General features: G+C 55.0%; 49 protein-coding genes (1 of these 49 running past the window's edge). 37 read left to right on the top strand and 12 right to left on the bottom strand.

The annotated features are described in order from the left end of the window. The 3 genes from gcvH to N1689_RS20425 all read left to right on the top strand — a co-directional run. Positions 1-95: the 3' end of a glycine cleavage system protein GcvH gene (gene gcvH / locus N1689_RS20435; protein WP_161732604.1), read on the top strand. Its footprint begins 292 nt before the window's first position; the window shows 95 of its 387 coding nt (coding positions 293-387); its start codon lies beyond the left edge, outside the window; the stop codon is at positions 93-95. Between the two features lie 80 nt (positions 96-175). Continuing rightward, positions 176-3,049 carry an aminomethyl-transferring glycine dehydrogenase gene (gene gcvP / locus N1689_RS20430; RefSeq protein ID WP_161732602.1) on the top strand — a complete coding sequence of 958 codons (2,874 nt, stop codon included), beginning with the start codon at positions 176-178 and terminating at the stop codon, positions 3,047-3,049. Positions 3,050-3,115: 66 nt separating this feature from the next. Beyond that, positions 3,116-3,859, top strand: a complete 744-nt coding sequence (locus tag N1689_RS20425) for an SDR family oxidoreductase (protein WP_161732600.1) — start codon at positions 3,116-3,118, stop codon at positions 3,857-3,859. Between the two features lie 27 nt (positions 3,860-3,886). Here N1689_RS20425 and N1689_RS20420 read toward each other — a convergent pair whose 3' ends face one another. Further along, the gene (locus tag N1689_RS20420) at positions 3,887-5,326 is read right to left on the bottom strand and encodes a 6-phospho-beta-glucosidase (protein WP_161732598.1); all 1,440 of its coding nucleotides are present in this window, start codon (positions 5,324-5,326) and stop codon (positions 3,887-3,889) included. 115 nt (positions 5,327-5,441) lie between these two features. After that, a complete protein-coding gene (locus N1689_RS20415) occupies positions 5,442-6,161 on the bottom strand; it encodes a MurR/RpiR family transcriptional regulator (RefSeq protein WP_253419968.1) in 720 nt (239 codons plus the stop codon). Between the two features lie 168 nt (positions 6,162-6,329). Here N1689_RS20415 and N1689_RS20410 point away from each other — a divergent pair, with 168 nt between their 5' ends. Continuing rightward, on the top strand, positions 6,330-6,995 hold the full coding sequence (locus N1689_RS20410; protein WP_253419965.1) for a hemolysin III family protein: 666 nt from the start codon (positions 6,330-6,332) through the stop codon (positions 6,993-6,995). Positions 6,996-7,046: 51 nt separating this feature from the next. Here N1689_RS20410 and ygfZ read toward each other — a convergent pair whose 3' ends face one another. Beyond that, positions 7,047-8,033 (bottom strand): tRNA-modifying protein YgfZ, encoded by a 987-nt coding sequence (gene ygfZ / locus N1689_RS20405; protein WP_260060048.1) that lies wholly within the window; start codon positions 8,031-8,033, stop codon positions 7,047-7,049. A 226-nt stretch (positions 8,034-8,259) separates the two neighbouring features. Between ygfZ and sdhE the strand changes: the two genes are divergently transcribed. Together sdhE and N1689_RS20395 are read left to right on the top strand one after the other, a co-directional pair. After that, on the top strand, positions 8,260-8,526 hold the full coding sequence (sdhE, locus tag N1689_RS20400; RefSeq protein ID WP_013358937.1) for an FAD assembly factor SdhE: 267 nt from the start codon (positions 8,260-8,262) through the stop codon (positions 8,524-8,526). Beyond that, positions 8,501-8,911 (top strand): protein YgfX, encoded by a 411-nt coding sequence (locus N1689_RS20395; RefSeq protein ID WP_253419958.1) that lies wholly within the window; start codon positions 8,501-8,503, stop codon positions 8,909-8,911. The genes sdhE and N1689_RS20395 overlap by 26 nt, the downstream gene beginning before the upstream one ends. A 72-nt stretch (positions 8,912-8,983) precedes the next feature. On the opposite strand, the gene fldB is transcribed toward N1689_RS20395, so the two are convergent. After that, positions 8,984-9,502: a flavodoxin FldB gene (gene fldB / locus N1689_RS20390; RefSeq protein ID WP_260060047.1), complete on the bottom strand. Its 519-nt coding sequence runs from the start codon at positions 9,500-9,502 to the stop codon at positions 8,984-8,986. A 102-nt stretch (positions 9,503-9,604) separates the two neighbouring features. Between fldB and xerD the strand changes: the two genes are divergently transcribed. From xerD to N1689_RS20335, 11 genes are all read left to right on the top strand, one after another. Continuing rightward, positions 9,605-10,498: a site-specific tyrosine recombinase XerD gene (gene xerD, locus N1689_RS20385; RefSeq protein WP_260060046.1), complete on the top strand. Its 894-nt coding sequence runs from the start codon at positions 9,605-9,607 to the stop codon at positions 10,496-10,498. Between the two features lie 22 nt (positions 10,499-10,520). Beyond that, positions 10,521-11,234 carry a bifunctional protein-disulfide isomerase/oxidoreductase DsbC gene (gene dsbC / locus N1689_RS20380; protein ID WP_013358933.1) on the top strand — a complete coding sequence of 238 codons (714 nt, stop codon included), beginning with the start codon at positions 10,521-10,523 and terminating at the stop codon, positions 11,232-11,234. A gap of 3 nt (positions 11,235-11,237) precedes the next feature. Continuing rightward, entirely contained in the window at positions 11,238-12,974 is a 1,737-nt protein-coding gene (recJ, locus tag N1689_RS20375) for a single-stranded-DNA-specific exonuclease RecJ (protein ID WP_222925020.1), read from the top strand. Between the two features lie 218 nt (positions 12,975-13,192). Next, positions 13,193-14,291 (top strand): peptide chain release factor 2 gene (gene prfB, locus N1689_RS20370; RefSeq protein ID WP_161732580.1). Its coding sequence is split into 2 segments (ribosomal slippage): positions 13,193-13,267 and positions 13,269-14,291, totalling 1,098 coding nucleotides; the frame shifts between segments, so codons are not numbered across the junction. Positions 14,292-14,300: 9 nt separating this feature from the next. Beyond that, positions 14,301-15,821: a lysine--tRNA ligase gene (gene lysS, locus N1689_RS20365; RefSeq protein ID WP_010248682.1), complete on the top strand. Its 1,521-nt coding sequence runs from the start codon at positions 14,301-14,303 to the stop codon at positions 15,819-15,821. A 514-nt stretch (positions 15,822-16,335) separates the two neighbouring features. Beyond that, the gene (locus tag N1689_RS20360) at positions 16,336-16,860 is read left to right on the top strand and encodes a LuxR C-terminal-related transcriptional regulator (RefSeq protein WP_161732576.1); all 525 of its coding nucleotides are present in this window, start codon (positions 16,336-16,338) and stop codon (positions 16,858-16,860) included. Positions 16,861-17,582: 722 nt separating this feature from the next. Continuing rightward, complete coding sequence (locus tag N1689_RS20355) at positions 17,583-18,137, top strand: fimbrial protein (RefSeq protein ID WP_161732574.1); 555 nt, start codon at positions 17,583-17,585, stop codon at positions 18,135-18,137. Positions 18,138-18,279: 142 nt separating this feature from the next. Further along, entirely contained in the window at positions 18,280-18,984 is a 705-nt protein-coding gene (locus N1689_RS20350; RefSeq protein ID WP_161732572.1) for a molecular chaperone, read from the top strand. Between the two features lie 34 nt (positions 18,985-19,018). Continuing rightward, positions 19,019-21,625 (top strand): fimbrial biogenesis usher protein, encoded by a 2,607-nt coding sequence (locus N1689_RS20345; protein WP_260060045.1) that lies wholly within the window; start codon positions 19,019-19,021, stop codon positions 21,623-21,625. A 37-nt stretch (positions 21,626-21,662) separates the two neighbouring features. Then, on the top strand, positions 21,663-22,607 hold the full coding sequence (locus tag N1689_RS20340) for a fimbrial protein (protein WP_161732568.1): 945 nt from the start codon (positions 21,663-21,665) through the stop codon (positions 22,605-22,607). A 14-nt stretch (positions 22,608-22,621) separates the two neighbouring features. Continuing rightward, positions 22,622-23,134, top strand: coding sequence for a fimbrial protein (locus N1689_RS20335; protein ID WP_253419948.1), 513 nt, complete (start codon positions 22,622-22,624; stop codon positions 23,132-23,134). Positions 23,135-23,215: 81 nt separating this feature from the next. Here N1689_RS20335 and N1689_RS20330 read toward each other — a convergent pair whose 3' ends face one another. Beyond that, the gene (locus tag N1689_RS20330; protein WP_222925027.1) at positions 23,216-23,842 is read right to left on the bottom strand and encodes a serine protease; all 627 of its coding nucleotides are present in this window, start codon (positions 23,840-23,842) and stop codon (positions 23,216-23,218) included. A 361-nt stretch (positions 23,843-24,203) separates the two neighbouring features. Between N1689_RS20330 and N1689_RS20325 the strand changes: the two genes are divergently transcribed. Next, positions 24,204-25,367, top strand: coding sequence for an MFS transporter (locus tag N1689_RS20325; protein ID WP_260060044.1), 1,164 nt, complete (start codon positions 24,204-24,206; stop codon positions 25,365-25,367). Here the strand turns inward: N1689_RS20325 and N1689_RS20320 are convergent. Beyond that, positions 25,364-26,284: a LysR family transcriptional regulator gene (locus tag N1689_RS20320; RefSeq protein WP_161732880.1), complete on the bottom strand. Its 921-nt coding sequence runs from the start codon at positions 26,282-26,284 to the stop codon at positions 25,364-25,366. The genes N1689_RS20325 and N1689_RS20320 overlap by 4 nt on opposite strands. A gap of 102 nt (positions 26,285-26,386) precedes the next feature. Here N1689_RS20320 and lysA point away from each other — a divergent pair, with 102 nt between their 5' ends. Next, on the top strand, positions 26,387-27,643 hold the full coding sequence (lysA, locus tag N1689_RS20315; RefSeq protein ID WP_161732878.1) for a diaminopimelate decarboxylase: 1,257 nt from the start codon (positions 26,387-26,389) through the stop codon (positions 27,641-27,643). Positions 27,644-27,675: 32 nt separating this feature from the next. On the opposite strand, the gene N1689_RS20310 is transcribed toward lysA, so the two are convergent. Beyond that, on the bottom strand, positions 27,676-27,984 hold the full coding sequence (locus tag N1689_RS20310; protein WP_222925029.1) for a PTS lactose/cellobiose transporter subunit IIA: 309 nt from the start codon (positions 27,982-27,984) through the stop codon (positions 27,676-27,678). 178 nt (positions 27,985-28,162) lie between these two features. Between N1689_RS20310 and N1689_RS20305 the strand changes: the two genes are divergently transcribed. The 5 genes from N1689_RS20305 (at position 28,163) to N1689_RS20285 (ending at position 32,588) form a co-directional block, all read left to right on the top strand. Beyond that, entirely contained in the window at positions 28,163-29,512 is a 1,350-nt protein-coding gene (locus N1689_RS20305) for a PTS sugar transporter subunit IIC (protein ID WP_161732874.1), read from the top strand. Then, complete coding sequence (locus tag N1689_RS20300) at positions 29,509-30,936, top strand: glycoside hydrolase family 1 protein (RefSeq protein ID WP_260060043.1); 1,428 nt, start codon at positions 29,509-29,511, stop codon at positions 30,934-30,936. Before N1689_RS20305 ends, N1689_RS20300 begins: the two co-directional genes overlap by 4 nt. Before the next feature lie 15 nt (positions 30,937-30,951). Continuing rightward, complete coding sequence (locus tag N1689_RS20295) at positions 30,952-31,269, top strand: PTS sugar transporter subunit IIB (RefSeq protein WP_010248665.1); 318 nt, start codon at positions 30,952-30,954, stop codon at positions 31,267-31,269. 96 nt (positions 31,270-31,365) lie between these two features. After that, on the top strand, positions 31,366-32,139 hold the full coding sequence (locus tag N1689_RS20290) for an FCD domain-containing protein (protein ID WP_260060042.1): 774 nt from the start codon (positions 31,366-31,368) through the stop codon (positions 32,137-32,139). Continuing rightward, on the top strand, positions 32,136-32,588 hold the full coding sequence (locus N1689_RS20285; protein WP_222925031.1) for a GNAT family N-acetyltransferase: 453 nt from the start codon (positions 32,136-32,138) through the stop codon (positions 32,586-32,588). Before N1689_RS20290 ends, N1689_RS20285 begins: the two co-directional genes overlap by 4 nt. 40 nt (positions 32,589-32,628) lie before the next feature. Here N1689_RS20285 and N1689_RS20280 read toward each other — a convergent pair whose 3' ends face one another. The 4 genes from N1689_RS20280 to mutH all read right to left on the bottom strand — a co-directional run bounded on the left by N1689_RS20280 (position 32,629) and on the right by mutH (position 35,634). Next, complete coding sequence (locus tag N1689_RS20280; RefSeq protein ID WP_161732868.1) at positions 32,629-33,669, bottom strand: NADP(H)-dependent aldo-keto reductase; 1,041 nt, start codon at positions 33,667-33,669, stop codon at positions 32,629-32,631. A 139-nt stretch (positions 33,670-33,808) separates the two neighbouring features. Beyond that, entirely contained in the window at positions 33,809-34,027 is a 219-nt protein-coding gene (locus tag N1689_RS20275; protein ID WP_150014112.1) for a YgdI/YgdR family lipoprotein, read from the bottom strand. Positions 34,028-34,145: 118 nt separating this feature from the next. Beyond that, positions 34,146-34,856 (bottom strand): TerC family protein, encoded by a 711-nt coding sequence (locus N1689_RS20270; RefSeq protein ID WP_003853954.1) that lies wholly within the window; start codon positions 34,854-34,856, stop codon positions 34,146-34,148. A 100-nt stretch (positions 34,857-34,956) separates the two neighbouring features. Next, a complete protein-coding gene (gene mutH, locus N1689_RS20265; protein WP_110330840.1) occupies positions 34,957-35,634 on the bottom strand; it encodes a DNA mismatch repair endonuclease MutH in 678 nt (225 codons plus the stop codon). Between the two features lie 684 nt (positions 35,635-36,318). Between mutH and rppH the strand changes: the two genes are divergently transcribed. The 12 genes from rppH to recD all read left to right on the top strand — a co-directional run bounded on the left by rppH (position 36,319) and on the right by recD (position 54,633). After that, positions 36,319-36,846: an RNA pyrophosphohydrolase gene (gene rppH / locus N1689_RS20260; RefSeq protein WP_009087042.1), complete on the top strand. Its 528-nt coding sequence runs from the start codon at positions 36,319-36,321 to the stop codon at positions 36,844-36,846. A gap of 12 nt (positions 36,847-36,858) precedes the next feature. Beyond that, on the top strand, positions 36,859-39,105 hold the full coding sequence (gene ptsP / locus N1689_RS20255) for a phosphoenolpyruvate--protein phosphotransferase (protein WP_260060041.1): 2,247 nt from the start codon (positions 36,859-36,861) through the stop codon (positions 39,103-39,105). A gap of 133 nt (positions 39,106-39,238) precedes the next feature. Further along, positions 39,239-40,120, top strand: coding sequence for a prolipoprotein diacylglyceryl transferase (gene lgt / locus N1689_RS20250; RefSeq protein ID WP_033733822.1), 882 nt, complete (start codon positions 39,239-39,241; stop codon positions 40,118-40,120). Further along, positions 40,117-40,911, top strand: coding sequence for a thymidylate synthase (thyA, locus tag N1689_RS20245; RefSeq protein WP_260060040.1), 795 nt, complete (start codon positions 40,117-40,119; stop codon positions 40,909-40,911). Before lgt ends, thyA begins: the two co-directional genes overlap by 4 nt. A gap of 188 nt (positions 40,912-41,099) precedes the next feature. Next, positions 41,100-41,570: a prepilin-type N-terminal cleavage/methylation domain-containing protein gene (locus N1689_RS20240; RefSeq protein WP_161732862.1), complete on the top strand. Its 471-nt coding sequence runs from the start codon at positions 41,100-41,102 to the stop codon at positions 41,568-41,570. Then, on the top strand, positions 41,567-42,094 hold the full coding sequence (locus N1689_RS20235; protein WP_161732860.1) for a prepilin peptidase-dependent protein: 528 nt from the start codon (positions 41,567-41,569) through the stop codon (positions 42,092-42,094). Before N1689_RS20240 ends, N1689_RS20235 begins: the two co-directional genes overlap by 4 nt. Further along, positions 42,091-42,495 (top strand): DUF2509 family protein, encoded by a 405-nt coding sequence (locus N1689_RS20230; RefSeq protein ID WP_161732857.1) that lies wholly within the window; start codon positions 42,091-42,093, stop codon positions 42,493-42,495. Before N1689_RS20235 ends, N1689_RS20230 begins: the two co-directional genes overlap by 4 nt. Next, positions 42,455-42,781 carry a prepilin-type N-terminal cleavage/methylation domain-containing protein gene (locus tag N1689_RS20225; RefSeq protein WP_237566690.1) on the top strand — a complete coding sequence of 109 codons (327 nt, stop codon included), beginning with the start codon at positions 42,455-42,457 and terminating at the stop codon, positions 42,779-42,781. Before N1689_RS20230 ends, N1689_RS20225 begins: the two co-directional genes overlap by 41 nt. Before the next feature lie 100 nt (positions 42,782-42,881). Continuing rightward, entirely contained in the window at positions 42,882-46,259 is a 3,378-nt protein-coding gene (recC, locus tag N1689_RS20220) for an exodeoxyribonuclease V subunit gamma (protein WP_222925034.1), read from the top strand. A 108-nt stretch (positions 46,260-46,367) separates the two neighbouring features. Next, entirely contained in the window at positions 46,368-49,259 is a 2,892-nt protein-coding gene (gene ptrA / locus N1689_RS20215; RefSeq protein WP_260060039.1) for a pitrilysin, read from the top strand. Continuing rightward, positions 49,256-52,795: an exodeoxyribonuclease V subunit beta gene (gene recB, locus N1689_RS20210; protein ID WP_260060038.1), complete on the top strand. Its 3,540-nt coding sequence runs from the start codon at positions 49,256-49,258 to the stop codon at positions 52,793-52,795. Before ptrA ends, recB begins: the two co-directional genes overlap by 4 nt. Then, a complete protein-coding gene (gene recD, locus N1689_RS20205; RefSeq protein ID WP_161732849.1) occupies positions 52,792-54,633 on the top strand; it encodes an exodeoxyribonuclease V subunit alpha in 1,842 nt (613 codons plus the stop codon). Before recB ends, recD begins: the two co-directional genes overlap by 4 nt. 47 nt (positions 54,634-54,680) lie before the next feature. On the opposite strand, the gene argA is transcribed toward recD, so the two are convergent. Then, positions 54,681-56,009, bottom strand: a complete 1,329-nt coding sequence (gene argA, locus N1689_RS20200; protein WP_013358908.1) for an amino-acid N-acetyltransferase — start codon at positions 56,007-56,009, stop codon at positions 54,681-54,683. 232 nt (positions 56,010-56,241) lie between these two features. On the opposite strand from argA, the gene amiC reads away from it, so the two are divergent. After that, a complete protein-coding gene (gene amiC / locus N1689_RS20195) occupies positions 56,242-57,486 on the top strand; it encodes an N-acetylmuramoyl-L-alanine amidase AmiC (protein ID WP_161732847.1) in 1,245 nt (414 codons plus the stop codon). Positions 57,487-57,671 lie beyond the last annotated feature (185 nt).

Genomic DNA, 57,671 nt, shown 5'->3' with positions numbered 1-57,671 from the left:
AAGGCGGCTGGTTATTCAAAATCAAAGCCAGCGACGCGTCTGAAATCGACACGCTGCTGGATGCGGATGCTTACAAAGCCTCCATCGACGAGTAGTCGTCAGGCGGCCTCACACAGAGGCCGCAGATTTATGTTTGCTCTCCGGTTCCCCCAGCCCGATTCAGGATTTACTGCTAATGACTCAGACTCTCAGCCAGCTTGAACACAACGGTGCATTCATTGAGCGCCATATCGGTCCTTCACCTGAGCAGCAGGCGCAGATGCTTGACGCGATTGGTGCCCGTTCGCTGGACGCGTTAATCAGCACGATTGTGCCGGCAGACATTCAGCTGCCAGGCCCGCCCGCGGTTGGCGAAGCCGCCACTGAACAGCAGGCGCTGGCCGAACTGAAAGCGATTGCCAGCCAGAATCTGCGTTACAAATCCTGGATCGGTATGGGATACAGCGCGGTCATCACCCCGCCGGTCATCCTGCGAAATATGCTGGAGAACCCGGGCTGGTACACCGCCTATACCCCATATCAGCCCGAGGTCTCGCAGGGCCGTCTGGAAGCGCTGCTGAACTTCCAGCAGCTGACGCTGGACCTCACCGGCATGGATATTGCCTCCGCGTCACTGCTGGATGAAGCCACTGCTGCTGCCGAAGCGATGGCGATGGCAAAGCGCGTCAGTAAGCTCAAAAACGCCAATAAATTCTTTATTGCCGACGATATTCATCCGCAGACGCTGGATGTGGTCCGCACCCGTGCAGAGACATTTGGCTTCGAACTGATTATCGACAGCGCCGACAAAGCGCCCGATCACGACGACCTGTTTGGTGTGCTGCTGCAACAGGTGGGCACCACCGGCGACGCGCACGATTACAGCGCGCTGATTGCCGGACTGAAAGCCCGCAAAGTGGTGGTCAGCGTGGCGGCGGACTTTATGGCGCTGGTATTACTGGAAGCGCCAGGCAAACAGGGTGCAGACATTGTCTTTGGTTCAGCTCAGCGCTTCGGCGTGCCAATGGGCTACGGTGGCCCTCACGCGGCCTTTTTCGCCAGCCGCGACGAACATAAACGCTCTATGCCAGGTCGCATCATTGGTGTGTCACGTGATGCGGCGGGCAACACGGCGCTGCGTATGGCGATGCAGACCCGTGAACAACATATCCGCCGTGAAAAGGCCAACTCCAACATCTGTACGTCGCAGGTGCTGCTGGCAAACATCGCCGGTCTCTATGCGGTATTCCACGGCCCGGCGGGCCTGAAACGCATTGCCTCACGCATTCATCGCTTCACCAACATTCTGGCGGCGGGACTGCAACAGGGTGGCCTGAAGCTGCGCCATCAGCACTGGTTCGACACGCTGACGGTGGAAGTGGCGGATAAAGCCGCCGTGCTGAATCGCGCCCTGAGCTTTGGCGTTAACCTGCGCAGCGACATCCATAACGCCGTCGGCATCACGCTGGATGAAACCACCTGCCGCGACGATATTCTGGCGCTGTTCGCTATTCTGCTGGGTGATGAGCACGGCCAGGATCTGGAAAAGCTCGACAGCGAAGTCGCCGGCGAAAGCCGCGCGATTCCGGCTGGCCTGCAACGCCACAGCGAAATCCTGACCCATCCGGTGTTCAACCGTCATCACAGCGAAACCGAGATGATGCGTTACATGCACAGCCTGGAGAAAAAGGATCTCGCGCTGAATCAGGCGATGATCCCGCTGGGCTCCTGCACCATGAAACTCAACGCTGCTGCCGAAATGATCCCGATCACCTGGCCGGAATTTGCGGAGCTGCATCCGTTCTGCCCGGCGGAACAGGCGACCGGCTATCTGCAGATGATCGGCCAGCTGTCGCAGTGGCTGGTGCAGCTCACTGGCTATGACGCACTTTGTATGCAGCCGAACTCCGGCGCGCAGGGTGAATATGCCGGGCTGCTGGCGATCCGCCGCTATCACGAAAGCCGTGGCGAGGGCGATCGTCATCTCTGCCTGATCCCGAGTTCAGCGCACGGGACTAACCCGGCTTCCGCCCAGATGGCGGGCATGGACGTGGTGGTCGTGGCCTGCGATAAACAGGGCAACATCGACCTTGGCGACCTGCGGGAAAAAGCGGCGCAGGCGGGCGACAAGCTCTCCTGCATCATGGTGACTTATCCCTCCACCCACGGCGTCTATGAAGAGACCATCCGTGAAGTGTGCCAGATTGTGCATCAGTATGGCGGCCAGGTTTATCTGGATGGCGCGAACATGAATGCGCAGGTCGGCATCACCACGCCGGGCTATATTGGCGCGGATGTTTCGCACCTCAACCTGCACAAAACCTTCTGCATACCGCACGGCGGTGGCGGCCCGGGTATGGGACCGATTGGCGTCAAAGCGCACCTGGCCCCGTTTGTGCCGGGACACAGCGTGGTACAGATCGACGGTGTGCTGACGCAGCAGGGTGCGGTCTCCGCAGCGCCGTTTGGCAGCGCCTCTATTTTGCCGATCAGCTGGATGTACATTCGTATGATGGGCGCCGAAGGGCTGAAACAGGCCAGCTCGGTCGCGATTCTGAATGCCAACTATATCGCCAGCCGCCTGCAGTCCGCCTATCCGGTGCTCTACACGGGCCGTGACGGCCGCGTGGCGCACGAATGTATTCTCGACATCCGTCCGCTGAAAGAGCAGACCGGTATCAGTGAGCTGGATATCGCTAAGCGCCTGATTGATTATGGCTTCCACGCGCCGACCATGTCCTTCCCGGTAGCGGGTACGCTGATGGTGGAACCAACCGAGTCCGAGAGCAAAATCGAACTGGATCGCTTTATCGACGCGATGCTGTCGATCCGCATGGAGATTGACCGTATCACGGCAGGTGAGTGGCCGCTCGACGACAACCCTCTGGTCAATGCGCCGCATACCCAGCTGGAAATCGTCAGTGAGTGGTCACATCCTTACAGCCGTGAACTGGCGGTCTTCCCGGCGGGCAGCCACAACAAATACTGGCCGACGGTAAAACGTCTGGATGATGTGTTTGGCGACCGCAATCTGTTCTGCTCCTGCGTGCCGATGAGCGACTATCAGTAAGCTCACCGCAGGTAAGTATTAACTATCAGGGGCCGATTTTTCGGCCCTTTTTACTGGAGAATCAGTATGAAACTGGCACTGGTTACGGGTGGCAGCCGCGGTATCGGACGGGCCACGTCGCTGTTACTGGCAGCGCAGGGTTATCGTGTTGCGGTGAACTATCGTCAGCGTGAGGCCGAAGCGCAACAGCTGGTGGCGCAGATCCAGCAGCAGGGCGGTGAAGCCTTTGCTGTTCAGGCAGATATCAGTGATGAAGCCCAGGTGATGGCGATGTTTGCGCAACTCGACCAGCAGTCTGTGCCGCTGGCGTTGCTGGTGAACAACGCCGGGATTCTTTTTCAGCAGTGCCGCACCGAGCAACTGGATGCAGCGCGACTGCATAAAGTCTTTGCCACCAATGTTATCGGGACCTTTCTCTGCTGTCGTGAGGCGGTTAAGCGGATGGGCACCCATCATGGCGGTCAGGGCGGTGCGATCGTCAATGTCTCATCGGCCGCATCCCGTACTGGTGCGCCCGGCGAATATGTTGATTACGCCGCCTCAAAAGGGGCGATGGATACGCTGACGAAAGGTTTGTCGCTGGAAGTGGCGCAGCAGGGGATTCGGGTTAATAGCGTACGTCCGGGATTTATCTATACAGAGATGCATGCCGATGGCGGCGAGCCGGACAGGGTAGACAGGCTTGCCAGCGTGATCCCGATGGGACGTGGCGGTGAGGCAGAAGAGGTGGCGCAAGCGATCGTCTGGCTGGCCAGTGACGCGGCCTCTTACGTCACCGGCAGCATCATTGACGCTGCCGGTGGGCGTTAACGGGTTTCGTCTGAGCGAAGTAATGAATCAGAGGTTTTCGCCGTTGCTGGCGATAACCTGCTGATACCAGTCAAAGCTCTTCTTCTTCGCACGAGAAAAATCACCGCTGCCATCATCATTTTTATTCACATGAATAAAGCCGTAACGCTTGTCGTACTGACCGGTAGTGAACGAAACGCAATCCAGGCAGCCCCACGGCGTATAGCCCATTAAATCCACACCATCATATGCCACCGCTTTCTTCATCTCTTCGATGTGCGCACGCAGATAGTCGATACGGTAATCATCTTCAATCAGCCCGTCGGCATTGGGCTTATCGATAGCACCAAAGCCGTTCTCTACAATGAACAGCGGCTTCTGGTAACGCTCGTACATCTCGTTCATGGCATAGCGCAGGCCCACCGGGTCGATCTGCCAGCCCCAGTCTGACGCTTTCACATGCGGGTTTTTCACCACACCTTCAAAGCCGGTAATCGGGTCGTCAACGCCGCTGGCATCGGTCTTCACGGCGTTGCTCATGTAGTAGCTGAAGCCGACATAGTCGGCGCAGCCCTGACGCAGTGTCTCGGCATCGTCCGCTTCCATCTGGATGTCATACCCTTTGCGCGCCCACTCTTTCAGGGTGTAGGCCGGGTAGTAGCCGCGCATTTGCACGTCACTGAACACATAGCGCTGATGCATCGACTCCTGCGCCAGCACGACATCGTCCGGGTGGCAGGAGAACGGATAAACCGGGACCATGGCAATCATGCAGCCAATCTGAAAGTCTGGATTGATATCGTGGCCGAGTTTGACCACTCTGGCGCTGGCAACAAACTGGTGATGCATCACCTGATACATCGCCTGCTCAGGCTTCTCGTGTTCGGTGAAGATCACGCCTGAACAGCAGTAACCAAACAGCGGATACTGCCAGTTACGCTGGTTGTTGATCTCGTTAAAGGTCATCCAGTATTTCACTTTGTTCTTATAGCGATTCATCACCACTTCGCTGAAGCGCACAAAGAAGTCGACCACTTTACGGTTATGCCAGCCGCCATACTCTTTGACCAGGTGATAAGGCATTTCGAAGTGCGAAAGGGTGATGACCGGTTCAATGCCATACTTCAGCAGTTCATCAAACAGATCGTCATAGAATTGCAGGCCCGCTTCGTTGGGCTGCTGCTCATCCCCGTTGGGGAAGATGCGGGTCCAGGCAATGGAGGTGCGGAAGCATTTGAAGCCCATCTCGGCAAACAGCGCGACATCCTGTTTGTAGTGGGAGTAAAACTCCACGCCTTTGTGGTTCGGATAGAAATGGCCAGGCTGCACGCCGTCGGTGATCACCCGGTCAACGCCATGCGAACCGCCGGTCAGCACGTCAGCAATGCTGACGCCTTTGCCGCCCTGATCCCAGCCGCCTTCAACCTGATGCGCTGCCACTGCGCCGCCCCAAAGAAAGCCTTTTGGTAACTGCAATTCTGCACTCATGCTTCACCCTATTGCGAATATTGAAATTGCGCTGAGTGTAGCAAGGAAATAATGAAAGTCACGATATAACAGCGCGCAGAAAATGGCGTTTGTTACATCTGAAAAACAGGCTGTTTTATTTCCCCAGCTGACGGCCTATAGCTTCAATAATATAGGTCACTGGCACCTGAGTCGTAATATCGGTGTTGTCGGCCATGCGGATAATCGGCACGTGATAGCAGAGGTTGAAGTCACCAATCTTCGCCAGTGAGCAGCTTTCCGTATTGGTTATCGCAATGATTTTGCACTTATTAATACTAAACTGGCTGGCAATGCGCAGGATCTCTTCGGTTTCGCCTGAGACCGATAAAATAATGGCAATAGCATTTTCATAGAGATCGGGTGCGACAGGATAATAGGGATCGTCAATCGCATGACTGAATTTACCGAGGTTTGAGAAAAAACGCGCGCCATATTTTGCCAGGCTGCCGGAGGTGCCGACGCCAATAAAGAAAATTCGCTCCGCCTGATTAATCTTCTGCGCGGCCTGGGCAATAAGCTGTTCAAACTCCGGGTTATTTATACTCTTAAAAAAGCTCAGCATTTCGCTGACGCCGGCCGTGTTCAGCAGCGGCGCGCTCTGTTGTTCGCTTAAGCGCAGGCGGATGCGGAATTCCGACCAGCCTTCGCAATCCATCTTGCGGCAGAAACGTAGCACGGTAGTAGTAGAGACACCAGCCTGCGCAGCCAGCTCGCGGATCGTCATGTAGCTGACGCCTTCGCGGTGCTTAATGATGAACTGATAGACCTGCATTTCCAGATCGTTAAGACGAGCGAGATCGCGATGCGAAAACATGAATGACTCATAGAACAGTTGACCGGCGGTCAGTTTACCAGATTCAGCATCCGGTTTAACGGATAGCGAAATTCATCAGATAATTTTAGCGTACAGGTGTACACTGAAATCGCTATCATCCCGTCTGGAGAATATTATCACTGCAATTACGCTGTTCAGGACACACTTATGACCCCCACACTTTCTCATAAACAACGACACGCCGCGGACGAGTGGTTCGGCGAAGAAATTGCCAACAGTATCAGTCATGGTCTGGGCTGTCTCTTCGGCATCGTCGGACTGGTGCTGATGCTCAATCAGGCAACGGAGAGGCAGGCTGACACCGTCACTTTTATCAGTTACAGCCTCTATGGTGGCAGCATGATCCTGCTGTTTCTGGCCTCGACGCTTTATCACGCTATTCCGGCTGGCCCGGCCAGACCCTGGCTGAAGAAGCTGGATCACTGCGCTATTTATCTGCTGATTGCCGGCACCTATACGCCGTTTCTGCTGGTCGGGCTGAGAACGCCGCTGGCGTATGGATTAATGGCGGTCATCTGGGGGCTGGCACTGGCGGGTATTCTGTTCAAGCTCACGATTGCGCATCGCTTCAAAGCGCTGTCGCTGGTGACCTATCTTTGTATGGGGTGGCTGTCGCTGATTGTGGTTTATCAGCTGGCGATGATCCTGCCTGCGGGCTGCATCTGGTTGCTGGCCGCAGGCGGAATTATCTATTCGCTGGGCGTGATCTTCTACGTGGCGCGCCGCATTCCCTATAACCATGCCATCTGGCATTTGTTCGTGCTGGGCGGCAGTCTCTGCCACTTCTGCGCTATCTACTTTTATGTGCGCTGATCTGAATTGCAGCACTGGCCCTTCCCTTAACGGAAGGGCCATTTGGCGGAATCAGCTCTCATCCAGTGAGTAGGGCAGCGGCTGAATGGTCAGATGGCCGCCTTCATCACCTTCAACCCGCAGCACGCTATCCGGCTCCAGATCGTTATTCAGCACCACCTGAATCCAGCTGATGCCGTCATCTAACTGCACTGCAGCCAGCACGCTGCCGGTCCGACGCCAGCGATCACCCATCTGCAACTCCAGCGGGGCATTGGCTTCCGGCAGATGACTGGCCTGACCCGCCAGCCAGTAAAGCGCGCGTTTATTGGCACCGCGATATTTCGCCCTCGCGACCATCTCCTGACCGGCATAGCAGCCCTTTTTAAAGCTGATGGCATCCAGCGCCTGCAGGTTAGTGGCCTGGGGAATAAACTGCACGCTGGTGGCCGGATCGATCACCGGAATGCCCGCTTCAATCTCCAGCGCCAGCCACTGCTGACTGTCATTGAACTGTGCATCATCGTTGAGCTTCTGCTTCAGCGCTTCTGCCTGAGACAGCGAAGTGACAATCAGAAAACGCTCGGCCGGATGGGCAAACCATAGCAGCGTCGTTTCGCCCTGCTGTACCACCGGTTTCTCGCTGTCGGGCAGGCTATCAAACAGATTCGCCAGCGCGGCGCGCGCCTGAAAACCGGCAACGCCCAGCAGAACGGACTCATCGTCAGCCGCCATCGTCACTTTCGAAAACACGGCGTATTTCTTTAACTCAGTCAACTGGGTGTCGCGCAGTTCACGGCGGATCAAATAGGCATAGCCTTCGCCGCGATGGAACAGGCGCATATTGCTCCACATTTTGCCTTTGGCATCGCAGTGTGCGGCGGGCGAATGATGGTCGGCATCCAGCGCCGCGACATCCAGCGTTAACTGACCCTGCAGGTAAGCGGTGCTGTCGGCCCCGGTAACGGAGACCAGCGCCCAGCTATCCAGTGACATCAGGGTTAACGGCAGACGAGACGACGCGGCAGGCTGGCGCGGCGGTAAAGTAAATGTGGGCATGGAGATATCCTGTATAAGAAGGTTCATCCGGAATAATATCTTCAATGTTAAAAGAGCCGACTGGCAATGCAACCTGTTTACGGAAAACGGCGCACAAAAGGCGTGATAACCCTGAAAAAATCCAGCCTGAAATGTGGCAGGTTGCACAGCCTGCGACGCTGTACCTGCGAGCCGCAGTAAACCAGGTTACACTAGCGGCCACGTTGAGAATTATGGAAATTGATGCATGGATATTAATGATAAATCACGTATTCAGTGGGCCTGCCGTCGCGGCATGCTGGAGCTGGATGTGGCGATTATGCCGTTCTTCAAATTTGAGTATGACACGCTGAACGACACCGATAAGCAGGTTTTTGTTGCCCTGTTGAAGAGTGACGATCCCGATCTGTTTAACTGGCTGATGAACCACGGTGAGCCAGCCGATCCTGAGCTTAAGCGGATGGTAAAACTGATCCAGCAGCGTAACCATGACCGCGGCCCGGTGGCAATGTAAGCTGCGACCCTCTCGCCTGGCGTGCGGATGTCTGTGCGCCTGGCTGGTGGCTGCCGTTCCTGGTGTAATGCTGATGACGCTGCCTGTGAGCGGCTGGCTGATTAAAACGCCGGTTATTCTGCTGATGCTGGCTGAGGGCTGGCGCAGCGTTCGGCGATTAATTCAGCGGCACGGTACGTTACAGCGGGAAAGCGTTCATTGCTGGATCTGGCAGGGAAAACGCTGGCGGCCCACCCAGCCGCTGCGCTGGTTGCCGATTGGCGTGCTGCTGGTGGCAAAGAGCGAACAGGGTGCCACGCTGCGCTGGTGGCTGATGCGGGACAATATGCAGCCTGGCGAATGGCGGGCGTTGCGCGCCTGCTGTTTCAGCAAAGCGCGGCATTAACGGCAGCAGGCCAGGCAATCATCGTCTGCTGGCGCCTGGGTTCGACAACAGCAAACCAGCGCGCCTGACCGGTCAGAGTCGTGCAGCGGTTTCGGTCAGCACCTGCTCGCACCACTGCTCAACGCGCTCGTCGGTGACCTCGAACTGATTCACATCATCCAGCGCCAGACCCACAAACTGCGCGCCATCGGCACTCAGCGGTTTCGGGCTGGTGAACTCATAGCCCTCAAGCGGCCAGTAGCCGACAAAATGCACGCCCATTGGCTGCAGCAAATCGTGCAGCATGCCGAGCGCATCTAAAAACCACTCGCCATAGCCAATCTGATCGCCCATGCCATATAGCGCGACAATCTTGTTTTGCAGATTCAGTGAGGGCAACTGCGGCCAGATCGCCTCCCAGTCCTCCTGCAACTCACCGAAATCCCAGGTCGGGATGCCCATGATCAGCAAATCGTACTGCTCCATCAGGCGCGGGTCGTCATCTTTGACGTTATGAAGCGTCACTAACTCTTCGCCAATAAAATCGCGAATTTTCTCCGCTACGATTTCGGTGTAACAGGTACTGGAACCGTAAAAAAGACCGATTTTCATGCAGATAACACTCTGTAAATACTGACTTTGGCGCAATTGTACCAGAAGCGCTGCTGAATCAGGCATAATGAGCATGATTTTACACCAGACGGCGGAGATAACGTGCAGGACAGCGATCTGACAGAACAGTTTCTTGATGCGCTCTGGATTGAACGCAATCTGGCGCAGAATACTCTCTCCTCTTATCGTCAGGATCTTCAGACGCTGACCGGCTGGCTGACGCATCACCAACTGACGCTGCTCAGCGTGACGCCGCTGGATCTGCAGCAGTTCCTGGCCGAACGGCTGGAGGGCGGCTACAAGGCGACCAGCTCAGCGCGGCTGCTCAGCGCGATGCGTCGTCTGTTCCAGTATCTTTATCGCGAAAAGCTGCGCCCGGACGATCCCAGCGCGCTGCTGTCCGCGCCAAAACTGCCGCAGCGTCTGCCGAAAGATCTCAGTGAAGCCCAGGTTGAGCGGCTGTTGCAGGCACCGGATACCAACATCCCGCTGGAGCTGCGCGACAAGGCGATGCTGGAGGTGCTCTATGCCACCGGCCTGCGCGTCTCTGAACTGACTGGACTGACGCTCAGCGACATCAGCCTGCGACAGGGCGTTGTGCGGGTTATCGGTAAAGGGGATAAAGAGCGGCTGGTGCCGTTAGGTGAAGAAGCGGTTTACTGGCTGGAGCAATATATGGAACATGGTCGCCCATGGCTGCTCAATGGTCAGACGCTGGACGTGATGTTTCCCAGTAACCGGGCACAGCAGATGACGCGCCAGACCTTCTGGCATCGCATCAAGCACTACGCCACGCTGGCGGGCATTGATAGCGAAAAGTTATCGCCGCATGTGATGCGTCACGCCTTTGCGACCCATCTGCTGAACCACGGCGCGGATCTGCGTGTCGTACAGATGCTGCTGGGACATAGCGATCTCTCCACCACCCAGATTTATACGCACGTCGCCACTGAGCGCCTGCGTCAGTTACATCAACAACACCATCCGCGAGCCTGATTCGCGGGCATAAAGGATAAAAATGAACAAGCATTTTGCCATGCTGGCCCTGTTAGCCAGCGCCTTTTCCGGTCTGGCACAGGCCGATGACAGCGCCATTCAGCAATCTCTTAAAAAGCTCGGTCTGAATCAGACGGAGATCAGCCCGTCACCGCTGCCGGGGTTTAAAACCGTGCTGTCTGAAAGCGGCGTGCTCTATGTTACCGATGACGGCAAACATATGATCCAGGGCCCGCTCTATGATGTCAGCGGCAAACAGCCAGTCAACGTCACCAATCAGCTGCTGGACAAAAAAGTCGAGGCGCTGGTGCCGGAGATGATTGTCTATAAAGCGCCAAAAGAGCAGCACGTGATCACGGTCTTCACCGATATCACCTGTGGCTACTGTCACAAGCTGCACGAGCAGATGGCGGACTACAATGCGCTGGGCATCACCGTGCGCTACCTGGCGTTTCCGCGTGAAGGACTGAATGGTCAGATCGAACCAGCGATGAAGGCGATCTGGTGCAGCGCTGACCGCAATAAAGCGTTCGACGAGGCGATGAAAGGCAATGCGCCGAAAATGGCCGCTCCGGACAGCTGCAAAATCGATATTGCCCAGCACTACAAACTGGGCGTGCTGTTTGGCATTCAGGGCACGCCCGCGATGCTGACTGACACCGGCATGATGATCCCGGGTTATCAGTCGCCGCAGGAGCTGAAGCAGGTGCTGGACAATCAGAAGCGTGGTGGTTAATCGGTGTTAAAACAGGAAGTGGAACTCCGTCGCCGTGAGGTGACGGTTGACGATGCGCTACCGGCCACGCTGCCGCCGCTGCTGAAAAGACTTTATCTGCAACGCGGCGTGTGTGACGCCGCGGAGCTGGAGCGCGGTGCGAAGAACCTGCTGCCCTATCAGTCCTTAAGCGGGATTGAGAGCGCCGTGGAGTTGCTGCATCAGGCGCTGCTGGATGGGCGTCGCATTATGGTGGTAGGCGACTTTGATGCCGATGGCGCAACCAGTACCGCACTGACGGTGATGGCGTTGCGCAGCATGGGTGGCAACAACGTGCAGTATCTGGTGCCTAACCGCTTTGAAGATGGTTATGGCCTCAGTCCGGAAGTGGTCGAGCAGGCACGGGCGCGTGGTGCAGCGATGATCCTGACGGTCGACAACGGTATCTCCTCTCATGCCGGTGTGGAGTGCGCGCATCAGCACGGCATTCCGGTGCTGATTACCGATCACCACCTGCCGGGCGAAACGTTACCGGCCGCTGAGGCGATCGTGAATCCCAATCTGCCGGACTGCAACTTTCCCTCGCGCGCGCTGGCGGGCGTGGGCGTTGCGTTCTATCTGATGCTGGCGTTGCGCGCCCATCTGCGTACCCAGGGCTGGTTCGGCGCTACCCGCACTGAACCGAATCTGGCAGAGATGCTGGATCTGGTCGCGCTCGGCACGGTTGCTGATGTGGTGCCGCTCGACGTTAATAACCGCATTCTGGTGTGGCAGGGGCTCAGCCGCATCCGGGCCGGAAAATGTCGGCCAGGCATCCGGGCGCTGCTGGAAATTGCGAATCGCGATGCCCGTCAACTGGCTGCCAGCGATCTTGGCTTTGCGCTGGGGCCACGGCTCAACGCCGCAGGACGCCTCGACGATATGTCGGTGGGCGTGGCGCTGTTAATGACCGACGATCTTAGCCAGGCGCGCATGCTGGCCAGTGAACTGGATGCGCTGAACCAGACGCGCAAAGAGATAGAGCAGGGCATGCAGAGTGAAGCGCTGGCGCTGTGTCAGGCGCTGGAGCGTGAACAGAGCGATCTGCCGCTGGGACTGGCCTTCTATCATCCCGAATGGCATCAGGGCGTGGTGGGCATTCTCGCCTCTCGTCTGAAAGAGCGTTTCCATCGTCCGGTCATTGCCTTTGCGCCCGCGGGCGACGGCACGCTGAAAGGCTCGGGCCGCTCGATTGCCGGTCTGCATCTGCGCGATGCGCTGGAGCGCCTGGACACGCTGAATCCCGGCCTGATGCTGAAGTTCGGTGGTCACGCCATGGCGGCCGGTTTATCACTGGAAACCGCACGCTACGAGGAGTTTCGTCAGCGCTTTGCCGACCTGGTCGGAGAGTGGCTGGATGGCGAAGCCCTGCAGGGCATCATCTGGTCTGATGGCGCGTTACAGCCGCAGGAGTTTTCGCTGCAGACCGCAGAGATGCTGCGCGAAGCCGGTCCCTGGGGCCAGGCGTTCCCGGAACCCGCGTTTGACGGCAAATTTAAGCTGCTGCAACAGCGTCTGGTGGGCGAGCGACATCTGAAAGTGATGGTTGAGCCGCTGGATGGTGGGCCGCTGATCGATGGTATCGCCTTTAATGTCGATACTACGCTGTGGCCCGACAGCAGTATTCGTCAGGTCGAACTGGCGTATAAGCTGGATATTAATGAGTATCGCGGTAACCGCTCAGTGCAGCTGATCATTGACCATATCTGGCCGCTGAACTGAGTTAAACAGGTCACGCGCGTCTCCGGCCACGGCAGAGGCGCGACAGCCTGATTATCCCCGGCGTTAACCTGCCGCGCGCGGGGATGCCACGTAAATGCGACACATCACGCAACCCCGGCATCCGCCCGCTGTCTCAGCGCTACAATCTGCCGCCAGTTTCGGGTAAACTTGTGCGTTAATTTTCCTGTCCCATCGAACATAAGAAAGACGCTAAAGCCATGTTTGAAATCAACCCGGTCAAAAACCGTATTCAGGACCTCAGTGAGCGCAGCGACGTTCTTCGGGGGTATCTTTGACTACGATGCCAAGAAAGAACGCCTCGAAGAAGTAAACGCCGAGCTGGAACAGCCCGATGTCTGGAACGAACCTGAGCGTGCTCAGGCGCTGGGCAAAGAGCGCGCCTCGCTGGAAGCGATCGTGCAGACGCTGGATCAGATGTCGCAGGGCCTGGAAGATGTGCAGGGTCTGCTTGAACTGGCGGTAGAAGCGGAAGACGAAGAGACTTTCGACGAAGCGGTTGCCGAGCTGGATGTCCTTGAGGGCAAGCTGGGCGAACTGGAATTCCGCCGCATGTTCTCTGGCGAGTATGACAGCGCCGACTGCTACATCGATCTGCAGGCGGGTTCCGGCGGCACCGAAGCGCAGGACTGGGCCAGCATGCTGATGCGTATGTATCTGCGTTGGGCTGAAGCCAAAGGCTTCAAAACCGAAATTATCGAAGAGTCTGAAGGTGAAGTTGCAGGCATTAAATCTGTGACCATTCGCGTGTCAGGCGACTACGCCTTTGGCTGGTTGCGCACCGAAACGGGCGTGCATCGCCTGGTGCGTAAGAGCCCGTTTGACTCCGGCGGTCGTCGTCACACCTCATTCAGCTCCGCCTTTATCTACCCGGAAGTCGATGACGATATTGATATCGACATCAACCCGGCCGATCTGCGCATTGACGTCTATCGTGCGTCAGGGGCGGGCGGCCAGCACGTTAACCGGACGGAATCTGCGGTACGTATTACCCATATTCCAACCGGTACCGTCACCCAGTGTCAGAATGACCGTTCTCAGCACAAGAACAAAGATCAGGCGATGAAGCAGATGAAAGCGAAGCTGTACGAGCTTGAGATGCAGAAGAAAAATGCTGAGAAACAGGCGCTGGAGGACAACAAGTCCGACATCGGCTGGGGAAGTCAGATCCGTTCTTACGTTCTCGATGATGCACGCATCAAAGATCTGCGCACCGGCGTAGAGACGCGTAACACCCAGGCGGTGCTGGACGGCGACCTGGATCGATTCATTGAAGCTAGTTTAAAAGCAGGGTTATAAGGAACCGACATGTCTGAACAACAACCGCAGAGCGCTGATGCCGCCGTTGAGTTAAATAACGAACTGAAAGCGCGTCGCGAAAAGCTGAGCGTGCTGCGTGCAAATGGCGTGGCGTTTCCTAACGATTTTCGTCGTGACAGCCTCTCAAACCAGCTGCATGAGAGCTATGGCGAGAAGAGCAACGAAGAGCTTGAAGATCTCGGCATCGAAGTCAGCGTCGCCGGACGCATGATGACCCGTCGTATCATGGGTAAAGCCTCTTTCGTGACCCTGCAGGATGTGGGTGGCCGGATTCAGCTTTACGTCTCGCGTGACGATCTGGCTGAAGGCATCTACAACGAGCAGTTCAAAAAGTGGGATCTCGGCGATATCCTGGGCGCGCGCGGCAAACTGTTCAAGACCAAAACCGGCGAACTGTCGATTCACTGTTCTGAACTGCGCCTGCTGACCAAAGCACTGCGTCCGCTGCCGGACAAGTTCCACGGCCTGGCCGATCAGGAAACGCGCTACCGTCAACGTTACCTTGATCTCATCGCCAACGAGGAGTCGCGTAACACCTTCAGAATTCGTTCGCAGATCATGGCCGGTATTCGCCAGTTCATGGTGGGCCGCGACTTTATGGAAGTGGAAACCCCGATGATGCAGGTGATCCCGGGCGGCGCTTCTGCGCGTCCGTTTATCACTCATCACAATGCGCTGGATATCGACATGTATCTGCGTATTGCGCCAGAGCTTTATCTGAAGCGTCTGGTGGTGGGTGGCTTCGATCGCGTGTTCGAGATCAACCGTAACTTCCGTAACGAAGGTATTTCGCCACGTCATAACCCTGAGTTCACCATGATGGAACTCTATATGGCCTATGCGGATTACAAAGATCTGATCGAGCTGACCGAAAGCCTGTTCCGTACGCTGGCGCAGGACGTGCTGGGCAGCACCGTAGTGCCTTACGGCGAGCAGGAGTTTGATTTCGGCAAGCCGTTTGAAAAACTGACCATGCGTGAAGCGATCAAGAAATACCGTCCGGAAACGGATCTGGCCGATCTGGAAGACTTCGATAAAGCCGTGGCGATTGCACAATCCCTGCATATTAAAGTGGAGAAGAGCTGGGGTCTGGGCCGCGTCGTGACCGAGATCTTTGAAGAGACGGCAGAAGCGCATCTGATTCAGCCGACCTTTATTACCGAATATCCGGCTGAAGTCTCGCCGCTGGCCCGTCGCAATGACGAGAACCCGGAAATCACCGATCGCTTTGAGTTCTTCATTGGCGGTCGTGAAATCGGTAACGGTTTCTCCGAGCTGAACGATGCGGAAGATCAGGCTGAGCGTTTCCTGCAGCAGGTAAATGCCAAAGATGCGGGTGATGACGAAGCGATGTTCTATGACGAAGACTATGTCACCGCGCTGGAACATGGTCTGCCGCCAACTGCCGGTCTGGGCATCGGTATTGACCGCATGGTGATGCTGTTTACCAACAGCCACACTATCCGCGATGTGATTCTGTTCCCGGCACTGCGTCCAGGCAGCAAGTAAGTAATATTCTGCCCTTAGCACAGAATAAAGCTGCACCTCAAAGGTCTGTTTCAGGCTGATTAGGGTGCAGCTTTTTTATGTCTGTAACGACCATACGATATCGCGTGGCATCGTAACTAAAAGGAGTTAATAACAAACAGTTAAGCCTAAAAAAAGAACTTATTAACAGCGTTTCAGGCATTTTAAAGGGAAAACTGGCCCGGTTAATAGAATCGTTTAAATGGTAATTTAATAACTGATTTTAAAAAATTGTTTCTCGAATCAGCGGAATATAAAAAATCGCATCAAGTTATCTCAGTAACCTATTGTTATTGTTCATTAAAGATAAAGGCATGCGAGTGATGCGTTTTTTTATATAGTTAAAATAATAAGAACTTTCATTTTGGGTGTCATGTTTTAAATGTTAAAGCACGTTAAGATTAAATCCTGTCTGTTTACCTCCTTATCATTTGCCAGATAAAGATTCACCCCACCCGCTATTTATGGCAATATTTATTTAACAGGAATAATCATAATGAATTACGACTGGTTCATTCTTACTGACGACGAGATGCTTTTGTTCGGGGCGCAGGCGCTGGCGGATAGTATGCTGATTGGCAGAACCATTACTATTACGATAAAACGTGTGACGCTGATTGAATTGATGAGGATCGATGCAAATTATAAGCGCAGTAGAAAAAAGAGCGTCGCCATAGTTCCCGATGACATGTATGAGGCATTAAATATTTTTTCTGGCATGGAAACGATAAAGCTTGTTTCCAGCAAAATGAGCTTACTTTCCTATTATGCATTAATTAATGACGCCATTTTGCTAAAGGATTCGGCTAAAGAAGGCGATAAAATGCGCACCTTCTTTCTTACCGCTAAAGAGAGACGTTACTGCTATATGCTTTACAACGGCGTACCCAGTAAAAAAATCGCCCTTTATTTTCAGTGCAATAACAAAAATATCAGCTATCTTAAGCGAAAGATAATGTCAAAGTGGAACTGCAAAAATAAAATAGATTTTTATAAAATAATAAACTATTTTTATCATTAACTATTTAATTTTTTCAATCAGATTTTTGCTCAGCCAGGGTAATAACAAGACCAGCTAATGACTGGTTATACCCAAAGGCTGAGCTATTATCCCCATAGCGCATCATACTCCTGCTTTCTCCTCTATTCCTTAATTCTCGTCTGGTGATGCTTTTATCAAAGCTCCCGAAGTGTGGGATCATTCATTTACGATAATCTTTAACATCTGATTGACTGAATTTTTCACTTTCATTGCGGTTTGACTGCGTTCGTCATTTTTTATTTAAATCTTCAGGTTAATGTTCCAAATAAATACTGAATGCCAGAAAGGGTGAAAGTAGATTAAGGAGTATTGATCGGCTTTTTAATAGCTCATTAAATGTTCTTTTTTTTCATGCAGTAAAGTAACAATCACTTTCTTCTGAGCGAAAATTCTTAAAAATTTCAGGAGTGAGAAGGCGCGTCTTTTCTCATTACCCAAATGAATTACCAATTCTTTTTTTGTTTTGCTGTCATTTGATACTGATGGCAGGCATGCCTGCTTATCCCGATTTGGATTTTTCTTATATGTCCTCTGCTTTTCTTTTTTTTATTTGGTTGTATAAATAGCGCCGTCAGAACGTGCTGGTAACGTTTCTGGGGTGTTTTAATTAAAGATAAATGTTTTCCTTGAACCGTTAACAGGATGGATTGAGTAAACATTTATATAACATGTGCGGTCAATTTAATTTAAGGATGATGTAAATGAACTTCAATTTAAAAGCTGTTGTAACTGCTATGGGTCTCGGTCTGGCTCTGTCTGCTTCTATGGCACAGGCTGCGACGACTACAGTTAATGGCGGTACAATCAAGTTTGAAGGTGATGTTGTCAACGCTGCCTGTGCAGTCGATTCTAGCTCCACTAAACAAACTGTACAGATGGGGCAGGTGCGTGTCGCCGATCTGAAGAAAGACACTGAAGCATCTACCCGCATTCCGTTCACTATCCAGCTGGAAAACTGTGATACCACGGTAAGCACCACTGCAGCGACCTATTTCACCGGTACAGCAGCAAGTGGTTATACCAATGCTCTGCAGGCGGGTGAAGGTACTGATGCTGCTTCAGGTGTGGGTATCCGCATGTATGATCAGGCTAGCAAGGTTGTGACGCTGAACACGCCTGCTACTACCACTACCGCGCAGACTTTGGTTGATGGTTCGAACACCCTGAGTTTCAACGCGGTATATGTGGGTGTGGCTGATACCATTACGGCAGGTAATGGTGACGCGACTGCTACCTTCAATATGGTTTACAACTAATTTTTTAATTTAAAGTCCGGGGAACACTCCGGGCTTTTTCCTGAGGAAAAATTTTATCTTCAGGCATTTTCATACTTGCAAAAAATAAAAATACGATCAGAACTAAACGGTCGCTTTGCACTAATTATGTCAGGGAGCTAACATGCTTAGTTTATCCAAAAATTATAAAATATTTATAACCTTGCTGAGTCTGGTGCTGTCTGTTTTCTTTTCTGCCGCTCAGGCTGGTGGAGTAGGGCTGGGAGCAACACGCCTGATTTTTTCTTCTCAGAATAAACAGGCGTCACTTTCCATCAATAATACAGATGATGAGAATGTATTTTTGATCAAATCCTGGGTAGAGGACCAGGAGGGCAAAGTCACCAGTGACTTTTTAGTAACTCCCCCTCTTTTCCTGATTAAGCAGAAAAGAGAAAACATATTGCGTATTATGTCAGTGAACAAAAATCTTGCTACTGACCGTGAAACCGTTTATTGGCTGAATGTTAAGGCCATTCCATCACGTCAAAAGGATTCTGACAGCCAGCAGAAAAACGCATTGCAGTTGGCAATACAGTCGAGGATTAAGCTTTTTTATCGCCCAGGTAATCTTCAGGGTGATCCTATGACAGCTTATAAAGAGCTGGCATTTTCTCGTGTCGATAACACGGTGACAGTAAAAAACCCTACGCCTTACTATGTTAACCTTGTCAATATTAAATCGGGTGAAAAAAAGTTTGCGCAGATGATAGCCCCTAAATCTTCGGTGCCACTTAATGTTGATTTACATGGTAGTAATACAATCAGCTTTCAGGCGATTAATGATTACGGCGCTACCATGCCAGTACGCTCTGCGAATATAAATTAATTTTTGTTTGGCATGGAATGGCCAGGGGGCAATTGTGCACTTTTACGATTTTCGAAAGTTAACAAAATTAAAAATAAAAAGAATCGCTATTCTGGTTTTTTTATCCTGTTACTCAGGGGTAGGCTATGCGGGGGAATATAACTTTGATCCCTCTTTTTTATCAGATAACCCAGAAGATGTTGCCGATTTAGCGCGTTTCAATAAAGGCCTTAGCGCCGCGCCAGGCAGTTACCACGTTGACGTTTATGTCAATGGAACGGCCGTTGGTGCACGAAATATTACTTTTTTTGAGAAAGAAAGGACGAATGCGCCGTCCGAGCTCAGTCCTTGTTTGAATATGGAAAAACTGCGCGACTTCAATATAAATATCGAAATGCTCGAAAGATTAATCAAAAATGAAGTCGAACGTCATGCAAAATGCGTCGATATTGCACGCTATATTCCTGAAGCCAGTGCCGATTTTGATGTTGAGCATTTACGACTCGATCTGAAAATACCCCAGGCAATGATGAGCCGTAATGCACGTGGTTATATTCCCCCCTCTCAGTGGGATGAAGGCATTCCCGCCGCGCTGTTAAGCTATGCATTTACAGGCTCCAACTCCCGGGGCGATGCGTCAAAAAATGACAGTTATTTTTTACGCCTGAATAGTGGCCTTAACGTCGGACCGTGGCGTCTGTACGATCAGTCCAGTTTTACCTACTCAAAATCCCGTTATGGAGATGCGACGCGAGACTGGAACCATATGCAGACTTATCTGCAGCGCGCCATCATTCCATGGGATTCTCAACTGACAGTCGGTGATACCTTTACCTCATCCGAAATTTTTGACTCCGTCAGCGTTCGTGGGGTCACACTTGCCACTGATGAATCAATGCAGCCCGACAGCTTGCGCGGCTTTGCGCCAGTTATTCGCGGCATTGCCAATGGCGATTCACAGGTTACGCTCAGGCAGAACGGCAACGTTATTTATCAGGCTTATATGCCTTCCGGTCCGTTTGAGATTAACGATCTCTATCCTACCGGCTCCAGCGGCGATATTGAGGTTATTGTAAAAGAGAAGAATGGCAACGTTCGCACTTATACTGTGCCTTTTGCTTCAGTGCCAAAACTTCAGCGTGAAGGGCATCTGAATTATTCCATTATGGCCGGACGCTTCCGCAGCACGGATGGAAATCAGTCAGAGCCGTATATGACTCAGGCGTCACTACTCTGGGGATGGCGAAATGGGATCACGCTGTATGGTGGCAGTCAGGTTGCAGAGCGTTATCTTGCTTTCACAGCCGGTGCAGGTAAAAACCTTGGCTTTCTTGGCGCAATTTCGATAGATGCGACGCAGGCTAATAGTAAGATTGCCGATGGCACACGTCACAGCGGCCAGTCTTTCCGTTTTCTCTATGCTAAATCGCTTAATGAACTGGGCACTCGCTTCGAGCTATTAGGATATCGTTATTCAACCCGCGGTTTTTATACGCTGGCGGAAACTACGCGCGAAAATATGTCTGGCGGCGTGACGCATAACAGCGATGGCGAGCTCGACTATTCCGGCTATTACAACCTTTACAATAACAAACGCAGCCGGGTTCAGATTTCGCTGACTCAGCAGCTGGGTCGTGACTATTCCGTCTATGCCAGCGGTAGCGATCAAAGCTACTGGAATACGGATGGCAAGACACGTCTGCTTCAGCTTGGTTTTACCGGCATGGTAAAGGATGTCAGCTACAACCTGAATTACAGCTACAACAAGAATACCTGGAGCAGCGAAGCCGATCGCGTCTTTAACTTCACTCTGTCACTGCCAATAGGCAAATGGCTGTCAGGAAACCGAGCCAGCAACAGTAACCTCGACTCAATGAAGGCTACGTACGGTCTTTACAATGATGGCGAAGGGAATATGACGAACACGGCTGGGTTATACGGCACCATGCTGGCTGATAAAAACCTGTCTTATAACATGCAGATGGGCACCGTTAACCGTGGTAATGGCAGTACCGGTAGTCTCAATCTTGATTACTACGGTCGCTATGGACAGGTCAATGCCGGGTATAGTTCCAGCCAGGATGCTCACCGTGTCAACTACGGTGTGCAGGGTGGCATGGTCTTCCATCAGGATGGTCTGACGCTTTCTCAACCTTTAGGTAAAACCAACGTTCTGATTAAAGCGCCAGGCGTTAAAGATGCGGCCATCCAGAATAAAACCGGTGTACGTACTGACTGGCGAGGCTACACCGTTGTGCCTTACGCCACTAATTATCGCCTTAACCGTATCGGCCTGGACGTGAATTCCCTTGCTGCGGATAGCGAGATTGATAACTCCGTGGTCTCAGTGGTGCCGACCGCGGGTGCATTAGTGAGGGCGGAGTTTAAAACCCATATCGGTCAGCGCGCATTAATTACCCTGACACATAAAGGCAAGCCGTTGCCGTTCGGCACTACTGTTGTGGTCGTGCAGGAAGGTAACGAAGAAAGTACTGGAATAGTGGGGGATAACGGACAGGTTTATCTCTCCGGGCTGCAACCCTCAGGAATGCTGGAAGCGGTGTGGGGGGCGTCTGAAAACAGTCACTGCAGAATTCCATATCGACTGCCGGAGACAAAGACGCAACAAGAAATAGTCTACCTGAAAGCCCGTTGTGAGTGAGTCTGCACTTCAGGAATGGGCACTAAAAGGATTCGAAATGAAAAGATTAAAGCTTAGGCTTGTTTTGGTATTGCTTTGTCAACTGTTTACTTTTTCTCCTTTAACATACGCTTCGATAACTAATGTTGTCCCTGAAGGGGGTGTCGGAACGGTAACTATCGCATTTCCCTCCGTTACTGTTATGAAAGATGCGGCCATTGGGACCGTGCTGTCGACACAAACAGTGCAAACCGGGCTGAAAAGTTTCACCATGACATCTGCAGGAACCCTGGGATTTCAGTTTGCGTGTGAGCTTGAGAGCTGCCCGACAGGTGTTGAAGGTATCAGTTATAAGCTCAGTACTAATAGCCAGACGGTAATGTGGCCGACCTCATCTAACGCAAATACATGGGGATGGAGCACTGGCCTTGAGGTAACAGTTGTCCTTTATAAATCTGCTACCACAGTAACATCTGGAACGATACAGCCACAGAAAATAGGTTCTTATTACGTACAGACTGCTGAAGATACCAGTAAAGTTTCGCTGGCTGATATTCAATTAACCGGTACGGTTCAGGTTACAGCACTTGGCTGTACTCTGGCTTCATCCGATAGCCTGACTGTAGACCTCGGCAATGTGCCGTCACGTAATTTCAGCGGTGTTGGCTCTACAGCCGGAGCCAAAGATTTTAATGTTAATCTCGAATGTGATGCCGGCACCAACGTTAATGTCAACATGACTGGTAAACAGAGTGCGGATTCGACGGATGTGGGCGTGCTGGCGCTAACCGGTGCTGGCAGCACGGGCGTTTCGAGTGGTGTCGGCGTGCAGGTTCTCTACAACGGGACTCCGCTGGCACTCAACAGCGATGTGGTATTGGGAACGTCTGTTGCAGGTGGAGCGAGTACGTATACCTTTTCTGCTCGTTATATTCAAACGCTCTCGAAAATTACGGCGGGAACCGCAAATACGATTGCCACACTCAATATTAGTTACGAGTAGTCAGGAGCCGGTTAATGATGCTCAACAGAAAACTAGCGTTAATAGCTATCCTTTTTTCAGGCAGTGCCTTGAGTGCTAGTGAGGTAACGGTCAATATTAATGGCAATATTTCCTCAAATACTTGCGAAGTCGATACAGCTTCATCGAAACTGACTGTTCAGATGGGAATGATCGCCACCAATACCTTTTCGCAGACAGGCGCAGCCAGTCCATCCGTACCTTTCGATATTAAACTTGTCGATTGTGGCGCGGACGCTTCCAGCGTGTCAGTCACATTTACCGGAACGGGCGACTCGACAAACGGCGATTTGGTGGCTGTTGCAAGTGGTGGTGCAACCGGCCTGGGGATTGCACTTTATGATTATCAGGGCAAACAAATTGCAGTAAATAAGGCGAGTAACGCTGTGACGCTGAATGCTAACGCGGACAACACGCTCAATTTTAGCGCTGCCTACGTCTCGACTGCACCAAACGTGACGGCCGGAGCCGCAGATGGCAGCGCGACTTTTTCGTTAACTTATGAATAACACTGTGTGAGCAGAATACTTTAGTGCTTAAAACAGGGCGTATTACGTCCTGTTTTCTCAAATCATTCTGCCACTCGCATCTCAGGATTTAATCGCCTGATCCAACCATGTCTGAAATCGCGAGTAAGGCACATAGAGCGCAACGTTCTTATAAAGTGTTTTACCGCTGGCATTGTCGTTGATGTCATTGCTGTAGCCGATAATCACGCCCGCCAGCGTATCATCAGAGGCGTTATAGACTGCGCCGCCCGACATCCCTTTCACCACACCTGCATTCGCCGCCACGACGACGCAGTCCGGCTTGTTCCAGCGGTTTGCCAGCGTGGTATTAATCAGGTTTTGTCCGCTGGAGCTGACCGGCATGGCCGAAATGAAACTGTAGCCGTAGAGATTCACCTGGTCGCCGATATGGCTGTTGCGGAAGCTGGGTGGAAGGTTTATTTCACTGTTTTTGTGGTAGACCACCGCCAGATCGCATTGCGGATGCCAGGCTTTGACGCGATAAAGCGAAAACTTCGCCACGTGCGCGGCGGTCAGGCTGTACTCCGGCGTCAGCGGGATAGTGGTTCCAAGCGTGCCAAAACCCAGCACGGTGGGAATGCCGGTCACGGTCATATCAACCCGTTTTTCAGCTTCTTTACTGTACTCATAATGACCTACCGAACAGCCGGTTAAGCCAAAAACCATTAAGGCTATGAGTCGTTGCATTCTCTCTCCCTGCGTCAGAAGTTGATCACATCACCTGGCAATTGATTAGGGATATATCGGCAACGTTAAGGATTTATTAATTAAATACGCACTAAAAAGCGTAACGGTTTCGCGGGAAATGACAACCTGACCCTGGGTCATGCGCGCTTTAACGGGCTTAGCCAGAAGGCTGACAAAGCCATTTGTTCCGAAAAAGCAGCAGGATTATTGCGGCCCCGGCAATAATCCTTTGCTGCGCGCAGGCTATGTCGCGCATCAGCACTGTGCTGTAATGCTCACCGTGACGCAGATCAAATTTTAATAAGCGTCGTGGGGCTGCGCGTCTGTGCAGTTCACCTGCAAATGATATTGGGAGAGTGTTATGCCTGTAGCATTAATGGCGCTGGCGTTGAGTGCGTTCGCCATCGGAACCACCGAATTTGTCATTATGGGATTGCTGCCGGAGGTGGCGCGTGACCTTCAGGTGTCGATTCCGTCGGCGGGCTGGTTGATCAGCGGCTACGCGCTGGGCGTGGCGATTGGTGCACCGATTATGGCGCTGCTCACCGCCAGGCTGCCGCGCAAGAAAACACTGATTCTGCTGATGGTGATCTTTATTGTCGGCAACCTGCTGTGTGCGCTGGCTTACAACTATAACCTGCTGATGCTGGCACGCATCGTCACCGCGCTTTGTCACGGTGCCTTCTTCGGTATTGGCGCGGTGGTCGCCGCCAGTCTGGTACCAGCCGGTCGTCAGGCTTCCGCTGTCGCACTGATGTTCACCGGACTGACCTTAGCCAACGTGCTGGGCGTTCCGCTGGGAACCAGTTTCGGACAGATGTTTGGCTGGCGAGCCACCTTCTGGGGCGTGGCTGTGATTGGCGTACTGGCGTTTATCGCCCTGATCGTGAGTCTGCCGAACAATAAAGAGGAGAAGCCGGTTCACCTGGCGAGTGAAATTGGTGCGCTGGCCAACGGGAAACTCTGGCTCTCGCTGCTGATGACGGTGTTCTTTGCCGCGGCGATGTTTGCACTGTTCAGCTACATTGCGCCGCTGCTGTTAGAGATAACGGGCATCAGCGATCGGGGTGTCAGCTGGACGCTGTTCCTGATTGGCGCAGGCCTGACGGTCGGTAACATTCTTGGCGGCAAACTGGCCGACTGGAAAGTCTCTTTTAGTCTGATCCTCAGCTTCTCCCTGATCGCCATCTTCTCGTTGCTGTTCAGCTGGACCAGCCATGCGCTGTGGCTGGCGGAGATCACCCTGTTCCTGTGGGCGATGGCGACCTTTGCGACGGTACCGGGTCTGCAGATCAACGTGGTCCGTCACGGTAAAGAGGCGCCGAACCTGGTCTCAACCCTGAACATTTCGGCATTTAACGTCGGTAATGCGCTGGGTGCCTGGGTCGGCGGTGCGGTGATTGGCCGTGGATATGGCCTGACGGCGGTGCCGGTTGCTGCCGCTGCGCTGGCGGCAATTGGCCTGCTGATCTGTCTGATCACCTTCCGCAAATCGGGCCGCGCAGCCGCCAGGGTTCGCGCTTAAGCCAGGCGGGCGTCGATGCGTGCCGGAAAGTCAGCCACCTGCCGTTGCAGATGACTGACAAAAGCATCGACCAGCGCCGACGCAGGGCGGTGCTGCGGCCTCACCAGGCTGACGGTAAAGGGTACCGCCACGCTGAACTTACGCATCACCACACCGCTGTCGGCGTAATCCAGCGCCGTCAGCGGATTCACAATCGAAATGCCCACGCCCGCTCTGACCATGGCGCACACCGAAGCGGCGCTGTGCGTCTCCATCACCAGCCGCCGTTCGACGCCCTGCTCATGAAACAGCGCATCCAGCAACTGACGATAACTGTCACTGCGCGACAGGCTGACATACTGTTCGCCCGCAAAATCGTGCGGTGTCAGTTCTGCACGCTGACTCAGAGGATGATGCTGTGGCAACACGCACACTTCATCACAGGTCAGCAGGGCGAGACGATCAGTCCCGGCCGGCGCGTGCTGGGTTTCGGTTAAGCCGATATCATAGCGCTGGGCTGACAGCCACTCCTCCAGCAGCGGCGACTCCTGAGGAATCACATTCAGGCTCACATCCGGGTAGCGCTGTAAAAAGGGCTGACACAGTGGTGGCAGCAGCGACTGCGAAAAAACGGGCAGGCAGGCGATCGACAGCTCACCCTGACGGAACTGGCGCAGCCCTTCAGCCGCTTCCATAATGCGATCCAGGCCGTACCAGGATCGCTGCACCTCTTCAAACAGACGTAATCCCTGCACCGTCGGTTGCAGGCGACCACGAACCCGTCCGAACAACTCTAATCCCAACTGCTGCTCCAGGCGTGCCAGCTCCCGGCTCACCGTCGGCTGTGAGGTATGCAGTAGCGTTGCAGCCTGGGTCAGGTTGCCGCTGGTCATCACCGCATGAAAGATCTCAATATGCCGCCAGTTAATGTTTGCCACGCCGCCTTCCTATATCCATTGTGAATAGATGCTATTAAAACAGATATTTTTCGCTATGGCATGATTCTGGCTTAATGCGGTTATTGCCACAGGAGAATTGCTATGCCACGTTCCTTACAGAGTACCGACACCGCCCTCAACGCCGCTAACCTGCTGCCGTTGGCACGCCGTTATGCCGGGCCATTCTGGGCTTATGATGCGCAGATTATTCAGGCGCGTATTGCCCAGCTGCAGGCGTTTGATGTGGTGCGTTTTGCGCAGAAAGCCTGTTCAAATATTCATATCCTGCGCCTGATGCGCGCAGCGGGTGTGAAAGTGGACTCGGTATCGCTGGGTGAGATCGAACGTGCGCTGGCTGCGGGCTACGAGCCTGGTGGTGATGAGATCGTCTTTACCGCGGATCTGTTCGATCAGCCAACGCTGGCGCGGGTAACCGCGTTAAAGGTTCCGGTCAATGCCGGATCGATCGATATGCTGCATCAGCTCGGCGCGGTCTCACCGGGACATGCGGTGTGGCTGCGGGTTAATCCTGGTTTTGGTCACGGTCACAGTCAGAAAACCAATACCGGCGGCGAAAACAGCAAGCACGGTATCTGGCACGGCGATTTAGCCGAGGCGCTGGCAGCGATTCAGCAGCACGGCCTGAAGCTGGTGGGCATTCATATGCATATCGGCTCAGGCGTCGATTATGCGCATCTGCAGCAGGTCTGTGATGCGATGGTCGAACTGGTGATGGCGTCAGGTCAGGATCTGACGGCGATCTCTGCGGGCGGCGGCCTCTCTGTGCCTTATCGCTATGGCGAAGAGGCGATCGATACCGATCACTATTTTGGCCTGTGGGATGCAGCACGGCAGCGTATCGCTCAGCATCTGGGTCACGCGATAAAGCTGGAGATCGAACCAGGCCGTTTCCTGGTGGCCGAGGCGGGTGTGCTGGTCTCTCAGGTTCGGGCAGTGAAGTCGATGGGCAGCCGTCACTTCGTGCTGGTCGATGCCGGTTTCAGTGACCTGATGCGCCCCTCAATGTATGGCAGCTATCACCATATCTCGCTGATGGGGGGCGATGAGCGGGCGATTGAGGAGCAGCAGACCATCGACACGGTGGTCGCGGGTCCGCTGTGCGAATCGGGTGATGTCTTTACCCAGCTGGAGGGCGGCATGGTCGAACCACGCGCGATTCCGGCGGCAAAGGTTGGCGATTACCTGGTGTTCCACGACACCGGAGCTTACGGTGCATCCATGTCCTCTAACTACAACAGCCGTCCGCTGATCCCGGAAGTGCTGTTTGAGCAGGGCCAGCCGCGGGAAATCCGCCGCGCGCAGACTATTGAGTCGCTACTGGCACTGGAAATCAGCTAATCACCTCGCTCAGGCGGCCGGCGCGCCGCCTGTCAGCTATAGATCTCTTTGCGCAGCATGACCAGCTCCTCTGCCAGCTCGCGGCACAGCATTGCATTCATCAGATGATCCTGCGCATGCACCAGAATCAGCGTGACCGGCAATTTTCCGCTTCCCTCATCTGCACTAATCAACGCGGTCTGAATTTTATGTGCCGCTTTTGCCGCGGTATCTGAAGCTGCCAGCGCTGCGTCAGCCCCGGTCCAGTCGCGTTTGCGCGCACACTGAATCGCCATCATCGCCGACGAACGGGCTTCCCCTGCATTGATCAGCAATTCCATCATGGTCTGTTCGTAATCCATAACGCCTCCGCTATTGGTATGCCAAATTGGCCGTTTTTATCATACTGGAATGCCAATAAGCGTTTCCGGGAGATCCGTCACAGAAAAAACCGAGGAGATTCGTCATTTTGGTATGCCACTAACAGGGAAGACCACGACGATTACAGGAATACCGATCTTACATCTCTGAGGGTTGATCATGTCTCTACAGGACCGCCTTATCGATTCCCTGGGCAGCTTTGCCACCCGCTTTAACAGTTATCGCTACATCATGGCGATTAAAGCCTCGTTCATTACCCTGATGCCGGTGATCATTGTTGGCGCCTTCTCGGTATTGATCTCTAACATGGTGCTGGACAGCAAAAATGGCCTTGCCAGCTTTGCCGCCCTGGCTTTTTTAGCTGATCTTAAGCCCATCACCAGCAGTATCAATTACGCCACGCTTAGCTTTCTTAACATTGGTGCGGTGTTCCTGATTGGTATTGAGCTTGGGCGCATCAACGGTATAAAAACGCTGTTTCCCGGCCTGCTGGCAATCATCTGCTTTGTATCCGTGACGCCGACCACCTTACAGATGATGGTCGATGGGCAGATGCACCTGGTTACCGACGTACTGGCCAAACAATTCTCCGATACCAAGAGCCTGTTTCTCGGCATGTTTATCGCCATTCTGTCCGTAGAGATTTACTGCCGCCTCGAACAGGTTGAACGGCTGAAAATCAAAATGCCCGACACGGTGCCGCCCAACGTGGCCGCCTCTTTCTCCGCGCTAATCCCATCAATCATCACCGTAACGCTGATAGCGACCTTCGGCTTTATCTTCCATCGCGTCACCGGCATGTACCTTTACGACGCGGTATACCAGGTGGTGCAGCAGCCGCTGGAGTCGGTGGTGCAGAGCCTGTGGGGCATTCTGATTCTGATGTTCGTCGCCCAGTTGTTCTGGGTGATTGGTATTCACGGCAACCAGATGGTGAAACCGATCCGTGAGCCGCTGTTGCTGGGCGCGATTATGGTCAACATGACCGCTTTTGAGCAGGGGAAAGAGGCACCAAACATCATCACCATGCCGTTCTGGGATGTTTATATGAGCATCGGCGGTTCCGGCCTGACCATCGGGCTGCTCACCGCCGTGATGCTGGCGACGCGACGCAAAGAGATGCGTGAAATCGCCAAACTGTCGTTTGGGCCAGGCCTTTTCAATATCAACGAGCCGGTTATATTTGGTATGCCGATTATGCTTAATCCAATCCTGGCTATCCCTTTCATCATCACACCGCTAGTGACAGGTTCTATCGGTTACTTCGCTACGGTGATGGGATTTGCCGGGAAAGCCGTGGTGATGGTGCCCTGGACCACGCCTCCGATTATCAATGCCTGGCTGTCAACGGCCGGATCGATGGGTGCGGTGGTGACGCAGATCGTCTGCATTCTGGTGTCAGTACTCATCTATCTGCCATTTGTGAAAGTCGCAGCCCGCCGCGCGGATGCAGCGGAAGCAAAGAACCTGCAACCTGAGCTGAATCCCAACCGAACGGAGGTGTTATGAGTCGTCAGACTGTCCACATACCTGAGAATTTCATTCTGGGGGCTGCTGCCTCCGCCTGGCAGACGGAAGGCTGGAGCGGAAAAAAAGCGGGGCAGGACTCCTGGCCTGACGCCTGGTATCAGCAGGATCGCCACGTCTGGCACAACGGCTACGGTCCGGCGGTTGCCACCGACTTTATTAACCGCTTTAGTGAGGATGTTGCGTTAATGAAGGCCAGCGGGCTGACCCACTACCGCACTTCGATCAACTGGTCGCGTTTCCTGATCGATTACGAAACCGCTACGGTCGATGAGGAATACGCGGCTTACTATGACCGGCTTATTGATGAAATGCAGCGCCAGGGCATTGAACTGATGCTCTGTCTGGAGCATTACGAGCTGCCCGCCACGCTGCTGGAGCAGTATGGCGGCTGGCAGTCAAAGCATGTCGTTGAACTGTTTATCCGCTATGTCGAACAGGTGTTTAAACGCTATGCCGGTCGGGTCACGCGCTGGTTTGTGTTTAACGAGCCGATTGTGGTGCAGACCCGCGTCTATCTCGACGCGCTGCGCTGGCCTTATGAGCAGAACACCCATAAATGGATGCAGTGGAACCACCACAAGAATCTTGCTACCGCCCGGGTAGTGCAGCTGTTCCGCGCGGCAGGCTATGCCGGTCGCATTGGTACCATACTCAATCCGGAAGTCACCTATCCGCGATCATCAGCCCCGCACGACCAGAAGGCGGCGCATATTTATGACCTGTTCTACAATCGGGTGTTTCTCGATCCCGCCATTAAAGGCGAGTATCCGGCAGAGCTGCTGGCGCTGCTTGATAAGCATCAGATTGAGTGGGAAACCACCCCGGAAGAGCTGGCGATTATTGCCGCCAATACCGTCGATGAGGTCGGGCTTAATCTCTACTATCCGCATCGCGTGAAGGCACCGTCCCGCGCCTGGCATCCCGAGACACCCTTTCATCCCGCCTGGTATTACGAACATTTTGAACTGCCGGGGCGGCGGATGAACCGTTCACGCGGCTGGGAAATTCAGCCTGAAATTATCTGGGATATGGCGCAGCGGATGCGCGATGAGTACGGCAATATCCCGTGGTTTGTGGCTGAAAGTGGTATGGGAATTGAGGACGAAACGCAGTTCAAAAATGCCGACGGGGAGATTCAGGACGATTACCGCATCGCGTTTATCAGCGAGCACCTGCATCAGGCGATACGCGCCAGCCAGGCGGGGATTAACTGTCAGGGCTATATGCTGTGGGCGTTTACCGACAATATCTCGCCAATGAATGCCTTTAAAAATCGCTATGGTCTTATCGAAATCGACTTAGATAAGCAGCGTCAGCGCCGTATGAAGAAATCTGCCCACTGGTTCCGTACGCTGTGCGACACGCAGCAATTTACCCTATGGCTTGATGATGAGCCGAAATAACGCGAGGAAACGCGCATGAAACGAATTGTTCTGGCCTGTGCTGCAGGCATGTCGACCTCAATGGTGGTGACGCGGATGGAAAAGGAGGCTGCCGCTCGCGGACTGGCATTTCAGATCTACGCTATTCCGGAGCAAAACCTGCGTGAAGAGCTGCAAAACTACGGCAACGAGGTGGTGGTCGTGCTGCTCGGGCCACAGGTGCGCTTCAAACTGGAGGAGAACAGAAAACTCACCGACAGCTATCAGTTGCCCATCGCGGTAATTGATACGGTTGCTTACGGCACGCTGAATGGTGCAAAGGTACTCGATCAGGCGCTGGCTTTGATACACTGAGCCCCAGTTTGCGAGCCAGCCTCTCCGGTTCGCGGGCATTGTCGCGCAGGGAACCGCGGCAATGCCGTTAGCGCATTGATTGCAAAGGGTGACAGTGTGGACAAAGCCGAAGCGCCGCAAGAAAAAAAGCAGTATCAGGAAATTGGTCAGCACCTGCGTCAGCAGATTTGTGACGGACACTATCCGGTGGGATCGCGCCTGCCGCCTGAACGTCAGCTGGCTGAAACCTGGGGCGTCAGCCGGACCATCGTGCGCGAGGCATTATTGATGCTGGAGCTGGAAGGTACGGTGGATATCCGCCAGAGCTCCGGCGTCTATGTGATGCGTATTCCTTCCGCCAGTGATGATGAAGAAGAGGCCTTCTTCCGCAGCGACGTTGGCCCGTTTGAAATGCTACAGGCACGTCAGTTGCTGGAGAGCAATATTGCAGCCTTTGCCGCAAAAATGGCGACCAAAGCGGACATCGAAAATCTGCGCCGAACGCTGGAACAGGAGCAGCGTGCTATCGCCGCCAACGATAGCAGTCAGGACAACGATAAGTTGTTTCATCTGCTGCTGGCGGGTGCCAGTCAGAACCAGATGCTGCTCGATACCGTCACCTGTATCTGGCGACATCATGACAGTAGCCCGCTCTGGCAGCAGCTGCGCCCGCAGTTTGAAACCCGCGCCTATCGCCTGAAATGGCTCGGCGATCACCAGACCATCCTGGCCGCTCTGCGTCGGCGTGATGTGATGGGGGCCTGGCAATCTACCTGGCAGCACCTCGAGAACGTCAAGAATACGCTGCTGGAGCTTTCCGACGCCGATGCGCCTGACTTTGATGGCTACCTGTTTGATTCAGTCCCGATCTTTCAGGGGAAACTGATGTGATTGAAATCGTCTCGCTCAGCGATGCCCCCCAATTTGCCGATCAGATCATCGACTGGCAGTGGCGCGCATTTGGTGAAACCACAAGCCGGGCGTTCTTTGCCAGTGTGGTGAACAGCAGCCTGACCGGTGCTGATTTTCCGGTAACGTTTGTCGCCGTGGAGGCGGGCAGGGCAATCGGCACGGTGGGATTCTGGCGTTGCGACCTGATCAGCCGTCAGGATCTTTTCCCCTGGCTGGCGGCGCTCTATGTTGATGAGTCGGTGCGCGGCAAAGGTGTCAGTGAGGCGCTGCAGCAGCATGTCATCGCCTATGCACAGGCGCAGGGCTATCCACGGTTGTGGTTGTGGTCAACGTTTGGGGGGTATTACGAACGGTCTGGCTGGCTGCCACAGGGCGAAGCGCTTGAGTATCCCGATAAGCCGGTAAAACTCTATTATCGCGACCTGTGAGAAAGGCCAGCCGCCACAGCGGCAGCTGGCAACAGAGTACTTATGGCGCAGGATAGGTGTAACGGCGGTGGATCGCCTCAATACCTTCCAGAATCTCTGCATTTAAGGTCAGATTGACGCTGTCGATATTAATCTGTAACTGCTCAAGCGTGGTGGCGCCCAGCAGCGTGCTGGCCACAAACGGCTGCTGACGCACATAGGCCAGGGCCATCTGCGACGGGTCGATCTGATGCTGCTGAGCCAACGCCACATATTCGGCAATTGCCTTCTGTGACTGCTCGCCGCTGTAGCGAGTAAAGCGGCTGAACAATGTGTTGCGTGCGCCCGCAGGCTGCGCGCCATTCAGGTATTTGCCGCTCAGCGTACCAAACGCCAGGCTTGAATATGCCAGCAGCTCTACGCCTTCATGCTGGCTGATTTCGGCCAGACCCACTTCAAAACTGCGGTTCAGCAGGCTGTAGGGATTCTGAATGCTGATAATGCGCGGCAGCTCATGCTTCTCTGCCAGTTGCAGATAGCGCATCACGCCCCACGCCGTTTCGTTCGACACGCCGATATAACGGATTTTGCCGGCGCGCACCTGCTCGGTCAGCGCTTCCAGCGTCTCCAGCAGCGTCACCTGCGCCGTGGTCTCGCTGTACTGATAGCCCAGCTTGCCAAAATAGTTGGTCTGGCGCTGTGGCCAGTGCAACTGGTAGAGATCAAGGTAGTCGGTGTTCAGGCGTTTCAGGCTGGCATCGAGTGCGGCGCGGATGTTTTTACGGTCAAGTGCCATATCCGGGCGAATCGAAGCATCATTGCCGCGTGACGGACCCGCCACTTTACTGGCCAGGATGATTTTGTCGCGGCTGCCGCGCTGTTTAAGCCAGCTGCCAATGTATTGTTCGGTCAGACCCTGAGTTTCCGGGCGCGGTGGCACCGGATACATCTCGGCAGTATCAATAAAGTTGATGCCGGAACGGATAGCCAAATCCAGTTGAGCATGGGCGTCGGCTTCACTGTTCTGTTCGCCAAACGTCATAGTGCCCAACCCCAGCTGACTCACTTCCAGCGTGCTGTGGGGAATACGATGATAGTGCATTGCCAGCTTCCTTTTTTTATGGAATGGAATGTTGTGTCCTCAGGGACTATAGCGCGAGCAACGGCGGGGAAGGAAGGGGGAAAAGTCGGGGAAATCGCCTGCCAGCGTGGAATCGATGGCAGGTGATTAAATCGGGCACTTAACGTTCAATGATCGTTGAGACCTCGTCGCTGTTAATCTGCACCTCGTGACCCGTCTGGTCGGTGTACTGCACCAGGCCGGTCTCTTTATCAATGCTCGGCTTGCCTTCGGTCATGATCATCCGGCCATCTTTGGTCGCCATGACATAATCAGAGCTGCATCCACTCAGGAACGCTGCGGTTACCATCACCATTGCTACGCCTGCCCACCCTTTCATCTCGCCTCTTCCTCACAAATCGTTAAGTGCAAAAAGTGTAGTAATAAATGGTTTTGCCGGCAGGGTTAATCGTAGGATTCTGAAAATAACCGGGCGAGCAGGCTCGCCCTTGACTTTATCAGGCGTGCTTTTTCTTGCTGCGCATCAGGTTAAGGCACTCAACCGCCATGGAGAAGAACATAGCAAAATAAATGTAACCTTTTGGTACGTGAACCGCGAAACTCTCCAGAATCAGGGTAAAACCGACCAGAATCAGGAAGGAGAGGGCCAGCATTTTCACTGACGGATGGCGTTCAACAAACTCACCAATGGCGCGTGCGGCAAACATCATCATCAGCACTGCAATGACCACTGCCGCCATCATAATAAACAGATGATCAGAGAGGCCGATGGCGGTAATCACGGAGTCGAGGCTGAAAATAATGTCGAGCATCATGATCTGCACTATGGCACCAAGGAACGAATGAACGCGGGTGTTGTGCTCGCCTTCACTGCCTTCAATCGTTTCATGGATCTCCATGCTCGATTTCCACAACAGGAACAGACCGCCAAACAGCAGAATCAGATCGCGCGCCGAGAACGCATGATCCATCAGCGTAAACAGCGGATTAGTCAGACGGGCGACCCACGCGATGGAAGCCAGCAGGCCAAGACGCATCAGCATCGCGCCCATCAGACCAATACGGCGTGCACTGGCTTGCTGGTGTTTTGGCAGCTTAGCGACCACCAGCGACAGGAAAATGATGTTATCAATACCCAGCACCACCTCAAGGATGGTCAGGGTGCCCAGCGCCAGCCAGGCGTTGGGATCGGAAATCCACTCAAACATACCGGCATTCAATCCTAAACGAAAAGTAAACGGCGATTATACGCATTGAATTCGCCAATCTCCCACAAAATTGCGACATTAGTCGCGCAGGAGACGCGATTTACAGGAGAAAATGGCGCGCCAGCAGGGGACCGGTGAAGCTCTTCTTCAGGTAGAAGCCGCGCGGCAGGGTCATAATGGGCTGGCCCTGATCGCCGATTCCCTCGGTCAGTGCCTTGCTATTGGCGGCTTTGGGCCGGATTTGCAGCCAGGCACCATGCCGTGCGGTAATCTGCTCAACGCGCCCCAGCACGATCATATCCATCAGTTCCTCCCAGTCCTGTCGCAACATCTCATCTTCTTCCGCATTCGGGCTCCACAACAGTGGCGCGCCGACACGGCGTTCCCGCAGCGGAATCTCACGCCCACCTTCAACCGGGATCCACAACACCCGCGCCAGCTTGTGACGCACATGGCTGGTAAGCCAGGTTACGCCGCTGTTACCGGTCAGCGGTGCGACACAGACAAAGGTGGTTTCCAGCGGTTTACCCTGTGCATCAATCGGGATGGTTTTCAGTTCGATACCCAGATGGGCAAAGTCCTGTTCCGCTTTGCTGCCCGCGCTCGCCCCAAGGTGCCACTCCAGCAGCATGCCGACCCAGCCTTTATCGCGTTTAAGATCCGCAGGCATGGGCAGGCCGGCACGTGCAGCCAGCGTTTCCATAGGTAATCCGGCTAAATCCTGCGCGCGTGCCAGCAGGCTGGCTTCATCTTCGGGTGGTCCTGGTGGATAACGCATGTTGATAACTCATAATGATTAAAATGTGTACAGGTGCGGATAAGTAAGTTGTCCCGCTGAAATAAATCGTGTCCGGGCTCGATAATAACATGATAGATCATGCTTTTTTGAGTGGATTGCCCTCGTGCTATCTGCAGTGGGTCAGGGTTATCCCAGCTTACCCGCAATAATGAACAGGATCTCCAGTCCGGTTATCCACAGAAAAGTGGGATAACCCCCTTATCTTTGCGGTACTGGTTCCATTTACAGCCTTGACTTTTCGCTATTTGAACAGAATTTCACCGGCCTGACCTAACCCTGAGCGATTATCTGTGGATAAAAAGCACTGTGATTATAATTTAACCAATTGTCAGTGGGCGTAAAAATATTCGCTGTTTATAAAAAGCCAGTGAAGCGTGATTCTGCATTAATTTCATTTTTAATCAGTCAGATAAGGAATTAACTCTTTTCGGTATTCCCAGGTGTGATAGCAGGGTTATTCAGTTAACTCCCGCGTTCTGCACAAAGCTATCCACAGAAAAGGTGAATAAGATCGAGCTTTTTTGCAGTCTTTGTTTATAACTACGCCCTTTTCTGTGAGTTATCCCGCTATTGATGCCTCAACCCCCCATGAATCCAGTGGTTTACCGCCTGTAAGGAGTGTGAAACAATCAGGCCATTCAAATTTTGCTTTGAGGTAGTCCGGTGATCGATGATGATGGCTACCGCCCGAATGTTGGTATCGTAATCTGTAACCGGCAGGGACAAGTATTATGGGCCAGGCGCTTTGGACAGCACTCCTGGCAATTTCCTCAGGGAGGCATCAATCCCGGTGAAACCGCAGAACAGGCGATGTATCGCGAACTGTTCGAAGAGGTTGGATTACACCGGAAAGATGTTCGAATACTTGCCTCTACCCGTAACTGGTTACGTTACAAGTTGCCAAAACGTTTGGTGCGTTGGGACACAAAGCCGGTATGTATCGGCCAGAAACAAAAGTGGTTTCTTCTGCAGTTAATGTGTAATGACGCGGATATCAATGTGCAGCACAGCAGCACGCCGGAATTTGACGGCTGGCGCTGGGTCAGTTTCTGGTATCCGGTGCGTCAGGTTGTCTCCTTTAAGCGCGACGTCTATCGTCGGGTAATGAAGGAATTCGCTGGCGTGGTGATGTCTATGCAGGAGAGTGCGGGGCAGCGAAATAATCCTGCCCATCGACGTAAGAGAGGTTAGGCCACGCCCTTTATGCTCACTCAGTTGCGCGAAATTGTAGAAAAAGTGGCGAGTGCGCCGCGTCTCAATGAAGCACTCGACATCCTGGTCAATGAGATCTGTCTGGCGATGGATACGGAAGTCTGTTCCGTTTACCTCGCCGACTCCGATCGTCGCTGCTATTACCTGATGGCGACGCGCGGCCTCAAAAAACCGCGTGGCCGCACCGTGACGCTGGCGTTTGACGAAGGTATCGTCGGTTTAGTGGGCCGTCTGGCCGAACCGATTAACCTTGCTGACGCCCAGAGTCACCCCAGCTTTAAATATATCCCCGCAGTCAAAGAGGAGCGCTATCGCTCCTTCCTCGGCGTGCCCATTATCAGCCGTCGTCAACTTCTTGGCGTGCTGGTGGTGCAGCAGCGCGAACATCGTCAGTTTGATGAAAGCGAAGAGTCATTCCTGGTTACGCTCGCCACTCAGATGGCGGCGCTGCTGTCGCAGTCTCAGATGGGGCAGCTATTTGGTCAGTTCCGGCAGACACGGGTGCGCGCTATTGCGGCAGCGCCTGGCGTAGCGGTGGCACCCGGCTGGGTCGATGAGACGCAGCCTCTGCTCGATCAGGTTTCAGCCGCCTCAACGCTGGATGTGCAGCGTGAACGTGAGCGTCTGTCGCTCGCCATGAGCGAAGCAACCAATGAATTTCGCCGTTTCAGCAAACGTTTCAGCGCCAGCGCACAGAAAGAGAGCGCGGCCATTTTCGATCTCTACTCTCACCTGTTAACCGATGCCCGGCTGAAGAAAGATCTGTTCGACGAGATCGAGCACGGATCGGTCGCGGAGTGGGCCGTGAAACAGGTGATCGAGAAGTTTGCTGAACAGTTCGCCAGCCTGACTGACAACTATCTGCGTGAACGCGCAGGCGATCTGCGGGTGCTGGGCCAGCGTCTGCTGTTTCACCTCGATGATACCCTGGTCGGCACCAATGCCTGGCCGGAACGCTTTGTGCTGGTCGCCGACGAGCTGACCGCCACCAGCTTAGCGGAGTTGCCGCAGGAGCGGCTGGCGGGTGTGGTAGTGCGTGACGGCGCGGCTAACTCCCACGCGGCGATCCTGACCCGCGCCATGGGCATTCCGACGGTAATGGGCGCTGACATCCAGCCCCATCAGCTCAACAAACGCCTGCTGATTGTTGATGGCTATCGCGGTGAGCTACTGATCGATCCCGAGCCGGTGCTGGTGCAGGAGTATCAGCGGCTAATCAGCGAAGAGAACGCGCTGAGCAAAATGGCGGAATGCGTGGTCGATCAGCCGGGTGAGCTGAAAAGTGGCGAACGTATTCAGGTGATGCTGAATGCCGGATTAAGCCCGGAACATGAACAGGCGCTGGGCAGTTGGGTCGATGGCATCGGCCTCTACCGCACCGAAATCCCGTTTATGCTGCAGAATGGCTTCCCGTCGGAAGAGGAGCAGGTAGCGCAGTATCAGGGCATGTTGCAGCTGTTCCACAACAAGCCGGTAACGCTGCGAACACTGGATGTGGGAGCAGACAAACAGCTGCCTTACATGCCGATCAGTGAAGAGAATCCCTGCCTGGGCTGGCGCGGCATCCGCCTGACGCTCGACCAGCCGGAAATTTTCCTGGTGCAGGTGCGCGCGATGCTGCGCGCCAATGCCGCCTCCGGCAACCTCAGTATCCTGCTGCCGATGATCAGTCATATCGACGAGATCGACGACGCAAAACAGCTGATTGAGCGCGCCGGACGCGAAGTGGAAGAGATGCTGGGCTATACGATTCCCGCGCCGCGTATTGGCATCATGATCGAAGTGCCGTCAATGCTGTTTATGATCCCGCATCTGGCGTCACGGGTCGATTTTGTCTCGGTCGGCACCAACGACCTGACGCAGTATCTGCTGGCGGTGGATCGTAACAACACCCGCGTCGCGAACCTGTACGACTCGCTGCATCCGGCGATGCTGCGCGCACTGAATGCGATCGCGCAGGAAGCCCGCCTGGCCAATCTGGAATTGTGCCTGTGTGGTGAAATGGCGGGCGATCCGATGTGCGTAGCGCTGCTGGTCGGCCTGGGGTATCACCATCTCAGCATGAACGGTAAAAACGTACCGCGCGTGAAGTATCTGTTGCGTCATCTGGATCACGAAGAGGTGCAGAAGCTCAGCGAGCAGGGGATGAATGCCGACACCGCCACCGAAGTTCGCCATCTGGTCTCGGCCTTTATGGAACGGCGCGGGCTGGGTGGATTGATTCGCGGCGGTCGCTAACTACGAAGCCAGGCGGGTTATCCGCGTTTACATTTGCAAGACAATTCACAAAACCGGCTGTGCTATGATGCGCAGCCTTAATTTATGTGCCTGACAACGCCCCTTTTCAGGGTTGAAAAATAGACGGTGAATGATGAATAACGGCTATATTGCATTTCCGCAGTTCGATCCGGTGATCTTCTCGATCGGACCGGTTTCGCTTCACTGGTACGGTCTGATGTATCTGGTGGGCTTTGTTTTCGCCATGTGGCTGGCAGTACGCCGCGCCAATCAGCCAGGCAGCGGCTGGAAAAAAGAGGAAGTTGAGAACCTGTTGTACGCCGGTTTCCTGGGCGTCTTCCTGGGCGGGCGTATCGGCTATGTCCTGTTCTACAACTTACCGCTGTTCCTTGAAAATCCTCTCTATCTGTTCAAAGTCTGGGATGGCGGCATGTCGTTCCACGGTGGCCTGATCGGAGTGATTGTGGTGATGCTGATCTTTGCCCGCCGCACTAAACGTAATTTTTTCCAGGTTTCGGATTTCATTGCGCCGCTGATCCCGTTTGGTCTGGGTGCCGGTCGTCTTGGCAACTTCATTAACGGCGAGCTGTGGGGACGTGTCGATCCGGGCTTCCGCTACGCCATGCTATTCCCGGGTTCACGCAGCGAAGATGTTGCGCTGGCCGCCACCAATCCACAATATCAGGAACTGCTTAACACCTACGGCGTACTGCCACGTCATGCTTCGCAGCTCTATGAACTGGCGCTTGAAGGTGTGGTGCTGTTTATCATTCTGAACCTGTTTATTCGCAAGCCGCGCCCGATGGGCAGCGTCTCAGGCCTGTTCCTGATTGGCTACGGTGCCTTCCGTATAATCGTTGAGTTCTTCCGCCAGCCGGATGCCCAGCTTGGCCTGTTTGAAGGCGGAATCAGTATGGGGCAGATCCTTTCTGTGCCGATGATTGTTGCCGGTATTATTATGATGATCTGGGCGTATCGTCGTCGCCCGCAGCCACAATTTCGCGAGGAAAAATGAAACAGTATCTGGATTTAATGCAACATGTGCTGCAGGAAGGCACACCAAAAGCTGACCGTACCGGCACCGGTACGCTTTCAATTTTTGGTCACCAGATGCGTTTCAATCTGCAGGATGGTTTTCCGCTGGTCACCACCAAGAAATGCCATATCCGCTCCATTATTCATGAGCTGCTGTGGTTCCTGAAAGGTGACACCAACATCGGTTATCTTAAGGAAAACAACGTCTCCATCTGGGACGAGTGGGCAGATGAGAATGGTGACCTTGGCCCGGTGTATGGCAAACAGTGGCGCAGCTGGGGAACGTCCAGCGGTCAGGAAATTGACCAGTTAAGCCAGGTGATGGAGCAGCTGAAGCGCGATCCTGACTCACGCCGGATTATTGTTTCTGCCTGGAACGTCGGCGAACTCAGCGAGATGGCGCTGGCCCCCTGCCACGCGTTCTTCCAGTTCTACGTAGCGGACGGCAAGCTCTCCTGCCAGCTTTATCAGCGCTCGTGCGACATCTTCCTGGGCCTGCCGTTTAACATCGCCAGCTATGCGCTGCTGGTGCATATGGTGGCGCAGCAGTGCGATCTGCAGGTAGGTGACTTCGTCTGGACCGGCGGTGACACGCACCTCTACAGCAATCATCTGGAGCAGGCGCGCCTGCAGCTGACCCGCGAGCCGCGTCCGCTGCCAAAGCTTAAGATCAAACGCAAACCAGCGTCACTGTTTGACTATCAGTTCGACGATTTCGAGATTGAAGGCTACGATCCGCATCCCGCGATCAAAGCGCCTGTCGCCATCTGATCCGCAGTAAACGATAACGCTCTGGCAACTTTGCCGGGGCTTTTTTTTGCCTGCAAACCGGTAAATTTGCGGCACCGCTCGCACGCTTCTGCCACTGCCTGTTTGCGGGGGATGATTCTCTGCGGCACGCTTTCCAGCCTGTCACAACGCCTGTTGTTTCCCCCGTTCATCACCCGCACTCTGTCTTCATGAAAACAGCACACTTACGCGGTTTTACCCTGCCGGAACTGCTGCTGGTGATGGTGATTACCGGCATGCTGAGCGTTGCTGCGCTGCACGGCTGGCAGCGCTGGCAACAGCGGCAGCAACTGCGCGACAGCGCTCAGCAATTGCAGGGATTCCTGCTACGACTGCGCGCCCAGGCCAACCGGCAAAATAGCGACCTGGTATTATGGTCACAGCCTGGCAATCCCTGGTGCATCGGTGCCGGCAGCCGCCCCGTTACGGGGTGTGATCAAGGGAAAAGGTTGCATTTCATCGTGCCGCACGCGGGCGTTGCACTCTATGACATTCGGGGCGAGCCGGGCTTCTATGGCCGCCGCAATGTCGCTAAAGCGGGCAGTATTGAGCTGGGGAACAGCGCCGGACGCATGCGGCTGATTATCTCAGCCAGAGCCCGAATTCGCCTCTGCATAACGGATGAGGAGACGTGCCGTTGAAAATCGACGGATTCAGCCTGCTGGAGATGCTAATCGCCATGGCAATCAGCGCCGTCGTGATGCTCAGTACCGGTCGTTTTCTGCCGCTGCTGCTGGCGGAGAATGCGGGCGTGCTGCAACAGGCGCAGCTGCGTCAGGAATTACAGCAGATTATGGTGACGCTGGAAAAGGCGGTGCGGCGTGCCGGTTATTGTCACGGTGAGTGCGGCAGTGGCGCACTGAAAATCAGCGAGCACTGCCTGCTGCTGCGCTGGGATGAGAACAGCAATGGTAAATGGGAACCGGTGGGTCATGCAGAGAGTGACTATTACGGCTTTCGCCTGCGCCAGCAGCAGCTTGAGATGCAACGCGGTGTTGACCAGTGTCAGTCAGCGGGCTGGGAGCGGCTCTCCGATCCCGCATTCATGACAGTGGAGCAGTTCGGCATCAGCCAACAGGGCGCTCAGATCAGGATAGTGCTGCAGGGGCGGGCCGGACGCTGGCTTGAAACGGTGGAGAGTTGGGTGGAGGGCGCGAACCTGTGAAGCAGCGGGGCAGCAGTGCGCTGGGCATGGTGTTAATGATTATGGTGATCGGCAGTTTTACGCTACATGCCAGCCGAAAGATGTCTGAGCAGGGAATGCGACTGCTGGCGGATGAGCAGCAGTTTATTCAGGATTTCTGGCGGGCACAGTCGGCGCTGCAATGGGGGCTTTCCCTGAGCTGGCCAGCGACGGAGTCAGCCCTGTGTCAGCAGGATGATCGCCAGGGCTGGCGCAGCTGTTTACAGCGAGGTGAAAAGGATGAAGGTCTGCTTAAAGGTGAGGCCAGCGGCAGTGGCATGGCGGTCTGGCATTGGATACGTTTACGGGGCAATCAGATTAGCGCGCTGCCGCACGGCTGGATTGACTATTGCCCGCTCACGTCCCCGGCAACCTGCCAGTAAATGCGGCGGATTCAGTCTGCCGGAAGTGTTGTTTGCTCTGCTGTTAATGGCATTAAGCAGCAGCACGCTGTTGCACTATCATCGCGCACTGGCGCTGGGATTCAGTCAGCAGTGGTATCAGCGCGAGGCATGGCGGGTGGCTGAGCAGGGACTGGCAGGGCATGACGTTGCCGGGTGGACATCGACGCTGCAACAGCAGAGCGGCCCTTCAGGCTGCACCCTGGAGCGGGCTGACGTGAAGGGGCCTTTTCAGCGCAACGCTACGCTGACGCGCCTGCGATGTTAAAGGTCGCGGTCGCCCTTTTGATGGGTTTCAACCGCGATACGCGGTAAAGTGACAGAGCCGCAATACCGCAGTCACGTTCTGAGTTATCACAGGAGTTTTCATGTTTCACGTTTATCACTCAAATCAGCTTGATGTGCTGAAGATTCTGGCGGCGGCGGTGATTAAACATGACCCTCTTGATGATCCTTTCGCCTCAGAAATGGTGCTGGTGCAGAGCCCGGGAATGGCGCAATGGCTGCAGATGGAGCTGGCGCAAACCTTTGGCATTGCCGCCAATATCGAATTTCCGCTGCCTGCCAGTTTTATCTGGGAGATGTTCGTCCGCGTACTGCCCGATATCCCGGTAGAAAGTGCTTTCAGCAAGGCCAGCATGGGCTGGAAGCTGATGCACCGGCTGCCAGTGATGCTCGAACATGAAGAGTTTGTCTCTTTACGCCACTATCTCCATGACGACGGCGACAAACGAAAACTGTATCAGCTCAGTTCACGTGTGGCCGATCTGTTCGACCAGTATCTGGTTTATCGTGCCGACTGGCTCAACAGCTGGGAACGTGGCGAAACCATTGAGGGGCTGGGTGAAGCGCAGCGCTGGCAGGCCGCACTGTGGCGTGATCTGGTAACTTATACCCAGGCGCTGCGCCAGCCCGAATGGCACCGTGCCAACCTCTATTCGCGATTTATTCAGACGCTGGAGCAGGCGAAAACCACGCCAGAAAATCTGCCGAAACGGGTCTTCATCTGTGGTATCTCTGCGCTGCCGCCAGTCTATCTGCAGGCGTTGCAGGCGCTGGGACGTCACATCGACATCCATCTGCTGTTCACCAATCCCTGCCGCGACTACTGGGGCGACATTCAGGATTATGCGTTTCTGGCGAAACTGCAGAGCCGTCAGCGGCGACGTCATGGTGCCGATGAATCACGCGGACTTTTCCGGGATGCAGAACAGGCACCGGCACTGTTTAATGACGCTGGCGAACAGCAGCTCACTAACCCGCTACTTGCCTCATGGGGCAAGCTGGGGCGCGATAACCTGTATCTGCTCAGTCAGATGGAGTCAAACGACGATATTGATGCGTTTGTGGATGTAGAACCGGATAACCTGCTGCACTGCATGCAGCACGATCTTCTCAACCTGCAGGATAACGCCATCATCGGACTGAATGCGGCGGAACTGGCGCATAGCGATAAGAAGCGCTGTCTGGATCCGGATGACCGCTCTATTGTGGTACAGGTCTGCCACAGCGCTCAGCGTGAAGTCGAAGTATTGCAGGATCATCTGCTGGCGATGATGGAGACCGATCCGACGCTGAAAGCGCGTGACATTATCGTCATGGTGGCAGACATCGACGCCTACGCGCCGTTTATTCAGGCGGTGTTCGCCAACGCGCCCCCTGATCGCTACCTGCCGTTTGCGATTTCAGACCGGAGGGCCAGTCAGGCGCATCCGGCCATTGTGGCATTTCTGAATCTGCTGGCACTGCCGGACAGCCGTTTTGTCTCAGAGGATGTGCTGGCGCTGCTGGATGTCCCGGCGCTGGCTGCTCATTTCTCTATTGATGAAAGCGGCCTGCGCTTACTCCGGCGTTGGGTCAGCGAATCGGGTGTGCGCTGGGGGCTGGATGATGCCAGCGTGGAAGCGCTGTCACTCCCGATTACCGGCCAGCACACCTGGCGCTTTGGCCTGCAGCGCATGCTGCTGGGCTATGCGATGGAGAGCCACAACGGTGACTGGGAAGGGATTCTGCCTTATGACGAGTCGAGTGGTCTGGTGGGGGAACTGGCGGGACATCTGGCTGAGCTGCTTTCCCGGCTTAATCACTGGCGGCAGCTGCTGGCCGAACCCCGTCCGCTGGTCGCCTGGCTGCCACTGTGCCGGGAGTTGCTGAATGCCTTTTTCAGCCCTGATGCAGAAACCGAGGCTGCTCTGCTGCTGGTGGAAGAGCAGTGGCAGCAATTGATCGAATATGGCATGGATGCGCGCTTTGAAGAGGCGATTCCGGTGGCGCTGCTGCGCGATGATTTACGTAGCCGGCTTGATCAGCAGCGCATCAGCCAGCGTTTTCTGGCTGGACAGATTAACTTCTGCACCCTGATGCCGATGCGCTCCATTCCTTTTCAGCTGGTCTGTCTGCTTGGCATGAACGACGGCGTCTATCCCCGGACCCTGGCACCGTTAGGCTTTGACCTGATGCAGCAGCAGTCTCGCAAAGGCGACCGCAGCCGCCGCGATGATGATCGCTACCTCTTCCTGGAGGCGATGATTTCGGCACAGCAGCAGCTCTATATCAGTTATATCGGCCGCGCGATACAGGATAATACGGAACGCTACCCTTCAGTACTGGTCACAGAACTGCTGGATTACATTGGTCAGAGTTTTTATCTGGAGGGTGACGGTCATCTTGAGCTGGATGAGAGTGCCGCGCGGGTGCGGATGCACCTGCAGCACCTGCACAGCCGGATGCCATTTGCCGCGGAAAACTTCCAGCCGGCTGCCAGACTCCAGAGCTTCGCCCGTGAGTGGCTGCCTGCCGCGCAGGGAGCAGGGCAGCCGCAACCCGCTTTCGTTCAGCCGCTGGAAGCGCCGCTAATTGACGCGCTCACGCTGGAGGCGTTCCTGCGCTTCTGGCGACATCCGGTCCGCGCCTGGTTCCACCAGCGGCTCGGCGTGAGTTTCTGGCTGGAGGAGAACGAACTGCCCGACAGCGAGCCATTTGCCCTGGACAATCTGGAGCGTTACCAGATCAATGCGCAACTGCTGAATGCCCTGGTCGAAGGCGAGGATACTCAGCGACTTTATGCGCACCATCGTGCGGCCGGTAATCTGCCTTATGGCGCTTTCGGTGAGCTGTTCTGGCAGGCGCAGCGCGATGAGATGCAGGAAGTAGCGGCAGAAGTGGTCACCCAACGCAGCGACGGCGAGAGCTGGGAAGTGAATCTGCAACTGGAGCAGATCAGCTTAACCGGCTGGCTGACGCAGGTACAGAGTGATGGATTGCTGCGCTGGCGGCCTGGCGTACTCAACATGAACGACGGACTGTTACTCTGGCTGGAGCATCTGGTCTACTGCGCACTGGGCGGCACCGGCAGCAGCCGGATGTTTGGCCGGCAGCAGAGCCGCTGGTGTTTCCTCGCCGTACCGCAGGCTGAGGCGATCGCTGCGCTGAATGAATATGTCGCAGGCTATCTCGCGGGTATGCGCCAGCCGCTGATGTTGCTTAACAAGAGTGGCGGCGCGTGGCTGAACGCCAGCTATGACAAAAAAAGCCAGCAGTTGCTGACCGATGAAGCGACGCAGCTCAAAGCGCGTAATCGACTGCTGACCGCCTGGCAGGGTAACTATCAGGTGGAGGGCGAGGGCGGCGATCCCTATCTGCAGCGTCTTTGCCGTGTGCTGGATGAGCCACAACTACAGCAGATAACTGAGGCGGCACAGCACTGGTATTTACCAGTGCTGGCTGCACATCAGGATGATGAATAGCAGGTCAGAAGGCATTTTTGCTAACTGGCTTATTACACAGAAATTTTGCTCTGCTTTGAGCCGCCGGGTACGTCATTGGCGGTTTATCGGGAAACGAGAGGGGTTTACATGCGGGTATACGCACGCTGGATAGCGGCGCTATTGTTAAGCCTGGTGGCTTGTACAGCACAGGCGCAGACATCATCAGGCTGGCAGCCAGTTAACGACACCATTCGCAAAAGTGAACAGGATCCTCGCCACTATCAGGCGATCCGGCTCGACAACGGGATGACCGTGTTACTGGTTTCCGATCCTGTCGCACCGAAATCGCTTGCGGCGCTGACGCTGCCGATAGGATCGCTGGACGATCCTGATCAGCAGGCGGGACTGGCACACTACCTTGAGCATATGGTACTGATGGGCTCAAAGCGCTACCCGCAGCCGGACAACCTGGCCGAATTTCTGAAAAAGCATGGCGGCAGCCACAACGCCAGCACGGCCTCTTACCGCACCGCCTTTTATCTGGAAGTGGAAAACGATTCGCTGGAACCGGCGGTTGATCGCCTGGCGGATGCGGTGGCTGAGCCGCTGCTGGATCCGGTTAACGCCGATCGCGAACGCCACGCCGTGAACGCCGAGCTGACGATGGCGCGCTCGCGCGATGGCCTGCGCATGGCCCAGGTGGGCGCTGAAACCCTGAACCCGGCGCATCCGGCGTCACGTTTCTCGGGCGGCAATCTTGAAACATTGAAAGATAAGCCCGGCAGCAAACTGCACCAGGCGCTCCTGGATTTTTATCACACCCATTACTCTGCGAACCTGATGAAGGCGGTGATCTACAGCAACAAACCGCTGCCGGAGATGGCATCGATTGCGGCCAGAACCTTTGGCCGGGTGCAAAATCATGACGCCAGCGTGCCGGAGATTACGGTGCCGGTAGTGACGGATGCGCAGCAGGGCATCATTATTCATTACGTTCCGGCCCAGCCCCGCAAGCAACTCAAAATTGAATTTCGCATTGCCAATAACAGCGATCGCTTTCGCAGTAAAACCGACACGCTGATTAGCTATTTAATCAGCAACCGCAGCAAAAATACGCTGACTGACTGGCTGCAAAAGCAGGGGCTGGCCGACGGGGTCAATGCGGGCGCTGACCCGATGACTGAGCGTAACAGTGGCGTATTTGCGATTACCGCGTCACTCACCGACAAAGGCCTGGCTCAGCGTGACAAAGTGGTAGCGGCCATATTCAGCTACATCAATCTGCTGCGTCAGCAGGCCGATGATAAGCGCTATTTCGATGAAGTTTCACACGTGCTGGCGCTCGACTTTCGCTATCCCTCCATCACCCGCGATATGGATTACATCGAATGGCTGGTTGATACCATGCTGCGCGTGCCGGTTGAACACACGCTGGATGCGCCTTATCTGGCGGATCAGTACGATGCTGCCGCGATTAAAGCCCGGCTGGAAGAGATGACCCCTCAGCATGCGCGCATCTGGTATATCAGCCCGCAGGAGCCGCACAACAAAACAGCCTATTTTGTGGATGCGCCTTACCAGGTTGAGAAAATCACATCACAAACCTTTGCCGACTTGCAGCAGCGCGCCAGCCAGATCACGCTGGCGATGCCCGTGCTGAACCCCTATATCCCGGACGACTTCACCCTGTTGCCGTCAGACGGAAAAACGTATCAGCATCCGGTGAAGCTGGATAACAATGACGGTATGCGCATTTACTGGATGCCCAGCCGTTATTACGCCAGCGAACCTAAAGCGGCGATCACGCTGGCATTACGCAATAAAAACGCCATCAGCGACGCCCGTCAGCAGGTACTGTTTGGCCTGAATGACTACCTCTCCAGCCTGGCGCTGGATGAGCTTAACTCGCAGGCCTCCGTGGGCGGCATCAGCTTCTCAACCGGTGAAGATGAGGGGCTGGTTTTCAGTGCCAACGGCTTCACGCAGCGCCTGCCGACGCTGCTAAAGAAACTGGTTGAGGGTTATGCCACCTTCCAGCCGACAGAGCAGCAGCTGGAGCAGGCCAAATCCTGGTATCTGGAGCGGCTGGACGCGGCAGAAAAAGGCAAGGCGTTTGAGCAGGCGATTCAGCCGATGCAACTGCTGTCGCAACTGCCTTATACCCAGCGCGAGACTCGCCGCAAGCTGGTAAGCACAATCTCACTTAAAGATGTGACGACCTATCGCGATACGCTGTTCCGCGATGCGACGCCAGAGATGCTGGTGGTGGGTAACCTTAGTGCTGACAGCGTGACGCAGCTGGGACATGAGCTTAAGCAACAGATGCAGAGTAATGCGACCCGCGACTGGCACAGCCAGTATGTGACCATAAAAAAATCGCTGAAAGCCAACCTGCAACAGCAGGGCAGCAGCACCGACTCCGCTCTTGCCGCTCTCTATGTTCCACTGGGATACGGTGAATATCAGAGCATGGCGCACAGCTCGATGCTGAGCCAGATCGTTCAGCCGTGGTTCTACAATCAGCTGCGTACTAAAGAGCAGCTCGGCTATGCGGTCTTTGCCTTCCAGATGCCGGTGGGCCGCCAGTGGGGTGTGGGCTTCCTGCTGCAAAGTAACAGCAAACAACCGGCCTGGCTGTTGCAGCGTTACAAAGCCTTCTATCCACAGGCAGAAAAACGATTACGCAGCATGAGCCAGGCAGATTTTTCCCAGTATCAGCAGGCGATGATCAATGATTTGCAGCAGCGTCCTCAGACGCTCTTTGAGGAAGCGGATCGTTTTAGCCGCGACTTTGATCGCCAGAATGATCACTTTAATACCCGGCAAAAAGTGATCGAGCAGGTTCAGCAGTTAACCCCGACCAGCCTGGCAGACTTTTTCCGGCAGGCCGTGATTGAACATAAGGGCATGGTAATGACCTCACAGATTGCCGGCACCGGCACTGGCAAAACTGAATTTGCCCGTCAGCCTGGCTGGAAAACCTGGAATGAAGTGGCGCAATTGCAGCAGTCGCTGCCGGTAAAGAGTGAGACCCAATGACGCAGTTACCTCCCGTATCGCTGAATCCTTTAACGCTGCCGCTCAGAGGCGAGCGGCTGATTGAGGCGTCAGCGGGCACCGGAAAAACCTTTACCATTGGTCTGCTCTATCTGCGCCTGCTGCTGGGGCTGGGCGGAGAAAACGCTTACAGCCGCCCGCTTTCGGTAGAAGAAATCTTAGTGGTGACCTTCACCGAAGCCGCCACTGCGGAACTGCGCGGGCGAATCCGCGAGAATATTCATCAGTTACGTCTGGCCTGTATCCGCGGCAAAAGCAGCAATCCGATGCACCAGTTACTGCTGGATCAGGTGCCTGATCTCAGTCAGGCGGCCGCGCAGTTGCTGGCTGCTGAGCGGCAGATGGATGAAGCCGCTATCTTCACCATCCATGGCTTCTGTCAGCGGATGCTTAATCTCAACGCCTTTGAATCGGGCATGCTGTTTGAGCAGGAGTTAATTGAAGATGAGCAGGCGCTGCTGAAGCAATCGACCGCTGATTTCTGGCGTCGCCAGTGCTACCCACTGACGCTTGATGTGGCGCGCATTATCGCTGCAGAGTGGAGCGGGCCTGACAGTCTGTTGACCACGCTGCGCCCCTGGCTTCAGGGAGAATCACCCAGCCTGAAGCATCCGCCCGCAGCCGATGAGACGCTGGCTTCACGCCACGCCCGTAACCTGGCGCGCATTAAGGCTATCAAACAGCAGTGGCAGGCGCTTAGCGCCGATGTGGAAGGCATGATCAGTGCTTCTGGCGTGGATAAGCGCAGCTACAGCAGTAAACATCTGCCCAACTGGGTCGCAAAAGTCACGCAGTGGGCCAGCAGTGAGACGCTGGATTATCAACTGCCGAAAGAGCTGGAGCGCTTTGGGCAGCAGGTGCTGGATGAGAAAACCAAAAAAGGCGACGCCCCGCGACACTCGTTGTTTGAGGCGATCGATCAGTTTCTGGCTGAACCCTTGTCGCTGCGCGATGTGATCATCGCGCAGGCGCTGACCGATGTGCGTGCCACGGTGCAGCGCGAGAAGCGGTTACGTGCGCTGTTAGGCTTTGACGATCTGCTCAGTAAACTGGATGAGGCGTTGCAGCAGCCTGGCGGCGTGTTGCTGGCCGAAACCATCCGGGCGCGTTTCCCGGTGGCCCTGATTGATGAATTCCAGGATACCGATCCACAGCAGTATCGCATCTTCCGCACGCTCTATATTAATCAGCCGGAGCAGGCGCTGTTTCTGATCGGCGATCCCAAGCAGGCAATCTACGCATTTCGCGGCGCGGATATTTTTACTTATCTGCGGGCCAGAAGCGAAGTCAGTGCTCACTACACACTGGATACCAACTGGCGTTCTTCACCTGAGATGGTCGGGAGCGTCAACCGCCTCTTTTCTCAGCTTGATTCGCCTTTCCTCTTCTCGGCGATCCCCTTCCAGCCGGTTAAGCCTGCCGCACCAAACGAGTCACTGAAGCTGATTTTTGACCAGCAGCAGCAACCCGCATTACGTTTCTGGCTGCAGCCTGGCGAGGGCGTCGGCAACAGCGACTACCAGCAGTTTATGGCGCAGCAGTGTGCCGCCGATATCAGCCGCTGGCTGGTGGCAGGACAGCAGGGACGTGCCTGGCTGGGTAAAGGTGAGGCGCTGCAGCCGGTGCGGGCTTCCGATATCACCGTGCTGGTACGCAGTCGCAATGAGGCCGGTTTAATCCGCGACGCGCTGAATGCGCTGTCGATTCCGTCGGTCTATCTCTCCAGCCGGGACAGCGTCTACACCACGCCGGAAGCGCGCGAATTACTCTGGTTGTTGCAGGCGATACAGGCACCGGAACAGGAACGGCTGCTGCGTAGCGCGCTGGCGACGTCGATTTTTGCCATCGATGCGGCGACGCTGGACGCGTTAACTCAGAATGAGCGCGAGTGGGATGCGCTGGTGGAGCAGTTTGCCGTCTGGCAGCAGCTGTGGCATCAGCGCGGCGTGTTACCGATGCTGCGTGATGTGATGATCAAGCGGCAACTGGCGGAGAATATGCTGGCCTCGGAGAACGGTGAACGTCGCCTGACTGACCTGATGCATCTGGGTGAACTATTGCAGGAAGCCTCGGTGCAGCTGGAGAGTCCGCACGCGCTGGTGCGCTTCCTGGCGCAGCAGATTGCCCGGCCCAACAGTCAGGCCTCCAGCCAGCAGCTGCGTCTGGAAAGCGACCGCCATCTGGTGCAGATCATCACCATCCATAAATCAAAAGGGCTGCAGTATCCGCTGGTCTGGCTGCCGTTTGCGGCCGGATTCCGCGAGGCGGCCAGCGCGCTCTATCACGATCGCGACAACTTCACGGCGCTGCTGGATGTGCAGGGTGATGCGCAGAGTCTGGCGCTGGCCGAAGAAGAACGGCTGGCAGAGGATCTGCGTCTGCTCTACGTGGCGCTGACCCGTTCGGTTTATCACTGCAGCGTTGGCATTGCACCGCTGATCAAAGGCACCCGTAAAAAAGAGGGTGAAAGCGATCTCCATAAAAGCGCGCTGGGCTATCTGGTACAGCAGGGTCAGGCGGTCGATGCGCAGCAGCTCAGCCAGCGACTCAATGCATTAACCGGTGAAGGGATTGCACTGGTTGAAGAAGATCTGCTGCCGGGCGAAATGTGGCAGGATGCGCAGCAGGGCGACGAGGCGTTAAGCAGCCGCGACGTGACGCGCGCCCTGGCGGATGTCTGGCGAGTAACCAGTTACTCCGGTCTGCAACAGCATCACAGCTCGCCACTGCTGGATGCGTTACCTAACTTCGATATCGATGCAGCGGGCGAAGAGGAGAGGGGTGAAGAGTCGGCGTTGACGCCGCACCATTTTCCGCGTGGTGCAGCACCCGGCACCTTCCTGCACGGTCTGTTTGAGTCGATCGACTTTACCGAACCGCCGGATCGCATCTGGCTGGAGGATCAGCTGCAGCACAATGGTTACCCACTGAGCTGGTTACCGGTTCTGGAACAGTGGATCGATCGGGTCTTACATACGCCGCTCAATGCGGAGGGGCTGACGCTGTCGGCAATAAAAAGCAGTGAACGGCTCATCGAGATGGAGTTTTATCTGCCGATCAACAATCTTCTGACGGCGGCGGATCTTGATGATCTGCTGCGTCGTCACGATACACTTTCTCAGCAGGCCGCTCCGCTGGATTTTCGCCAGGTGCGCGGCATGCTGAAGGGCTTTATCGATCTGGTCTTCCGCTGGCAGGGAAAATATTATCTGCTGGATTACAAATCGAACTGGCTGGGGGAAAGTCACGCCGCTTACACCCCCGAAGCGATGGCGCAGGCGATGATTGGCCACCGCTACGATCTGCAGTATCAGCTCTATACGCTGGCGCTGCATCGCTATCTGCAGCATCGCCTGCCGGACTACAACTATCAGCAACATTTTGGCGGGGTGTTTTATCTGTTTTTACGCGGGATGGATGGCAGCTCGCCGGACAACGGCATTTTTGCTACCCGGCCTTCCGAAGCTTTTGTGGAAGAGATTGATGCGTTGTTTGGTGAAACCGGGGAGATGTTATGAGTGACATGCTGAGTCTGCTGCTGCAGGCGGTTGAGAAGCGTCTCCTGCGGCCGCTGGATATCCAGTTTGCGCGTCTGGTGGCGACAGAATCACAGCCTGCGCTGCTACTGGCGGCTGCCTGCGTCAGCGCGGAGGCGGGAGAAGGGCACGTCTGTTTACCGCTGAGCAACCTCTGTGAAGATAGCCTGTTTGCGGGGCGTCAGCCTGCGCTGGCTCAGGCCATCTGGCAGGCGGCTGGCGCGCCGGATGACTGGCCATCACGCCTGGCAGACTGGTCGGCCGTCAGTGACGGCAGCCGGGTGACACCGCTGGTGCTGAGTAACCAGCGTTTATATCTGCATCGGCTATGGTACAGCGAAGGCCGGGTCGCCGACTTTTTTGCTGCACAGGAAATCAAAACTGCGTTTGATATGCGTGCCGCAGGAGACGTGCTGAACAGCCTGTTTGGCGACCAGCCGGAGAACTGGCAGAAAATTGCTGCGGCCGTGGCGCTGACCCGCAAGACGGCGGTCATTTCCGGCGGGCCGGGCACCGGTAAAACCACCACCGTGGCGAAACTCCTCGCCGCCCTGATTCGCCTGAATCCCGGCGCGCTGCGGATTCAGCTCGCGGCACCGACCGGTAAAGCTGCCGCACGGTTGACCGAGTCGCTGGGCCGGGCGCTGCAGGAACTGGTAGTCAGCGACGAAGAGCGGCGGCGTTTTCCCGCCGAAGCCACCACGCTGCATCGTCTGCTGGGCGCGCAGCCCGATACCCAGCGGTTACGCTACCATGCCGGCAATCCGCTGCATCTTGATGTGCTGGTAGTGGATGAAGCGTCAATGGTCGATCTCTCGATGATGGCAAAGCTGATCGCCGCGCTGCCTGCCCATGCTCGCGTGGTGTTTCTGGGCGACCGCGATCAGCTCGCTTCGGTTGAAGCGGGTGCGGTGCTGGGCGACATCTGCCGCTGCACGGAAAGCGGCTACAGCCAGGCGCGGGCAGAACAGCTTGCCCTGCTGACTGGCTGCACGCTGCAGGGCAGTGACAACAGGCAGGCACCAGTCGTGCGTGACAGCATCTGCCTGCTGCAGAAAAGTTATCGTTTTGACGCTTCATCCGGCATCGGGCAGCTGGCAAAAGCGATCAATCGTGGTGATGCAGAGCAGGTCAGGGCGGTGTTTGCTGCGGCCCATGAAGATGTCAGTTTTCAGACGCTGAACAGCGCGGAAGCCTATCAGGTGATGCTGGATGAGGTCGCACAGGGCTATCAGCCCTTCCTGCAACTTATCCGCCGACAGGCACCGCCTGCTGAGGTGATTGCTGCATTTGGTCGTTATCAGCTGCTGTGTGCACTCCGTGACGGGCCATTTGGCGTGCAGGGTCTGAACCAGCGCATTGAGCAGCGACTGATGCAACTGCAGCGCATCCGGCGTCCTGGCATGGGCAGCCGCTGGTATGAAGGACGTCCTGTGATGATTACCCGAAATGACAGCGCGCTCGGCCTGTTTAATGGCGATATCGGCATTACGCTGCGGGATGAAGAGGGTAACCTGAAGGTCTTTTTCCCGCTGCCGGATGGGTCAATCAAGGCGATCCAGCCGAGCCGGTTACCTTCACATGAAACGGCCTGGGTAATGACGGTGCATAAATCGCAGGGGTCGGAGTTCGACCACACTGCGCTGGTGATGCCGACGCAGTTTCTGCCGGTGCTGACCCGCGAACTGGTGTATACCGCGATTACCCGCGCACGTAAGCAACTGACTATTTACAGCGAACCGGGCGTATTTCAGCGAGCCGTGCAGTTGCAGACGCAGCGACGCAGCGGTCTGGTGGAGCGACTGGGTGAAACCAGCTGAGAAAAAGGGGACAGTCCACAACGGGGGCCTGTCCCTTCGGGATGAAATCAGGTGAGGTCGGCCATCAGCACCTTGGAACGGCGCTGATAGTTGTACATCTCTTTTTTACTCTCGGGCAGTGACTCAATATCAACCGGCGTAAAGCCGCGCTCCTGGAACCAGTGGATGCTGCGCGTGGTTAACACAAACAGCTTTTGCAGTCCCATCTGCTTCGCCTGCAACGCTACGCGCTGCAGCAACATCTCACCGCGTGAAGAGCTGCGATAGTCAGGATGAACCGCCACACAGGCCATTTCACCAATCTTCTCATCCATAAACGGATAGAGGGCGGCACAGGCGATGGTCAGATTGTCGCGCTGAATAATCGTGAACTTATCTATCTCCATTTCCAGTTGCTCACGTGAGCGACGCACCAGAATGCCTTGTTGCTCCAGCGGACGGATCAGTTCGAGGATTCCGCCGATGTCGTTGATATTGGCGCGACGGATCTGCTCGGCCGACTCCATCACGATCTGCGTACCGATACCGTCGCGTGAGAAGAGCTCCTGCAACAGCGCGCCATCTTCCTGATAGCTGATGAGATGGCTGCGGCGCACGCCACTGCGGCAGGCTTTCACCGCGCCACGCAGGAAGCGGACCGTACCAGAAAGATAATCACCTTCCTTTTCAATCTCGTCGATGCGGGCCTGTGCATCGTTCGGGAACAGCTCGGAGATGATTTCACCATCGCTGTTCAGCACGCCCTGCTCGGAGCAGAAACCGATCATTTTTTCCGCTTTGAGCTTAATTGCCAGCTGGGTAGCCACTTCTTCTGACGTCAGATTAAAGCTTTCGCCGGTCACAGAGACTGCAACCGGACCCATCAGCACGATGGCATCGTTATCCAGCTGGCGATGAATCGCCTCTTCATCAATACGACGGATACGCCCGCTGTGGCAGTAATCCACGCCATCATCCACGCCCAGCGGCTGTGAAATAATGAAGTTGCCGCTGACCACATTGATATGCGCGCCCTGCAGCGGGGTATTGTTAAGACTCATTGAAAGGCGGGCAGTGATATCTAACTGCAACCGACCAGCAGCCTGCTTCACTAACTCCAGCGATTGCGCATCAGTCACCCGGGTAAATTTATGATAAACCGGTTCCAGTTGCTGCTGAGCCAGGCTGGCGTCTATCTGTGGCCGTGCGCCATAAACCACCACCAGGCGGATGCCCAGGCTGTGCAGCAGGCCGATGTCGTTAACGATGCCAGAGAAGTTCTCATGCTCAATCGCTTCGCCACCCAGCATGATGACAAAGGTTTTACCCCGGTGGGCATTGATATAGGGAACGGTATGGCGAAAACCCTGAACCAGTTCGGTACTACGTTCCTTCACGGCCAACCCTCAGTGAATGTTTATTCGTATTTTCTGTATTTTTATGCTTTTACGCCCGATTTTGCAAGCCTTAATCCTGACGAAAATTTACGTTTTTATGGGTGTCAAAGCCGCTAACAGCCTGCATTATTTGGGGTTTCCAGGGTGACATCATCCTGCGGATTGGATAAAGTTTTCGCCGCCATTTGATTGACTGGCGCTTTTTTAGACATAACACAGCAGCTGGAGCGGCATGTCAGACGGTAATTCCCATTTTTCACGCAGACGATTTTTACAGGGGACAGGCGCCTTACTGTTGCTGAGCGTCAGCCGTACAGGGCTGGCGGCAAAGAACCACATTGTGGCGGTGCGTATCTGGCCCTCATCCACTTACTCGCGCATGACGCTGGAGTCCAGTGTCGCGCTGAAATACAAGCAGTTTGCGCTGAGCAATCCCGAACGACTGGTAATCGATATTCAGGGCCTGCATCTTAATTCGACCCTGAAAGGGGTGGATAAGCAGGTTCGGGTCGACGATCCCTTTATCAAAAATGCCCGGGTCGGCCAGTTCGACAGCAACACGGTGCGCGTTGTTCTGGAGCTGAAGCGCAACGTCGCACCGAAGATCTTTAATCTGGCACCGGTCGCTGGTATCAATCACCGGCTGGTGGTCGATCTCTACCCGAGCCAGGACCATGTGGAAGACGATCCGCTGCTGGCCCTGCTGAAAGATTATAATCAGGGCGATCTGGAGAAGGATGAAGGGGTGCAGGCGCCGTTACCCGGCAAAGCGGGACGCGATCGTCCGATTATCATCATGATTGATCCCGGCCATGGCGGAGAAGATCCTGGCGCGCACGGCAAATATAAGACGCGCGAGAAAGATATTGTGCTGAAGATCGGACGGCGACTCAAAGCGCTGATCGATAAAGAGTCCCACATGAAAGCCTATATGACGCGCAACGAGGATGTCTTTATTCCGCTGCGTGTCCGGGTCGCCAAAGCCCGTAAACAGCGCGCCGATCTCTTTGTGTCTATTCATGCTGATGCCTTTACCAGTCGGGCAGCACGCGGCTCTTCGGTATTTGCCTTATCAACCAGCGGTGCCACGTCAGCCGCCGCCCGTTTCCTGGCGCAGACCCAGAATGAATCAGACCTGATTGGCGGCGTCAGCAAAAGCGGCGACCGCTATCTTGATCACACCATGTTCGACATGGTGCAGCGTCAGACGATTCACGACAGCCTCAGGTTTGGTAAAGAGGTGCTGCATCGCATGGGGCGCATCAACCATCTGCATAAACGCACCGTGGATCAGGCGGGATTTGCGGTGCTGAAAGCGCCGGATATCCCGTCAATCCTGGTAGAGACCGCGTTTATCAGTAATGTGGAAGAGGAGCGAAAGCTGCGAACCACCCGCTATCAGCATCAGGTTGCAGAGGCAATTCTGGAAGGCATCAGGGCTTATGTGAAGAGTGGGGCGGCGCTGGCCCATCGGTAAAGGTGTGCGGGTAGTCACGACTATCCGCGCATTTATCTGCGGGAGAGAGGCCTGAGAGGAATTTGCGAACGGCAGAAACAAAAAAACACCCTTTCAGGTGTTTAAATGATTGGTTGCGGGGGCCGGATTTGAACCGACGACCTTCGGGTTATGAGCCCGACGAGCTACCAGGCTGCTCCACCCCG

The organism is Pantoea sp. XY16 (genome assembly GCF_025153065.1).
GTDB lineage: Bacteria > Pseudomonadota > Gammaproteobacteria > Enterobacterales > Enterobacteriaceae > Pantoea > Pantoea alfalfae.
The sequence above is the reverse complement of the archived record's forward strand: the minus strand, read 5'-3'. Positions and strand labels throughout refer to the sequence as shown.

What these genes read in the sequence shown, in the direction of transcription:
- gcvP (WP_161732602.1), top strand. Translation starts at nt 176, where the DNA reads ATGACTCAGACTCTCAGCCAGCTTGAACACAACGGTGCATTCATTGAG.
- N1689_RS20425 (WP_161732600.1), top strand. Translation starts at nt 3,116, where the DNA reads ATGAAACTGGCACTGGTTACGGGTGGCAGCCGCGGTATCGGACGGGCC.
- N1689_RS20420 (WP_161732598.1), bottom strand. Translation starts at nt 5,326, where the DNA reads ATGAGTGCAGAATTGCAGTTACCAAAAGGCTTTCTTTGGGGCGGCGCA.
- N1689_RS20415 (WP_253419968.1), bottom strand. Translation starts at nt 6,161, where the DNA reads ATGTTTTCGCATCGCGATCTCGCTCGTCTTAACGATCTGGAAATGCAG.
- N1689_RS20410 (WP_253419965.1), top strand. Translation starts at nt 6,330, where the DNA reads ATGACCCCCACACTTTCTCATAAACAACGACACGCCGCGGACGAGTGG.
- ygfZ (WP_260060048.1), bottom strand. Translation starts at nt 8,033, where the DNA reads ATGCCCACATTTACTTTACCGCCGCGCCAGCCTGCCGCGTCGTCTCGT.
- sdhE (WP_013358937.1), top strand. Translation starts at nt 8,260, where the DNA reads ATGGATATTAATGATAAATCACGTATTCAGTGGGCCTGCCGTCGCGGC.
- N1689_RS20395 (WP_253419958.1), top strand. Translation starts at nt 8,501, where the DNA reads ATGACCGCGGCCCGGTGGCAATGTAAGCTGCGACCCTCTCGCCTGGCG.
- fldB (WP_260060047.1), bottom strand. Translation starts at nt 9,502, where the DNA reads ATGAAAATCGGTCTTTTTTACGGTTCCAGTACCTGTTACACCGAAATC.
- dsbC (WP_013358933.1), top strand. Translation starts at nt 10,521, where the DNA reads ATGAACAAGCATTTTGCCATGCTGGCCCTGTTAGCCAGCGCCTTTTCC.
- lysS (WP_010248682.1), top strand. Translation starts at nt 14,301, where the DNA reads ATGTCTGAACAACAACCGCAGAGCGCTGATGCCGCCGTTGAGTTAAAT.
- N1689_RS20360 (WP_161732576.1), top strand. Translation starts at nt 16,336, where the DNA reads ATGAATTACGACTGGTTCATTCTTACTGACGACGAGATGCTTTTGTTC.
- N1689_RS20355 (WP_161732574.1), top strand. Translation starts at nt 17,583, where the DNA reads ATGAACTTCAATTTAAAAGCTGTTGTAACTGCTATGGGTCTCGGTCTG.
- N1689_RS20350 (WP_161732572.1), top strand. Translation starts at nt 18,280, where the DNA reads ATGCTTAGTTTATCCAAAAATTATAAAATATTTATAACCTTGCTGAGT.
- N1689_RS20340 (WP_161732568.1), top strand. Translation starts at nt 21,663, where the DNA reads ATGAAAAGATTAAAGCTTAGGCTTGTTTTGGTATTGCTTTGTCAACTG.
- N1689_RS20335 (WP_253419948.1), top strand. Translation starts at nt 22,622, where the DNA reads ATGATGCTCAACAGAAAACTAGCGTTAATAGCTATCCTTTTTTCAGGC.
- N1689_RS20330 (WP_222925027.1), bottom strand. Translation starts at nt 23,842, where the DNA reads ATGCAACGACTCATAGCCTTAATGGTTTTTGGCTTAACCGGCTGTTCG.
- N1689_RS20325 (WP_260060044.1), top strand. Translation starts at nt 24,204, where the DNA reads ATGCCTGTAGCATTAATGGCGCTGGCGTTGAGTGCGTTCGCCATCGGA.
- lysA (WP_161732878.1), top strand. Translation starts at nt 26,387, where the DNA reads ATGCCACGTTCCTTACAGAGTACCGACACCGCCCTCAACGCCGCTAAC.
- N1689_RS20310 (WP_222925029.1), bottom strand. Translation starts at nt 27,984, where the DNA reads ATGGATTACGAACAGACCATGATGGAATTGCTGATCAATGCAGGGGAA.
- N1689_RS20305 (WP_161732874.1), top strand. Translation starts at nt 28,163, where the DNA reads ATGTCTCTACAGGACCGCCTTATCGATTCCCTGGGCAGCTTTGCCACC.
- N1689_RS20300 (WP_260060043.1), top strand. Translation starts at nt 29,509, where the DNA reads ATGAGTCGTCAGACTGTCCACATACCTGAGAATTTCATTCTGGGGGCT.
- N1689_RS20295 (WP_010248665.1), top strand. Translation starts at nt 30,952, where the DNA reads ATGAAACGAATTGTTCTGGCCTGTGCTGCAGGCATGTCGACCTCAATG.
- N1689_RS20280 (WP_161732868.1), bottom strand. Translation starts at nt 33,669, where the DNA reads ATGCACTATCATCGTATTCCCCACAGCACGCTGGAAGTGAGTCAGCTG.
- N1689_RS20275 (WP_150014112.1), bottom strand. Translation starts at nt 34,027, where the DNA reads ATGAAAGGGTGGGCAGGCGTAGCAATGGTGATGGTAACCGCAGCGTTC.
- N1689_RS20270 (WP_003853954.1), bottom strand. Translation starts at nt 34,856, where the DNA reads ATGTTTGAGTGGATTTCCGATCCCAACGCCTGGCTGGCGCTGGGCACC.
- mutH (WP_110330840.1), bottom strand. Translation starts at nt 35,634, where the DNA reads ATGCGTTATCCACCAGGACCACCCGAAGATGAAGCCAGCCTGCTGGCA.
- ptsP (WP_260060041.1), top strand. Translation starts at nt 36,859, where the DNA reads ATGCTCACTCAGTTGCGCGAAATTGTAGAAAAAGTGGCGAGTGCGCCG.
- lgt (WP_033733822.1), top strand. Translation starts at nt 39,239, where the DNA reads ATGAATAACGGCTATATTGCATTTCCGCAGTTCGATCCGGTGATCTTC.
- thyA (WP_260060040.1), top strand. Translation starts at nt 40,117, where the DNA reads ATGAAACAGTATCTGGATTTAATGCAACATGTGCTGCAGGAAGGCACA.
- N1689_RS20240 (WP_161732862.1), top strand. Translation starts at nt 41,100, where the DNA reads ATGAAAACAGCACACTTACGCGGTTTTACCCTGCCGGAACTGCTGCTG.
- recC (WP_222925034.1), top strand. Translation starts at nt 42,882, where the DNA reads ATGTTTCACGTTTATCACTCAAATCAGCTTGATGTGCTGAAGATTCTG.
- ptrA (WP_260060039.1), top strand. Translation starts at nt 46,368, where the DNA reads ATGCGGGTATACGCACGCTGGATAGCGGCGCTATTGTTAAGCCTGGTG.
- recB (WP_260060038.1), top strand. Translation starts at nt 49,256, where the DNA reads ATGACGCAGTTACCTCCCGTATCGCTGAATCCTTTAACGCTGCCGCTC.
- recD (WP_161732849.1), top strand. Translation starts at nt 52,792, where the DNA reads ATGAGTGACATGCTGAGTCTGCTGCTGCAGGCGGTTGAGAAGCGTCTC.
- amiC (WP_161732847.1), top strand. Translation starts at nt 56,242, where the DNA reads ATGTCAGACGGTAATTCCCATTTTTCACGCAGACGATTTTTACAGGGG.